General features: G+C 57.4%; 52 protein-coding genes (2 of these 52 only partly in view). 27 read left to right on the forward strand and 25 right to left on the reverse strand.

All coding sequences use genetic code 11. The annotated features are described in order from the left end of the window. Positions 1-462, reverse strand: the 5' portion of a protein-coding gene (locus AB1L30_RS05755) for a hypothetical protein (RefSeq protein WP_367012479.1). It extends 225 nt beyond the left edge of the window; only the first 462 of its 687 coding nucleotides appear in the window; the start codon lies at positions 460-462; its stop codon lies off the left edge, out of view. A 77-nt stretch (positions 463-539) separates the two neighbouring features. Beyond that, positions 540-1,601: an ADP-ribosylglycohydrolase family protein gene (locus AB1L30_RS05760; protein ID WP_367012480.1), complete on the reverse strand. Its 1,062-nt coding sequence runs from the start codon at positions 1,599-1,601 to the stop codon at positions 540-542. A 136-nt stretch (positions 1,602-1,737) separates the two neighbouring features. On the opposite strand from AB1L30_RS05760, the gene AB1L30_RS05765 reads away from it, so the two are divergent. Then, on the forward strand, positions 1,738-2,595 hold the full coding sequence (locus tag AB1L30_RS05765; protein WP_367012481.1) for a deoxyribonuclease IV: 858 nt from the start codon (positions 1,738-1,740) through the stop codon (positions 2,593-2,595). 89 nt (positions 2,596-2,684) lie between these two features. Here the strand turns inward: AB1L30_RS05765 and AB1L30_RS05770 are convergent, their stop codons facing one another. Further along, positions 2,685-3,257 carry a PH domain-containing protein gene (locus AB1L30_RS05770; protein WP_367012482.1) on the reverse strand — a complete coding sequence of 191 codons (573 nt, stop codon included), beginning with the start codon at positions 3,255-3,257 and terminating at the stop codon, positions 2,685-2,687. Positions 3,258-3,601: 344 nt separating this feature from the next. Between AB1L30_RS05770 and nrdR the strand changes: the two genes are divergently transcribed. Together nrdR and AB1L30_RS05780 are read left to right on the forward strand one after the other, a co-directional pair. Continuing rightward, positions 3,602-4,084: a transcriptional regulator NrdR gene (nrdR, locus tag AB1L30_RS05775; RefSeq protein ID WP_345095615.1), complete on the forward strand. Its 483-nt coding sequence runs from the start codon at positions 3,602-3,604 to the stop codon at positions 4,082-4,084. Between the two features lie 238 nt (positions 4,085-4,322). Continuing rightward, entirely contained in the window at positions 4,323-4,949 is a 627-nt protein-coding gene (locus tag AB1L30_RS05780) for a hypothetical protein (protein ID WP_367012483.1), read from the forward strand. Here AB1L30_RS05780 and AB1L30_RS05785 read toward each other — a convergent pair. From AB1L30_RS05785 to moaC, 3 genes are all read right to left on the reverse strand, one after another. Continuing rightward, positions 4,934-5,983, reverse strand: a complete 1,050-nt coding sequence (locus AB1L30_RS05785) for an alpha/beta hydrolase-fold protein (protein ID WP_367012484.1) — start codon at positions 5,981-5,983, stop codon at positions 4,934-4,936. The two genes, AB1L30_RS05780 and AB1L30_RS05785, sit on opposite strands and share 16 nt — an antisense overlap. Positions 5,984-6,206: 223 nt before the next feature. Beyond that, a complete protein-coding gene (locus AB1L30_RS05790; RefSeq protein ID WP_367012485.1) occupies positions 6,207-7,214 on the reverse strand; it encodes a polyprenyl synthetase family protein in 1,008 nt (335 codons plus the stop codon). A gap of 19 nt (positions 7,215-7,233) precedes the next feature. Beyond that, positions 7,234-7,725 carry a cyclic pyranopterin monophosphate synthase MoaC gene (gene moaC / locus AB1L30_RS05795; protein ID WP_367012486.1) on the reverse strand — a complete coding sequence of 164 codons (492 nt, stop codon included), beginning with the start codon at positions 7,723-7,725 and terminating at the stop codon, positions 7,234-7,236. A gap of 636 nt (positions 7,726-8,361) precedes the next feature. Here moaC and AB1L30_RS05800 point away from each other — a divergent pair. Continuing rightward, positions 8,362-8,781, forward strand: a complete 420-nt coding sequence (locus tag AB1L30_RS05800; RefSeq protein ID WP_367012487.1) for a hypothetical protein — start codon at positions 8,362-8,364, stop codon at positions 8,779-8,781. A gap of 58 nt (positions 8,782-8,839) precedes the next feature. Beyond that, positions 8,840-9,787 (forward strand): DUF1559 domain-containing protein, encoded by a 948-nt coding sequence (locus AB1L30_RS05805; protein ID WP_367012488.1) that lies wholly within the window; start codon positions 8,840-8,842, stop codon positions 9,785-9,787. Positions 9,788-9,930: 143 nt separating this feature from the next. On the opposite strand, the gene AB1L30_RS05810 is transcribed toward AB1L30_RS05805, so the two are convergent. Next, positions 9,931-10,503: a helix-turn-helix domain-containing protein gene (locus AB1L30_RS05810; protein WP_105353146.1), complete on the reverse strand. Its 573-nt coding sequence runs from the start codon at positions 10,501-10,503 to the stop codon at positions 9,931-9,933. Between the two features lie 872 nt (positions 10,504-11,375). Here AB1L30_RS05810 and AB1L30_RS05815 point away from each other — a divergent pair. From AB1L30_RS05815 to AB1L30_RS05835, 5 genes are all read left to right on the forward strand, one after another. Further along, on the forward strand, positions 11,376-12,311 hold the full coding sequence (locus AB1L30_RS05815; RefSeq protein WP_367012489.1) for a hypothetical protein: 936 nt from the start codon (positions 11,376-11,378) through the stop codon (positions 12,309-12,311). A gap of 43 nt (positions 12,312-12,354) precedes the next feature. Next, a complete protein-coding gene (locus AB1L30_RS05820; protein ID WP_367012490.1) occupies positions 12,355-12,927 on the forward strand; it encodes a hypothetical protein in 573 nt (190 codons plus the stop codon). Next, the gene (locus tag AB1L30_RS05825; RefSeq protein ID WP_367012491.1) at positions 12,924-13,805 is read left to right on the forward strand and encodes a hypothetical protein; all 882 of its coding nucleotides are present in this window, start codon (positions 12,924-12,926) and stop codon (positions 13,803-13,805) included. The genes AB1L30_RS05820 and AB1L30_RS05825 overlap by 4 nt, the downstream gene beginning before the upstream one ends. Positions 13,806-13,904: 99 nt before the next feature. Further along, positions 13,905-15,029: a cell division protein ZipA C-terminal FtsZ-binding domain-containing protein gene (locus tag AB1L30_RS05830; RefSeq protein WP_367012492.1), complete on the forward strand. Its 1,125-nt coding sequence runs from the start codon at positions 13,905-13,907 to the stop codon at positions 15,027-15,029. A gap of 68 nt (positions 15,030-15,097) precedes the next feature. After that, the gene (locus tag AB1L30_RS05835; protein WP_367012493.1) at positions 15,098-15,649 is read left to right on the forward strand and encodes a hypothetical protein; all 552 of its coding nucleotides are present in this window, start codon (positions 15,098-15,100) and stop codon (positions 15,647-15,649) included. A 20-nt stretch (positions 15,650-15,669) separates the two neighbouring features. Here AB1L30_RS05835 and smc read toward each other — a convergent pair whose 3' ends face one another. The 3 genes from smc to AB1L30_RS05850 all read right to left on the reverse strand — a co-directional run bounded on the left by smc (position 15,670) and on the right by AB1L30_RS05850 (position 22,096). Further along, positions 15,670-19,272: a chromosome segregation protein SMC gene (smc, locus tag AB1L30_RS05840; protein ID WP_367012494.1), complete on the reverse strand. Its 3,603-nt coding sequence runs from the start codon at positions 19,270-19,272 to the stop codon at positions 15,670-15,672. A gap of 60 nt (positions 19,273-19,332) precedes the next feature. Beyond that, a complete protein-coding gene (locus tag AB1L30_RS05845; RefSeq protein WP_367012495.1) occupies positions 19,333-21,108 on the reverse strand; it encodes a flagellar basal body P-ring protein FlgI in 1,776 nt (591 codons plus the stop codon). Between the two features lie 214 nt (positions 21,109-21,322). Then, positions 21,323-22,096 carry a 3-ketoacyl-ACP reductase gene (locus tag AB1L30_RS05850; protein ID WP_367012496.1) on the reverse strand — a complete coding sequence of 258 codons (774 nt, stop codon included), beginning with the start codon at positions 22,094-22,096 and terminating at the stop codon, positions 21,323-21,325. A 520-nt stretch (positions 22,097-22,616) separates the two neighbouring features. On the opposite strand from AB1L30_RS05850, the gene AB1L30_RS05855 reads away from it, so the two are divergent. The 3 genes from AB1L30_RS05855 (at position 22,617) to AB1L30_RS05865 (ending at position 26,631) form a co-directional block, all read left to right on the forward strand. Next, complete coding sequence (locus AB1L30_RS05855) at positions 22,617-23,909, forward strand: hypothetical protein (protein ID WP_367012497.1); 1,293 nt, start codon at positions 22,617-22,619, stop codon at positions 23,907-23,909. A gap of 113 nt (positions 23,910-24,022) precedes the next feature. Next, complete coding sequence (locus tag AB1L30_RS05860; RefSeq protein ID WP_367012498.1) at positions 24,023-25,285, forward strand: hypothetical protein; 1,263 nt, start codon at positions 24,023-24,025, stop codon at positions 25,283-25,285. A gap of 80 nt (positions 25,286-25,365) precedes the next feature. Then, positions 25,366-26,631, forward strand: a complete 1,266-nt coding sequence (locus AB1L30_RS05865) for a hypothetical protein (protein ID WP_367012499.1) — start codon at positions 25,366-25,368, stop codon at positions 26,629-26,631. A gap of 2 nt (positions 26,632-26,633) precedes the next feature. Here AB1L30_RS05865 and fliG read toward each other — a convergent pair whose 3' ends face one another. From fliG to AB1L30_RS05895, 6 genes are all read right to left on the reverse strand, one after another. Beyond that, entirely contained in the window at positions 26,634-27,659 is a 1,026-nt protein-coding gene (gene fliG, locus AB1L30_RS05870) for a flagellar motor switch protein FliG (RefSeq protein ID WP_367012500.1), read from the reverse strand. 231 nt (positions 27,660-27,890) lie between these two features. Next, positions 27,891-28,370, reverse strand: a complete 480-nt coding sequence (locus tag AB1L30_RS05875; protein WP_367012593.1) for a chemotaxis protein CheX — start codon at positions 28,368-28,370, stop codon at positions 27,891-27,893. A gap of 270 nt (positions 28,371-28,640) precedes the next feature. After that, complete coding sequence (locus tag AB1L30_RS05880) at positions 28,641-29,126, reverse strand: 6-pyruvoyl tetrahydropterin synthase family protein (RefSeq protein ID WP_367012501.1); 486 nt, start codon at positions 29,124-29,126, stop codon at positions 28,641-28,643. Between the two features lie 35 nt (positions 29,127-29,161). Then, positions 29,162-30,019, reverse strand: a complete 858-nt coding sequence (locus tag AB1L30_RS05885; protein WP_367012502.1) for a triphosphoribosyl-dephospho-CoA synthase — start codon at positions 30,017-30,019, stop codon at positions 29,162-29,164. Further along, on the reverse strand, positions 30,016-30,921 hold the full coding sequence (locus AB1L30_RS05890) for an alpha/beta fold hydrolase (protein ID WP_367012503.1): 906 nt from the start codon (positions 30,919-30,921) through the stop codon (positions 30,016-30,018). Before AB1L30_RS05890 ends, AB1L30_RS05885 begins: the two co-directional genes overlap by 4 nt. A 141-nt stretch (positions 30,922-31,062) precedes the next feature. Continuing rightward, complete coding sequence (locus AB1L30_RS05895; protein ID WP_367012504.1) at positions 31,063-32,592, reverse strand: hypothetical protein; 1,530 nt, start codon at positions 32,590-32,592, stop codon at positions 31,063-31,065. Between the two features lie 202 nt (positions 32,593-32,794). Between AB1L30_RS05895 and AB1L30_RS05900 the strand changes: the two genes are divergently transcribed. From AB1L30_RS05900 to tsaE, 7 genes are all read left to right on the forward strand, one after another. Next, entirely contained in the window at positions 32,795-33,766 is a 972-nt protein-coding gene (locus AB1L30_RS05900) for a J domain-containing protein (RefSeq protein WP_367012505.1), read from the forward strand. Between the two features lie 9 nt (positions 33,767-33,775). Continuing rightward, on the forward strand, positions 33,776-34,189 hold the full coding sequence (rnpA, locus tag AB1L30_RS05905; RefSeq protein ID WP_367012506.1) for a ribonuclease P protein component: 414 nt from the start codon (positions 33,776-33,778) through the stop codon (positions 34,187-34,189). Further along, entirely contained in the window at positions 34,186-34,425 is a 240-nt protein-coding gene (gene yidD / locus AB1L30_RS05910; RefSeq protein WP_345095669.1) for a membrane protein insertion efficiency factor YidD, read from the forward strand. Before rnpA ends, yidD begins: the two co-directional genes overlap by 4 nt. Positions 34,426-34,607: 182 nt before the next feature. Then, complete coding sequence (locus tag AB1L30_RS05915; protein ID WP_367012507.1) at positions 34,608-35,297, forward strand: hypothetical protein; 690 nt, start codon at positions 34,608-34,610, stop codon at positions 35,295-35,297. A 324-nt stretch (positions 35,298-35,621) separates the two neighbouring features. After that, a complete protein-coding gene (locus AB1L30_RS05920) occupies positions 35,622-36,989 on the forward strand; it encodes a trypsin-like peptidase domain-containing protein (RefSeq protein ID WP_367012508.1) in 1,368 nt (455 codons plus the stop codon). Between the two features lie 185 nt (positions 36,990-37,174). After that, positions 37,175-38,092, forward strand: coding sequence for a thiamine-phosphate kinase (locus AB1L30_RS05925; RefSeq protein ID WP_367012509.1), 918 nt, complete (start codon positions 37,175-37,177; stop codon positions 38,090-38,092). A gap of 14 nt (positions 38,093-38,106) precedes the next feature. Continuing rightward, entirely contained in the window at positions 38,107-38,595 is a 489-nt protein-coding gene (gene tsaE / locus AB1L30_RS05930) for a tRNA (adenosine(37)-N6)-threonylcarbamoyltransferase complex ATPase subunit type 1 TsaE (protein WP_367012510.1), read from the forward strand. Between the two features lie 31 nt (positions 38,596-38,626). Here tsaE and hslU read toward each other — a convergent pair whose 3' ends face one another. Together hslU and hslV are read right to left on the reverse strand one after the other, a co-directional pair. Next, positions 38,627-39,970: an ATP-dependent protease ATPase subunit HslU gene (hslU, locus tag AB1L30_RS05935; RefSeq protein ID WP_345095679.1), complete on the reverse strand. Its 1,344-nt coding sequence runs from the start codon at positions 39,968-39,970 to the stop codon at positions 38,627-38,629. Further along, entirely contained in the window at positions 39,970-40,509 is a 540-nt protein-coding gene (hslV, locus tag AB1L30_RS05940; RefSeq protein WP_367012511.1) for an ATP-dependent protease subunit HslV, read from the reverse strand. The genes hslU and hslV overlap by 1 nt, the downstream gene beginning before the upstream one ends. Before the next feature lie 124 nt (positions 40,510-40,633). Between hslV and AB1L30_RS05945 the strand changes: the two genes are divergently transcribed. Beyond that, a complete protein-coding gene (locus tag AB1L30_RS05945; protein ID WP_367012512.1) occupies positions 40,634-41,200 on the forward strand; it encodes an isochorismatase family protein in 567 nt (188 codons plus the stop codon). On the opposite strand, the gene AB1L30_RS05950 is transcribed toward AB1L30_RS05945, so the two are convergent. After that, positions 41,169-42,134 carry a CHAD domain-containing protein gene (locus AB1L30_RS05950; RefSeq protein ID WP_367012513.1) on the reverse strand — a complete coding sequence of 322 codons (966 nt, stop codon included), beginning with the start codon at positions 42,132-42,134 and terminating at the stop codon, positions 41,169-41,171. The genes AB1L30_RS05945 and AB1L30_RS05950 overlap by 32 nt on opposite strands. A gap of 2 nt (positions 42,135-42,136) precedes the next feature. After that, the gene (locus AB1L30_RS05955; RefSeq protein WP_367012514.1) at positions 42,137-43,789 is read right to left on the reverse strand and encodes a Ppx/GppA phosphatase family protein; all 1,653 of its coding nucleotides are present in this window, start codon (positions 43,787-43,789) and stop codon (positions 42,137-42,139) included. 149 nt (positions 43,790-43,938) lie between these two features. On the opposite strand from AB1L30_RS05955, the gene AB1L30_RS05960 reads away from it, so the two are divergent. The 3 genes from AB1L30_RS05960 (at position 43,939) to AB1L30_RS05970 (ending at position 47,288) form a co-directional block, all read left to right on the forward strand. Next, entirely contained in the window at positions 43,939-44,433 is a 495-nt protein-coding gene (locus tag AB1L30_RS05960) for a histidine phosphatase family protein (RefSeq protein WP_367012515.1), read from the forward strand. A gap of 318 nt (positions 44,434-44,751) precedes the next feature. Beyond that, positions 44,752-45,759, forward strand: a complete 1,008-nt coding sequence (locus tag AB1L30_RS05965; protein WP_367012516.1) for an isocitrate/isopropylmalate dehydrogenase family protein — start codon at positions 44,752-44,754, stop codon at positions 45,757-45,759. Positions 45,760-45,929: 170 nt separating this feature from the next. After that, complete coding sequence (locus AB1L30_RS05970) at positions 45,930-47,288, forward strand: TIGR01777 family oxidoreductase (protein ID WP_367012517.1); 1,359 nt, start codon at positions 45,930-45,932, stop codon at positions 47,286-47,288. A 6-nt stretch (positions 47,289-47,294) separates the two neighbouring features. Here AB1L30_RS05970 and AB1L30_RS05975 read toward each other — a convergent pair whose 3' ends face one another. Then, positions 47,295-48,404: a hypothetical protein gene (locus tag AB1L30_RS05975; RefSeq protein WP_367012518.1), complete on the reverse strand. Its 1,110-nt coding sequence runs from the start codon at positions 48,402-48,404 to the stop codon at positions 47,295-47,297. Positions 48,405-48,621: 217 nt separating this feature from the next. On the opposite strand from AB1L30_RS05975, the gene AB1L30_RS05980 reads away from it, so the two are divergent. Both AB1L30_RS05980 and rpsU read left to right on the forward strand, forming a co-directional pair. Then, entirely contained in the window at positions 48,622-50,106 is a 1,485-nt protein-coding gene (locus tag AB1L30_RS05980; RefSeq protein WP_367012519.1) for a deoxyribodipyrimidine photolyase, read from the forward strand. A gap of 262 nt (positions 50,107-50,368) precedes the next feature. Then, positions 50,369-50,566 carry a 30S ribosomal protein S21 gene (rpsU, locus tag AB1L30_RS05985; RefSeq protein WP_367012520.1) on the forward strand — a complete coding sequence of 66 codons (198 nt, stop codon included), beginning with the start codon at positions 50,369-50,371 and terminating at the stop codon, positions 50,564-50,566. 216 nt (positions 50,567-50,782) lie between these two features. Here the strand turns inward: rpsU and AB1L30_RS05990 are convergent, their stop codons facing one another. The 4 genes from AB1L30_RS05990 to AB1L30_RS06005 form a co-directional block, all read right to left on the reverse strand. Beyond that, positions 50,783-51,451: an SGNH/GDSL hydrolase family protein gene (locus tag AB1L30_RS05990; protein ID WP_367012521.1), complete on the reverse strand. Its 669-nt coding sequence runs from the start codon at positions 51,449-51,451 to the stop codon at positions 50,783-50,785. Between the two features lie 116 nt (positions 51,452-51,567). Further along, positions 51,568-52,842 carry a Gfo/Idh/MocA family oxidoreductase gene (locus AB1L30_RS05995; protein WP_367012522.1) on the reverse strand — a complete coding sequence of 425 codons (1,275 nt, stop codon included), beginning with the start codon at positions 52,840-52,842 and terminating at the stop codon, positions 51,568-51,570. Positions 52,843-52,997: 155 nt separating this feature from the next. Next, positions 52,998-55,070 (reverse strand): AAA domain-containing protein, encoded by a 2,073-nt coding sequence (locus AB1L30_RS06000; RefSeq protein ID WP_367012523.1) that lies wholly within the window; start codon positions 55,068-55,070, stop codon positions 52,998-53,000. Beyond that, positions 55,000-56,478, reverse strand: a complete 1,479-nt coding sequence (locus AB1L30_RS06005; protein WP_367012524.1) for an MFS transporter — start codon at positions 56,476-56,478, stop codon at positions 55,000-55,002. The genes AB1L30_RS06000 and AB1L30_RS06005 overlap by 71 nt, the downstream gene beginning before the upstream one ends. A gap of 337 nt (positions 56,479-56,815) precedes the next feature. On the opposite strand from AB1L30_RS06005, the gene AB1L30_RS06010 reads away from it, so the two are divergent. Further along, positions 56,816-57,071: the 5' end (the start) of a DUF2760 domain-containing protein gene (locus AB1L30_RS06010; protein ID WP_367012525.1), read on the forward strand. Its footprint extends 281 nt past the window's final position; the window shows 256 of its 537 coding nt (coding positions 1-256); it begins with the start codon at positions 56,816-56,818; its stop codon lies beyond the right edge, outside the window.

A 57,071-nucleotide genomic window follows, 5' to 3' on the forward strand; every position in this document is an offset into this window, starting at 1 on the left:
ATCGTAGAGAAACAAAAAGTGCGAGCACAACGCCAGGTCGAACGCATCGGTTGGAAACGGAAGATCAGGCAGTTCGGCGGCGACGTAACGGCCTTCCTGTTTGCCGGCCGGGAAGTCGGCGAGGAATATTTCCATCGCTTCCCGGCGGATGTGTCCGAGTTGGGCGACATTGGGGATCGCGTCGTTCCAGACGAAGCCATCCTGGTTCCGCTCGGTTTGCTGCAGCACCGTTTCAAAACAGGCATCGATCCGCGCTTCAATCTCCGCCGCAGAGAAGGCGTACAGCGGATCGCAAGAGACCACCGAAACGCCGCGTTGATTGGCTTCCGCTTGAAACGCCGCCGGGCCATCCGCACAGCCCATGATCTTTCGCTGCAAATCGCGAGCGTCCAGGGCGAACATCCGCAGATATTCATCCCGAGAACGCCCCCACGGCACAACCTGATCGAGCGAGAACGGCACAGCAACTCCTTGGTGTTTTGAAATTTGTTGGGTTCAGCGGTTCGGCAGTTCAGTTGGCCGGGAACGATGGCACCTAGTCAATAGGGAGGAAGCAACCGCCGGAAGCCGTGAAACAACACGACGAGCAAAAAGAACACATTACGCAGGAGGACACCGATCGCGCCGACCGACACCGGTTTGGCAGCGACTTGCGAATCCTTTGACTTCGCAAGTTGAATCGCGAGTTGCGACATTCGCTCAATCGTCATTGGCCATTCGTACATGCCGTCGATCCAGCGCTGCGGTATTCCTTCTTTACCAACACGTGCGCCAACGATCCCACCTACCATGGCAGCATTGGTGTCGGTATCGCCGCCGCACTCGATCATCGAAATGATGGCTTTGCTAAAGTCCGTTTGATTCGAAAGCCAGCAATGCAGCACCACCGGGACCGAATGACCAACGTACCCACCAACCCGTTGGCCCAAGCCTATCGACTGGGCGAACTCCGCGGTACTCTCGCCTCGATCGATACTTTGTGCCACTGGTTTCAACAGCTGAACAAACGGGGACGACTCGGGGCGCTGGCTTGTCATTTTCTGGAAGGTATCGACAAACTCGTGAGACACAACCTGGCGCCCGCGACTGGCGAGACTCGCCGCCAATGCAATCGCGAATGCCCCCAACTCTGCCTGAGGATCGGTATGCGTGATCCTTGCATTGCATTGGACGAACGATTGCATCGAAGGCAGGTCATCGCCGAAGTAGGCCCCTAAGATGGCACTGCGCATGGCAGGGCCATTGCCCGCCGACCAGACGCCCGATGTCTTCGCGGAATAGCCAACTAACAGCCGGATACAGGCTTTAGCGGTTGCCATCCCAACACCGGCAGGCAGCAAAAGAATCCATCGGCGAAACCTGGAGGCCAACGCTTTCTGAAACGTTTCCACGTTGCCGGCAGATAGCACCAGCGACTGCGCGACGATGCAGGTATGCTCCGTATCATCGGAAACCATTCCTCGCCCCAATAGGAAATGAAAGTCGTCCGCACCACCAAAAAGCTTTTGCCCCCTCTTCTTGGATAAACCTTCGAACGGCAATCCAAGCGCATCCCCAACTGCGGTTCCGAGTAGACACCCTTCGATCGCTTTTTCGTTCATGCCACTCGACTCAATTACTATTGGAAACGCCGAAGTCTGGTGGGCGATTCACGTCTCATTTGCTACGTTTACTTTGGCAGAAAGACCAAACCATCTTTCGGATTCATTGTAGCTAGTATTTTCAGGACTTTTCTTCATGCCACATCTCCTCGGTGCCCATATGTCGATCGCAGGCGGCTATTACAAGGCTGTCGATGCTGCCGCTGAGTTCGAGATGAACGTGGTGCAGTTGTTCTGCAAAAATAACAACCAGTGGCGGGCCAAGGCGATCACCGATAAGGATGTGAAGCTGTTTCAGGAATCAATGGCAAAGCACAAGGTCGGGGCGCCGCTTTGTCATGCTTCGTACCTGATCAATATCGCTTCCCCCAAGGACGAACTGTGGGAGAAGTCGATCGAAGCCCTCGGCGTGGAAATGGAACGCTGCGAGCAACTCGGCATTCCGAATCTCGTCTTTCACCCAGGGGCGTTTGTCGACTCGTCCCTGGAAGAAGGGATCGAACGGATCATCCAGGCCATCGACAAGTTGCATGCCCAGTTGCCTGATTGTCCGGTGACGTTGCTATTGGAAACAACCGCCGGTCAGGGAAGCTGCATCGGCCACAAGTTCGAGCACCTGCAATCGATTCTGCAAGGGGTCAAGCAAGGTGAACGGGTCGCGGTCTGTCTCGATACGTGCCACATCTTCGCCGCCGGCTATCCGATCTCGGACGAGAAAGATTTCAAGGCGACCTTCAAAGAGTTCGACAAGCTGATCGGTTTTGACAAGTTGCGCGGCATTCACTTGAACGACAGCAAGAAAGAACTGGGAAGCCGCGTCGACCGTCACGATCACATCGGCGAAGGCAAGATCGGCATCGAAGCGTTCCGTCACATCATGAACGATAAACGCTTCAAGAAGATCCCCATGTATCTGGAAACGCCCAAAGGGGAAGAAGACGGCATCCAGCACGACGCCAAGAACATGGCAACGCTGCACTCGCTGGTTAAATAGAGATATCGCTCTCGCCGTAAAATAAAGCAGTCAGGCTAGAGTATGCTCCAGCCTGACTGCACAAGATCTTTTGCTCAATCATCAGACGGTTACACCGATTCGATGTACACACCGCGGCGATCGCGTTCGGCCTGACGGGCATCGTCTAGCATCAGGGCGACTTTCTTCACGTCCTTAATGCCGGGGATCCGAAGTTCTGGATGGGTCCGGTCGCTGGAGGTGATGCGGATAGTTCCGACGTTGAACATTCGGTCGAGGATCCCTTGCTCGACGGTAACGTCGTCGATATCGATCACCTCGATTCGGTCAGTCGTTCGCTTGATCACGCCATGTTCGTGCATGAATCGGCGAGTTGTCAGTTCGTACGAAACCCCCATCTTGATCCACCAGACACGGATCAGTTGGCCGATCCACAGGACCGGGATGGCCAGCAATACCGGGATGAAAAAGATACCACCGACAATCAAGCCGACGGTAATCAATGTGAGAACGATGAAACTGCCGCTCTGGTCGACCGCCGAGTAGCCGCCGCTCCAAATCTTTTCGTCGGGACCGCGCTCGCCACGCTTGCGGCCCGCAGTGAACTTTTCCTGGGGCGATTGGTCTTCAACATTCTTTTCGGCTGGGTCTATGGCAGCATCGTTCGGATTACTCGCGTCCATCGCTCGTTTCCTTCTAACAATTGGGGGTCAGGCGGTTGCCTTCGTGGTTCTTGGAATGGAGATGTGGTCGTTGTCCCACAATATTCGCAAAAACGAGACCATTCTTGATCGTTTTCCGGGTCATTATAGAGATTCGCAGAGGGGGAAAAAACAACCAGCTCTCGAAACATGGCAGCTCCCGACTTTCGGGCGGCTCGCGGGAAATCGCAGTTATCTTGTTTGCTCGCCCAGACTTAGCTTGCTCATTTCGCCGTTTCAGGCCAAACTATGAAGATTGAAGCTGTTTCCCTGGCGGCCCTTCCATAACTTTTTGGTGGTTGGTCCCGCGATTTCGAGTATGCCCTATGCGATGCCCGTTCTGTCGAGCCGACAACGACCGTGTGATTGACTCACGCGCAAGCCAGGACAGTTTCTCGATTCGCCGCCGACGCGAGTGTCTGGGCTGCAAACGCCGCTACACGACCTACGAACGTGTGGAAGAGTTGGATATCAAGATCATCAAGAAGGACAACGTTCGCGAACCGTTTGCTCCGGAGAAGATCAAGCGGGGCTTGGCCCTGGCATGCTGGAAGCGTCCCATCAGCGAAGCCCAGATCGAAGGGATCGTCGCGGCCGTCGAAAGCGAAATCTATTCGCAGTACGAAGGGGAAGTCGAAAGCCGTCTGATTGGTGAGATGGTGATGCAGCATCTGCACGCGATCGATCAGGTCGCTTACGTCCGATTCGCCAGCGTCTATCGCGAGTTCAAAGACGTTCGCGACTTCGTCGACGAGTTGCAACCGATGCTTAAAAAGTACGCCCCCAGCGTGCCGAAGCCTTCCAGCTAACCTGGCAGCTGCTTCACGGCCGACGCGTTCTACGCGAAATCGCAGGCCTGCCTGAGGACTTTGCCGTTGGTCAGCGATGCCGACCTGCAGCAAACCTACGGGATGCGTAGTCAGCGAGCCTAGTTAGGCAGCCAAGGACTCATTTCGCTGGCATTCGTTGCGGTGATCGGGCATAACCAAAGAAAGCGGCCCTATCACGTTTCTGACCGATCACTCCTCAGCTTGAAAGGACTGGCAGATGGAGTTCTTCGACGCGTCCACGCTCACGCCGGAAGAGCGGCATTGGGAAAAGCCGGTCGAACCGATCACGCTCCCCAGTCCCTCGCTGTTCCTGGTGGTGATGTCGATCGCGATGATCGCCGGCTCGCTGATCCTCTCGACCATTTCGATCGTCGAGTTTCTTCTGTTCCCGTCGCGAAGATTTCTGTTCCTGGCGATGCTGTCGGTCAGTTGGTTCGGGGCGCTGGTCCTTTTGCAGTACATCGGCGTCTTCTTACGAAGCTGGGTCGCCAGTGCGATCGCATTGGCGATGCTGGGCCTTGTAATGCTGGTGGGCTTGAACCTGGGACTTTTCACGCTCGTCTGGTCCAGCACGCAAATATGGCGAACTGCTCCGATCTTCGTGCTGGTCATTCCGCTGGCGCTCTTGTGCCTGGTGCAGCTTGATTGGACGAGGAGCCTGAGAAAATGTTATCAACTGGGTGCCAAGGCAGAACCGCATCATCAGTTCTCGGCCTGGCACTTGTTGATCTTTGTGCTGCTGGTTGCCTTACAGATTGGCTTCGCGACGCACTATCACCAAGCGCGGGTCAAAGCGATCCGCGCGTCACTTCAATTGCCACCGTCGACTTACTTGCTGCCGTAGCCGTGCCAGGCCCAGACCAGCGTATCGGCGAGGGTCTGCTGATAGACCTTCTGATCGCAGTGACGGGTCGCTTTGCTGAAGATAAAGCGATAGTCGTAACCCTTCGCCTTGAGCGCGGCGGCGGTGCGGTAGTTGGCCATCACCCAATTGTGATAGGTTTCTTCCGGGTCTTTGGCGCGATTGTCGTTCTCGGAAACGTGGGTGAAGATTCGCAGCGGCTTCTTGTCGGCGTTCTCGATCAGCTTCATGTTCGAGTGGTATTCCCACGCCCCGAGCGGATAGGTCTTTTCTTCCGCGGCGTCGTCATCTTGCTGGTCGACGAAGGTTCCGCTGTAAGTGATTAAGCGGCGGAACAAGTCGGGGCGAAACCATCCAGCCGTCAACGCTGCCGCGCCACCGGAACTGCAGCCCATGATCGCCTTGCCCCAGGGGTCTTCGGTGATCGCAATGTGCGGGTAAGCCGCTTTGATCTGCGGATTGCTCAGCACGGCCGGCAAGACTTCGTCGTTGATGAAACGAGCGTGACGATCCGACATGGTATCGTACTCGAGACCACGCTGACTGCCGTAGCTGTCGTTGCCCCCGTTCTGCACTGAAACGACGATAAACGGTGGAAGCTTGCGGTTGGGATCTTTCGAGATCGTCAGGTTATCCAGCGCGTTCCGCACCAGGTCCAAGCGGCTCGGGCCATCCAAGGTGACCAAGACCGGGGCCTTCGTTCCATCCTGATAGGCGGCTGGCACATAGACGAAAATCTTGCGCTCGGTGCGGACATCTTTCTTCGGATCGAGCGTCGCGTCTTTCCCGTCGAAGATCTTGCTTTCGGCCAGTGGCATCGAAAACTCGAACAGCTTTCCCTTCGGATTGCCTTGGTCGGTCAGGTCGGGGTCGACATGATAATCGGGCCCAATCACGAAGTCGCCATTGGCCGTTGGGTCGGCCAGCGAAGGGGCCGGGTCTTCCGCGGTAGCGGTCGAAACGAGAAGGCAAGTCAACAGCAGCAGTGCAGCACGAGCAGTCCAGCGACAAGGCATGAGGAGGGGTCCTGATTCGGAGTGAGGGACTAGAAGGATGGTGTGGGGATCCCTTCAGAATACACCACCGCCCGGCAAAAGTCTCTTGCCGGTAGGGTTTCACGCCAAAGATCGTACGGCGTCGCCGGGCCGCAGCAGCTGATTTTCAAGCGGCGGCCACGTGCCAAGAAGGGCAGGGCGGAGGGTCGCCTGCCTGGGGTGACATGTTTTTATAGCGTTGCGATTAGTAGCAACGCTTCAGAACGAATTCCGCCAGTTGACGCAGCGCGGCGGTCGCGTCGTTGTCGGGCCATTCTGCAAGCGAACCGAGAGCGGTCTCGACGTAGCGAATTGCCGTTTCACGGGCGTATGCGGCGCTGTCGAACTCTTCCAGCCAGGCCATGACCTGGGCAGCGTCTGGCGTCTCGGCTTGCAGCGCGGCCAGCATCTGCTTCTTGGTTTCTGGCGGGGCCACCTTCAACGCATGGATGATCGGCAAGGTTGGCTTGCGCTGGGCAAGGTCGGTACCGAGCGTCTTGCCAGTGCGATCGGTGTCCCCTTCGATGTCGAGCAAGTCGTCGACAATCTGGAATGCGATCCCGAGGCAACGACCATACTCGGCGGCCTGTCTACTCGCATTTTCCGGAGCGTTGGCGTAAAGGGTTCCCAGTTCGCACGCACATTGGCACAAGACGGCGGTCTTGGCTTCGATGATCGAAAGGTATTCTTCTTCGGCCAGGTCAAAGCGTCCCTTGGTGGTGATCTGGCGAAGTTCCCCTTCGCAGACCACGTTGGTGGCCTGACCGATCTTCTGCGCGGCCAAGGTGGTCGGCAGGGTGCTGGCCAGATAAAAGGCGTGCGTGAAGAGGAAGTCACCGACGAGCACGCTCGATTCGGTGCCCCAGCGGTGATGAATCGTTTCCAGATGGCGACGGGTATCGGCCCCGTCCAGCACGTCGTCATGAATCAACGTCGCGGTGTGAACCATCTCGAGCACAGCGCCCAGCTTGTGATGGTCGGCTGACAGACCGCTCCAGGCCTGGCCGCACAGCAGGACCAACGCTGGCCGCAATCGCTTGCCACCAAGCAGATAACCGTACGAGACGATGTCGCTCACGGCCGGAAACTTCGACGACATCTCACGCTTCAGAATCGCTTCGACCTCAGTCAGGTCGCTGCCGATCCCACCGTAGCAACGCATCAATGCATCGGCACTCGGAGCCGCCGGAGTTTGATTGGTAGCAGGATTCACGTTGATCTCGATTCGCTTTCTACTCGGCTTTTTGATCGGCAGGTCGCTGGTAGGTACCTGACTTGCCGCCTGACTTCTTCATCAGGCGGACATGCAGGATTTCCATCGATCGATCGATCGCCTTGCACATGTCGTATACGGTCAGGGCGGCAACGGAAGCAGCCGTCATCGCTTCCATCTCGACACCAGTCTTGGCGGTCACGCGGGCCACGGTGGTAATGCGAAGGATCGCCGGTTCGGTGAACTCAAACGACACTTCCACACTTTCCAAAGGAAGTCCGTGACAGAGGGGAATCAGCTCGTCGGTTCGCTTGGCAGCCATGATGCCGGCCAGACGGGCGACTTGCAGCACTTCCCCTTTCTTGTTTCGGCTCTCGCGAATAGCTTCAGCCGTAGCGGTTTCCATTTTCACACAAGCTTCGGCCACCGCTTCTCGCAGGGTTGCCTGCTTTTGCCCTACGTCGACCATGCGAGCCGCGCCAGAGCTATCGAGATGCGTGAATTCGGCCATTGGCCCCTCGAAACGTAAAACCGCGAATTCCTCCATGTTACGGCGATTTGGCCATTTCCAGTAGGGGCGTTCTCGCGTTTTCCAGTACGACAGGCAACAACCTTCGGAAAGTCGTCCTCTACTGAGCTTTCGCCGCTGCAATCTGCCCCTCTGAGGAGCAAAACCGCACCACAGAGAATCGGCATAACTCGGTTTCGGCCAGCAGGGTCCGAAAAAAGAAGCGAATGCCCACAGTCCACCGCAGGAGAAAGGCTTTATCGCCAATCTCACGGCAATGACTCGCATTTCAGTTCGTGACATCCGTTCCCGATGAGCAGCAGGGAAGAATACGCAAGTCAGAAAAGCACCGGAACACTTTTATGGCTTTCTCGCGTTTTTTCTATTTACACCCCATTAGGGAACTACTACAACGAAAGCAGCACTAAAGCCACCTAAAGGGATGGGTTTTTCCCTCGAGCAAATTTGCCGACCCCACTCGGGCGTCTCCCTTTCTTAGCCATAGCTGCTGACGATCTCGCCGATTGCCAACCCACTGCCACACTTCACCTGACTCAGGCCGAGCTGTGCGCGTCTGTAGGCCCTGGAAGGGTCTCTTCCCGCGATCATTCACCTTTCCTATCGAGATTCGATCGTCTTATGAGAGCACGATTCTACGCCCTGGCGTTTTCTTGTTTGGTTTTCACTCTGGCTGGCTGTGGCGGCGACGGAATTCCTCGCGCAGCCGTGAAAGGAACCGTCACTTACGACGGCAAACCGATCGAAACCGGAGTGATCATGTTCATCCCGTCCGATGTCTCGCCCATCGCCTTGAAGATCACCGATGGCATCTACGACTCGGAATCGGACGTTAACGATCGCCGGGGTGCACCGATTGGGGACTGCCAGGTGCAGATCTTCGGCGACAAGCCTTCCGGCAAGATCGTGACCGACATCACCACCGGCCAGAAGGTCGAAGAGTTCATCCAGTTCATTCCACCGAAGTACAACGTCAACTCGATATTGACCGTCACGGTCGAGGCCGGGGACCAGAACATCGACTTCTCACTCGACAATTAACACCTCGCCGACTCCGACTTACGCCCCTTCATCATTCCTTTCATCAAGGAGCCGTATCATGTCGACTCGTACCAAGTCGCGACCGGGTTTCACGCTGGTCGAACTGCTGGTGGTCATTGCGATCATCGGCGTGCTGATTGCCTTGCTGCTACCGGCGGTTCAACAGGCCCGTGAAGCCGCTCGCCGGATGCAGTGTGCCAACAACCTGAAACAGATGGCGCTGGCCATGCACACCTATCACGATTCCTTCGGACGCTTTCCGATCGGGGCGTTGATTGTCGATGATGGTTCGCCATGGTCTTCCAACCGCACGACCTGGCTGGCCCGGATTCTGCCGCAGATCGAACAAGTCGCTTTGCATGCCCAGGTGAACTACACCAACAACAGCTACGACACCTCGAACCCAGATATCGCCAAGATCGAAATCGCCGCGTATCGCTGCCCGAGCAGCGCCGACGATCCAAGGACGACCACAACCAAAGAAACGGCACCAACCGACTACGCTGCGTGCGTGGGGCATGCCTGGAACGTGGGTGGCAATGATATCAATAACCAAGGTTGGGGAGCCGTGATCGGGCCTCAGAAAGGGAAGGGGATCATGGCAGCCAACGGCGATATGCGATTCGCCGATGTCACCGACGGCCTTTCCAACACGATGGCAATCGCCGAGATCTTGCACGGCAAGTGGTACTCGAACAACTCGACACGGCCGTCATGCATCTCGGGAACGCTGACCGAAGCGACCGACGAGCGCAACGGCGACTCGTGGTTGATCAGCAAGTACATTGACGTCTTCTTCAACACCCAGTACACGCCGAATCCGTTCAGCCCTGACTGCCAATACCAGGGCTTGTGGTTCAATGTTGCTGCCCGCAGTCAGCATCCCGGCGGCGTCCAGACGGCACTCGGAGATGGTTCGGTTCGCTTCATTGCCGAGACCATCGACTTGAGCACGTGGCGTAACCTAAGCAACCGCGACGACGGCAACGTGCTGGGTCAGCTCTAATCCCACGGTAGTTGTTGGCTGGGCGCGCAGAGTACGTCCAGTCGGTGATTCAAGCGTGCCGGCAGCGCGCAAAAAAAACGCCGCGACTTGCATCGCGGCGTTTTTTTAAGCTCGGATTGTGGTAACCCTCAAGGTATTGGTCGTTAAACCAATTCCTTCTTTGCACCGATCAAGGTTCGTAGTCGTTCAGCCAGCAGAGCCGCGTCAAACGGCTTCTTGAACGTCTCATTAATCGTGGAGCGATCGAAGCTCATAGAGCTTCCATCATCGGGCAACAAGGCGATCAGAATCGTTTCCGCGAAGTCCGGATTCCGACGCAGATTCTGGCAAATCTGCAATGCCTCGATACGTCCGATCGAGAAATCCACGATAATGCAGTCCGGGTGAAAACCTTCGGCTTGAATTCCCGCCTCAAAACCACTCGCGGCCACGCAGACCTTGAATGCTTTTTCGAGCGGAAGTTCGCGACGTAGATTTTCCACCAATACCTGGTCCTGAGCAACGATCAGCACCTTGGCCATGGCTTCGTCTTCCAAGTCGCCAAGGGGCATTCCGTGTTCTTTCAGGAACTTAATCAAATATTCCCGCGGGATGCGTCGGTCCTGGGATCCAGGAATACGATACCCCTTAAGGCGGCCCGAATCGAACCACTTACTGACAGTGCGGGGGGCCACTTTGCAGATCTTTGCGACCTGTCCTGTTGTGAAGACCTTCATCACAGGCTCTCCATTACTCTTTCGTTGAGTTGACCTCCACTGTGCTTCCGGTTCTGACGGAAACACGAAAATCGCCCCTCATCTCCGACTTGGACTCCTCTGGCGATCCCTCGCTCACGGCTATGGGAGAGTCGTCTATCGTCAATGTCTGGGTCAGGGCGCTACAAACGCTGCTTCTCTTGTGGCTCGTACTCAGATCCTTCTGAACCGCGCCGTTCAAGCGGAAACCGGATCCACTACTCACGACTTAGTTCACAAGGAGCGTTCCGAAGAACAAACCTCATTCACCTCTCTCGCAGCGGTTCGGCGATGCGGTGACCAATGGGAGAATCCCAAACAGAACAACTGACGCAGGAGCGAGGTCACGCTCTGATGCGCAAGCTTCAGCTTGTTATAGATTCCCCCCTTGGCCGGCTGACTACCCACGCCAATTGCAACAAGTGCTGCAATCGGGAAGTGTGTAACAGGCCTTCCGAAGGTTAATTTCGAAGTTTCGGGGGTACTTTCTTTAGCATCTTTCCGATCTGTTTGGTGCGATCTTCAAATTCGCCACCAACGTCACGGCCAGATCGTGCAGATTGTTCCGGTTTTAACGGTATGTTCTGCCGCTAGCGGATTGTCCGTGCGCAAGGAATTATTTGCGGACGCCGATCAAAAGGCCACTGCCGGTTGTTGGTTTCGTACCACGGCAAGCCGAACCGTTGGCACCGCGAAAACCGGCGACTTTGCCTGGACAGTTGCTTCCGATGACCAGAAGCCAGATCGTTCTCAGGCAGGCATGACACTCATACGCCCGGCCTTACCATGCGGTTCGACATCTTTGGTAAGGCTGCATATAGATCGAGCTAGCAGCGGTTGGTATCGTGGGTGGCATGAACACCGATGAAGAACCAGAAAAAATTGCCGACGAGCCTGCTCCCGTTCAGCCCACCGCCTACCTGGTAACGGTGTCGCTCGCATTGATTGCTGTTCTGGCCTTACAGATCGGCTACTGTGCCCGGTTGGTTGTCGAGTTTCCGGTGTTGATCGGCATCGCCGGCTTCATCGTCTTGATCGCTGTGGGACTGCTGGTGGCGCAGTACCTGGCGACGTTTAGGCATTCGTCCATCGCCACCCTTGTCGCCATCGTTCTGGCACCCCTGCTGATAATTCATGGCCTTCCTTTGCTCATCTATCCGTTTACCCGCCAGTTCGCTGCGGCCTCCTTTTCTGTAATGGCGATCTTACAGTTGCTGGCTACCGGCCTGGCAATCATTTCATTGATGGTGAATGCCAACTGGCTTTCCATTCTGTCGAAGGCACGCAAAGCGGGCGAACCTATCGGCCGAGTCAATGCGTTCACGCTGTACGAACTGCTGGGAATCACCGCCGTGCTGGCGCTAGTGGCATTTCCATTCGGCGGGGTCGGCAGCACCGTGCCGGGTCAATTGCCCGTTCAAGGGAGTGGGCTTTCGAAGAGCGAGGTTCCCTTCGACACACCCATCGGGGCGACACAGATCCACTTCCTGAAACTTCCCAGCGGAGAGGTCGTTGCCGAGTGGATCGCCCACCCAGAAGACAACGAGCAATGGGTGACGCAAATCGAACTCGATTCAAAGGCCCGCGATTTCGACTACCAGCAGGCAGCCCCCGCCAGTTCGGTTTCGCCGGTACCAGAGTCATACGATCCCCAATCCATTCTGCAAGACCGAAACCTACACGGTGCCAACGTCGTGCGTTGGACGCTGGATGGCTATCGCCACGAAGTGCAGTGGGTCCCGGACGATCCAGAGCAGCGGACCTACTATCATCGGGAAGCGATCGATTGACCAAATCCGCGACCGGTAAGCTTTCGCTTGCTAAGCTGGCGGCATGCAATCTCCACGGCCCAACGTTCTCGAAATCGCTTTTGCGATCGGCACCATTCTTGGTTCGCTCTGGGTCGCAGGGGTCATGCTGGGCGCGACCTACTCGAGCGGACATTTGATTCACAATCGTCTCGAGTTAGCCACGCTCGTCCTTTGCAGCATTGTTGGGCCAGGCATGCTGGCTTGGCAGCAATATCGCTCGACTTTCCGCCAAAAAACCTCTGCCGCCCGCTTCTGCATGATCATGTCAGCACTGCTGACGATCATCAGCCTTGCTACAAGTTGCATCGGGCCATTCGGTATATTGATCGTCAATATTGCCCACTTTTTAGTGTTCGAGCACGACTCTCGCGTCGCTGAAGGTGCGATTCTAGTTCTCGTGCTACTTGCCTTCGTCTGCGATATCACCTGGTTCGTATTGAATGCACAATGGTGGCAAAGCCTGAAAGCACGTGATGCAGCCGCCGATGCTAAAATCGGTCCGGCGTTCACGATCGTCGACGCGATCGCTTTGTTCGCCGGGATCTTGGTTGCACTGGCATTCGCGATCCAAAGAGTTCAATTGCAGGTGTCATGAACGAAACCCAGCCCATCGCTCCCATTCCCTCGGCACCGAGACCTGGCTTCGTTCAGGTATCGGCCGCGCTGATAACCATCGGCGCGGCGGCGGCTACGATCGGTATCATGCTGCCAGGGCTGATCTATTGGGAGGTCTGCTTTACGGCGGGCTCGGTGCTATTCGTTCCGCCTGCCTTGTACTTCCTTTATCAACAATACCGCTCGACCTTTCGCCATGACTCTAGCGCAGCCGCGAGGATTCTGGCGATGTGCGTCGCCGCCGCTTGTCTGGTGCTGGTGGTCACGCAGACGCTTGGCTTTGCGGAACTGAGATCAAGCCAATCGCCGCTTATGGTTGTGGCCGTAGTGCTCGCGATCGATCTTACCGTGCTGGTGGTGATTGTTTCGCATTGGCGTTGGTACCACCAGCTTCGAGCCGCAAACGCGGAAGGGTATTGGCCGGCCGCTTCGGGAAGCTTCAGCTTGAAAGAACTTCTACTGGCGTTTGGCGTGCTGGCCGTCGTGCTGGGGATCGGTATCCCACTGACCAAGCCGAACGAGGGAATCCGAGTCAATCCGCAGCAAACGCCCCTGGGGCTGCCCTCTGGTGCCCGGGAGGTGACGTATCGGCGAACTTCGTACACGATTCGATATCAATGCCACCTCGATGAAGCGTCGTTCCTTGCCTGGCAGGCCAAACGCGACGACTGGGAATTCGAGCCCATCTCGCAAGCATCGCTTAAGATTCTCTCGGAAGACCCGGCCACGCCGCTGGCGCTGGTCCCGCACATCGTCCAGAGCGGCTGGGTATACCATTGGCATGTCGAAGACCAAGGCCTTACCATCACCTACGACCGCGACGAGGAACGGCTGTTTTATTATTCTCATAGCCGGTAGGGGTTCGCCGCGGAATCGTTTGCCCGCCGAGCCCAGGGAATTGATTTCCAGGGGCCGCTTCAGTACAACGATGCCATTCCTCTTTTCGCGAGGCTAACGATGACCTGGCCGCAATTCCACGTCAAAATGGTTGGCAATTGGATTCGCCAAGCACTGCTTCTGGGCATGCTTGTACTTTTGGGTTGTGGAGAAAGTGGTATGTCGCAGCAAGATCCGATGGAAGAGTTTGTGCTCAGCACGCAAAGCCAGACGAAGGCTCGTGCCGAAGCGGTCTTGTCTCTGCAAGGGAGCGAGGATGTCAGCCATCTGCTCCAGCCGATCGATCTGCCGGATCTGGAAAGCAACCAGAGTGAAGAGGCCGAGTACGCTCCGAACCCAGCCGTCGAATGGGTCATCGAAATCGAGTTCACCGAGCTCGAGCAGATCTCGGTTGCCCAATTGAAGGAAATCTTCGACGGAACGTTCGACCAAGGAGAAGGACGTCCCACAATCTTCGGCAAAGATGCCCAGACCAATCAATGGACCTACGCAATTGCCGCCGACGGGCCTGAATCGGTCACGGCGGTTCAACTTGCCTGGGATTATTTCCAGGCCTGGAAAGGGCCCGAGTCGATCTGTAATGAACTCGGCTTCCAGAAACGCCTGGACGCGACCAGCGCAGTCTTGCAGGAACATTCCATCGCTGCCAACATCACGCCAAGCCGCCTGCCGAAGGAAGCTTTTGCCCGGACCGAAGAGCTGGCCGTATTGCCGGAAGATTACGACAAGTACTTCATCATCCAACTCCAGGCGCCCGAAGGAACGGTCTTCGAGGGACGCGACATCTGGGACGTGATGCACTGCCTGGGGCTGATCTGGGGCGACATGGACTGCTTCCACTGGGACAACCCCAGCGGAATCGGCGACGACTATTTCTTCAGTGTCGAAAGCACCACGCCGCCAGGGTTCTTCCTGCCAGAGCAAATCGCTGCCGGCGAACTGCAAACCGAGGACCTCATCTTCTTGTTCAGCATTCCTCGCTCGGCCGCCCCGCTCGAGGTGATTTCACGAATGGACAAGGCGGCCCACTACGCCCAGAAGCGACTTGGCGGCACGATTCATTACCAGGTGGGGGAAGACCGGATGTCTCTGGAAAATGCCACGAACGAGGTTCGCCAAATGGCAGACATCCTGACCGAGAATGGCTTCCAGCCAGGAAGCGACAGTGCCCTGCAACTGTTCTAAAACTGGCTGATCGTCAGGGCCCCCACCTCGGACGATCAGCCGACCCTCATCCAATTCGACGAACCGCCATGATGAGCGAAATACCATTCCCGCGGCCTCATGCCTGGCAGATTGTCGTGCTGACGATCGCCATGCTGGCCGCGTTGGTAGTCGTTGGCTTTATTCTGCAACGCCTGCCAGTCCTCCGTGAAATGAATTGGATGGTCGCGTGTGGTATCCTGGTACTGGCGATCTTCTACGTCCTTTCGCAATATAATGCGATCGTTCGCAGCAACTTCGACACGACCTGTTTCGCCATGGGTATTTGCATCCTGACATCGTTGCTGACAGGGATCTATTGCGGCGGGGCGTTGCTGACATATCTGACCGGCTGGTCGCAGCACATCGAGCCCGGTTTCGTCCGGCTGTTAATCGCGATGTTCGCGTACCTCTGCATTTCGACAGCGGCACTCTTGGCGAACTTTTATTGGAAGCAAACGCTCTTCAATGCTATGGCGCTGAAACGGAAACCGCCGGAGAGCCCCAAGCTAACGCTACTAGACCTGATGATGAAGGTCCTGGCGATCTGTGTCGTGCTGGGCGTTTGGAACCTGGCTCGCCTCCTAGAGAAATCGCACTAGCCGCTTTGGTTCGGCTGGTTCTAAGCGACGGAGACATCGCCGTCGCCTGTTTCATTGACGTCGTCGAAGCGGACGCTCACTCGTTTCGAGATGCCTGATTCCTGCATCGTCACGCCATGCAGCGTGGTCGCAGCGGCCATCGTGGCTTTCGAGTGGCTGACGATCACGAAGCGGGTCCAATCGAGGAACCCGTTCAGCACGTCGACGAAGCGGCCAATGTTCGCTTCGTCCAATGGACCGTCGACTTCGTCCAGAATACAGAACGGGCTCGGACGGAACTGGAAGATCGCCAGCAGCAACGTCACCGCCGTCAGGGCACGTTCACCACCGGAGAGCAGCGAGATGTTCAGCGAGCTCTTCCCAGGTGGAGTAGCGATCACGTCGATCCCCGCTTCCAGGATATCGACCCCTTCTTCAATGATGATGTCGGCAGACCCACCACCAAACACGCGGCGGAACATGACCTGGAAGTTGCTGCGAACGGTCTCCAGCGTTTCTTCGAATAGCCGACGACTGTCGACGTTGATCTTGCTGATGATGCGTTCGAGCGACTCTTTCGCTTCGGTCAGATCTTTTAACTGACCATCGAGTTGTTCGAAACGTGTCTGAAACTCGTCCAGCTCTTGCAGGGCCTGCATGTTGACCGAACCAATGTTGCTGATCTTCCGTCGCAGATCGGCGATCTCTTCGTCGATGGCGGCTCGATCGCCAGGCAGTTCGACCGCTTCAAGATCGAGTTCCGTCTCGGAGATTTCAATCCCGTAGTCATCGCGAAGGCGTCGTTCGAGCGTGCCTCGTTCGTGCCGCAGATCGGTGAAGGCCAGCTCTTTGCGGTGCAATTGATCGTCAGCCGTGCGTTGTTTCTGCCGGGCATCGACCAGCCTGCTGGTATGTTCTGCCTTCTCTTTTTCCAGTTGCTTGCGAACCGAGCGTTCGGTCGCCAACGTTTCCTGCGATTCGTTCAGCATGAGCATGGCCGAAGCGTACTCGCTGGTAGCTCGCAAGATTTCCAACTGCTGGTTCTCGATCTTCTTGCGGTTCTGTTCGATCGAACCATGGATCTCGTCGATCGCCTGCGTACGCTCGGCCAGGTTCTCTTGCAGACGCTGGCTGGTTGCCTCGTGCGACTCGACTTGCTGTTCGGCTCGGGCCAGCTCGACCTTCAAGCCGGTGATCTGGCTACGGCTATCGCTGAGGCTCGCTTCCAGTTCGCCCAGAATTTGCGTGAGTTGTTCGCTGTTGGTTTCCAACTCGGCAATGGTCTGACGGGTCGAAGCGAGTTCGACTTCCTGCTGCTCGAGCTGCTTCGAATCGTTCTCGACGCGGGTCTCGATGGTTTGGCGCTGCTCCAGGCGTTTCGACAGCTCCGAGTCGGCGTCAGCAATCCGCGATTCGAGCCGCTGCTTGACGAGGCGATGCTCCGTCAACACCGACGACGCCTGCTGCTGCTGGCCGACCAGTTCTTCCAACGATTGACGCTGCTGCGACACTGTATTTTGCAAGTCGGTCAGCGAAGCGAGTTTCTTTTCGTGGGCTTCTTCCAGCTTCTCGACTTCGTTCCGCAGCGCTCGCAGTTCACTGCGTCGCGAAATGATACCACCCACGTTCGTCGTTGGGCCGGCATAAACGCGGCCGTCCGCTTCCAACATTTCGCCGTCGCGGGTTACAAACCGCAGCGGCTGCTGGTAACGCTTTCGCAGTTGCAAGGCACTGCGGGCATTGTCGACAAACCAGATGCCACCCAGCAGGAACGAAGCGACCGGCTGAAACTCTTCTTCCGCTTCAACAAAGTCGAGAGCACTGCCCAGCACGCCTGGCTCGTCGCGAAGACCTTCCGGTTCTTCGATGGCCTGGGTAGGCAGTGCCTGCAGATCGAGCAGACCGACACGGCCTGGGAAGATCACTTCGCGTTCGAGTACCTGTTGCAGCAGGTCGCCACTTTCGAGCAGCACCAACTGGGCCGAATCGGCTAGGGCGATTTCGATTAAGCGGGCATATTCGACATCGACACGCACCACGTCCGCCACCAAACCGATGACCGACTGAAACAGCGGCAAGCGTTCGACGCGGGCCCGGGAAAGGACTTCCTTGACGCCGGAGTTCACCCCTTCGCTGGTCCGCTCCAGTTCGTCGAGCACCGAGGCTCGTTCGGCAGCGACCGCGCGGCGACGCGACAAGGCATCCAAGTCGGCCTGAATATCGGCCGCTTCTTGTTCTTTCTGCCGCAGCAAGCCTTTCGCATCGGTGACGTCGGCCTGAGCGGTCGACAGGTGTTCGACCAGGCCTCCCTCGTCCTCGGTCAATTGCTCCAGTTCGCTGCGATGTTCCTCCAGGCGAACTTCGTCTCGTTCGATCGCCTTCTCGATGCCTTCCAGCTGATTGCGGTCCGACTCGATACGAGCCTTGACCGCGCCCAGGGCATTGTCGAGCGTCGAAACGTGACGCAGCAGTTCCAGGTGCTGCTGACGATTAGCTTCACCTTGTTCCCGCTTGGCTTCGATTTCGGTCTGAACTTCAAGCGTCGCCGCTTCCACGCTTTCCAGGTCGGCCGAGACCACGTCGCGCTGCGTACGCGATTTGGCCAGATACTGCTTCGAGGCAGCCAGTTCGGTCGACAGCGTCCGAAGGGAGGCGATGTTGCGAACCAGGTTCAGCGAGAGATGGCCCGACTCCTGCTCCAGATCGATCAGTAGACGGTACTGCATACCGGAGGCAGAATGAATCGTCGCGAGCCGTTGTGACAGGCGGGCATGCTGTTCTTCTTTTTCGGCCAGGGCACTTTGCAGTTCAAAGAGCCGGGCCTCGGAGCCTTCCAAGCCCGCTTCTGCCGTGGCGATAATCTCTTGGGCGCTGGCTTGCTGCTTCCGGAGATCTTCCAGCTCGCTGGAGTATTGATCGACGCGAACCGAAAGGCTGTTCCAGTCCTGCATCCCGACGACGGTTCGCAGCAGCTGAAGCCGCTCGGTGTATTCGCGATATTTTTGAGCCTTGCCGGCCTGGGCTTTGATGCTGCGATACCGCGAGCCGACTTCTTCGACGATGTCGGAGAGGCGAACCAGGTTTTGCTCGACACGTTCCAGCCGCCGCTGGGTTTCGATCTTCTTCGCTTTGAAGCGGCTGATACCGGCTGCCTCTTCAAACACGGCGCGGCGATCGCGGGGCGAAGCCTGAAGCAGCGTATCGACTTTTCCCTGTTCGATAATACTGTAGGCGTCGGTGCCAATCCCGGTGCCGCGGCAAAGGTCTTTCACATCGCGGAGGCGGCACGGATGGCGATTGATCAGATACTCGCCTTCGCCACTCCGAAACACACGCCGGGTGACGTGGACTTCGGGGGCGTCGATCGGCAGAGTTCCCTCGGAATTATCGAACACGATGGTCGCCTCGGCGGCGTTCATCGGTTTGCGTCCATGGGCGGCCGAGCCCTTGAAGATGACGTCGGCCATTTCCTTACCACGCAGGCTCTTGGCACTTTGCTCGCCAAGAACCCACTTGATGGCGTCGACAATGTTCGATTTGCCGGAACCATTGGGGCCGACAACCACCGTGATTCCCTCAGGGAATTCCAGGCGAGTCTTGTCGGCAAAACTCTTAAAGCCGTGAAGCTCTAAGGCTTTCAGCATGGTCGGCTCCGAACCGGCGACGGATTAATAGGACACCAAGGGCAAACATACCAGCGTCCTCTAATCGAACGTTGGGATCAAGGCGTCATCCCCGTCAGCGTAGGTCTTCACATCCGCCGACTCTTCCGGTTGGGGGATTTCTTCCGACTGGGTGAAGTTCTCTGTGACCGATTCCTCAGTGCTATCCGACGCTTCCAGTTCTTCGGTGCGGACGTACTTGCGGTCTGGGCGTGGCATGGCGTTCACTTCGACGCGAACGTTCAAATACCCCTCGTTTCGGAGGGCAAAGACCGTGCGGACAATTTCGCCGTAGCCACAGTCGATGGTCGCCAGCGACTTGATTACGTCCTTCAGCTCGCTCGAGCAGTATTGCTCCAGTTCGCTGCCATCGGGCTGGAAGCGGACAATTCGGAGCTTACGATGCCCATCCGAGCGAATTGTCAGGCCTTCCGGACCAATATAAGCGACATCCCCTTCCAAACGGACTTCGTTGCCGAAAATGACGATTTCGGGCCGATCCTTCAAGCGGAAGTGGACCAGTGGGGTAGAAGCGGAACGGACCAGGTGCATGTGCACGGCGTTCTCCAAGAGATCGCCCGCCACCGAAGGGAGCACAGCCGAACGCTTCTTCAACTGATCGAACGCCCCGTAACGAGCTTCCGCGCTTTCTGCGTGCAGCAGGCCTTCCAGGCTATCGATCACATCCAGGTCGTCAAACGAGCCCAACGCCACCAAAGCACGGTAACGGAAACCGTTGTGGGTTCGAGCCGCTTCGGTCAGAGGTTCGATACAAGCAGGATCGCTCAAAAACGCCAGCGATTCCGCGGAACAGAAGCGGACCAATTCGCTGTTCGACGATAGCCCCTTCTTGAGCGAAGGAATCCCTTCTTTGCCGACCGCTTCCAGCTTCAACGCACCGGCCTGGGCGGTTTCTTCCTGGAGAAGTTCTGCTTCACACTCGATGATATGGCGACGGCGGAACTGGGTTCCTTGAGCGATCGGGATGAAGCGAATCACTCGCATGTAGCGGTTGATGTTGCCTTCGTACAGCGGATGCACGTCCAACGCGATGAACTTGTCGGTCTTCGGCGTGGCGACACCTTGCTTGCTGCCGTTGCGGTACATGTAAAAGCGGTTGTTGATCGCCGTACCGATATTAGCACTGGCGGCGATCGAGGCCTGGCCTTCAATCAAACCAAGGCCCAGCGGGCGTTCTTCTTCCATCACGGCGCCACCCAGGATGTAGCCGCGTGTCATGTTCGATTTGCCAGAGTTGCCTTCGACAACGCTATCGAGCACGACGGGGCCCGACGCTTTGGCGACAACGTTACCGGTACGAGGGCGACCACCAAGGAACGCCATTTCCGAGAGGCGAGTTTCCGGGGCGTAACCATGTTCGATGCTAACCGTGTCGGTTTCTGCCGGAGCGAGAATGCGGACATCGATGGTGTCCCCTTTGCGAGCCCCAGGAGGAATCACGGCTTCTGCCATGACCAGCGCGGTGTTGGGATTTTTCATCCACATTTGCGGCTGATCGACTTCGCGAACGCGCATTTCATTCAGCAGCAGATCGCGGGCAGGGGAGGGAGGTGGATCGCTACCGGTGCCACGAAGCCCGGTCAGCAGCGTAACCCCTTTCACCACGGCCGTGTTAAGACCGCCCGGAACGGTCAGATCGCCGACCATCCGAACTTTGTCCCACTCGTGGGAAGGTTGCTTTTCATCTACTTCTTTGCTGGTCCACGGGCTGATGCAGCCTGCGGTGACCAATGATCCGCCGATCATCAGACTGAGAAGTAGATAACGTGCCGTATGAGAGCGTCCGTGCGGTGCCATTAGGTGCAGATCCGTCGATAAACCTACGGTTTGGCCTAGGGAATTCCTTTCCCGAAAGACCATTTCGCCCGAGACCATAGAAGAAACTGATAGCACCGGTCAAGATCAGATTTTCAGGCGACCACCCGCGGAAGACCGATCCCGTCGGGTAACCTGCCGCCGCCTTAGACCGCTGCCAGGATTGCAGCGGCCTCGTACAAGGCGACATGGATGCTTACAGGCGACGAAGATGGAACCCTCCGTCGACGTTGATCCGTTGGCCGGTGCTGAACGGAAAATAGTCGGCACAGATGGCCGAAACCGCCTTGGCAACATCTTCTGGCTGGCCCCATCGTTTGATCGGGCTCAGGCCATCGGCGATTTGCTGATCGTATTTCTCTTTGACAGGACCTGTCATGTCGGTGGCAATGACACCGGGGCAGACTTCAAAAATTTGAATCTTCTCGTCCCCCAGCCGATCGGCGAACAAATTGGTCATCATCGCCAGGCCCGCCTTGGCAATGCAGTAATCGGCCCGGTTAGGGCTACTGGCATAGGCCGAAAGGGAGGACAGATTTATGATCTTTCCGCCGGCGATGATGCCTTGCTCGATCTGGCCGAGCATGCTGTTGGCGGCGGCCTGAGAGAGGAAGAACGGGCCCTTCAGGTTGGTATCGAGCACCAGGTCCCAGTTCTCAGGCGTTGCTTCCAACAGGTCGAGTCTGCCTGGCGAGGTGATGCCGGCGTTATTGACCAGAACATCCAGCCGCTGCCATTTGGCCAACGTCTGCTCGAGCAGTTGGGCCCGGCCTTCCGGCGAAGCGACACTTGCCTGAACGGCAATGGCCGCGCCGCCAGCCGCTTCGATCTGGGCGACCACTTCGTTGGCGGCATCCGGGCTCGAATTGTAATTGACCGTGACACAAAAACCGTCGGCCGCCAGTTGCAGGGCGATCGCTCGACCGATTCCTCGGGAACTGCCGGTGACGATGGCAACAGGATTCGACATGGGAAAGGACTCGTCAAAGATAGATTACGAAGGCGCATAAAAAAACGGGGCGAGGATTCATCGTAGAATCTCTCGCCCCGTCGGTGGAGGCGACCTCTGGAGCAAATGACCCAAGCTCCAGAGGTCTGACCGGAAGCCCTCTGTGAAGCACTTGCCAAGACGGCCGACCCAGTAGCCGTATATTCTTGACAAGTATGAGCTTCAGCCCAGGAGGGGGGGCAGGCAGTTCCCGCAAACTACCAACGACAAAGGACTTCCGATGTCCATTTCCTGTAACCTGTCGCCACTTTGTGTCAGCGACGGGGGAGTAAATACGAAATCCCCAGGTCCGTGTCACGACCGATTTCTAAAAAATTTTTCGCCAGCTAAGCATTGGCGAATTGGTCCATTCAGCCCCGATTTAACAAACCGATTGACGCTGGCTGGCAGACTGTCGCTGGGAATCGAATATCACAAGAGGTACCATGGCGCCCGGTCCTGTTCATTGACGAAGTGAAAACCGGTAGAAGAATCGTTCGCTATGCCAGCCCATCGTTACGCCCAAACTCTCGTCTTCGCGATCGCCCTCGGTGCGGCCACAGCAGCTTTTTCAGCCGAACCTGCCGAGCAGATGGGGCAATGGGGGCAGTTGTTTCGGCCAGCCAGTGTCCCTTCGATCGCCGGGAAAGATTGGATCGAGTTCGAGACCGGGCCCTACGACTACGATCTCAAACACCGCGGCTGGCGGATGGACGATGATGCCGAACAGCTTCAGATCTTGACCTGGGAAGGGGAACTGCAGCGGTTTCGCAAACCGAAGCCAGGCGTCACGCGGCCAGAAGTTGAAAAGGTCGAACGTGATCCGAATGGAAGAATCGTGAGCATGAAGATTCGCCACGATCAAGATCCTGGTTTCATGACGGCCTGGGAGATCGAAGAGTGCGACTTCACCGAGATGTGTGAGTATCAGCTTAAAGGGTGGCCACCGGCGATCGACGTTGGGTTCATGAACCGGGCAGATCAGTTTGCCTACGACAAGAAGGACGCAATGCGAAACCTGGTCGATAGTGCCAAGTACGCGGCCTACGCCTTCGATCATGGCGAAATCGAAATAGCCAACCAGTTGCACAAGCTGGCCCGCGATCAGCACAAAGCCTACCTCGAAAAGTATCGTGAAGCCGAGCAGGATCTCGATCAATTCTTAGTCGAGCATCAAGCCCGAGAACTGAGGACGAGCGCCATCCGCCGTGGCAGAGCGGGGATTTCACGAGGCGAACTACTCGCGTTATGGCAGCAGATTCTGTCGCTTCCCAAAAACAAGCTGCAGCCGGAAGCGGACCAAATGGCGACCAGCTATCAACGTTTGATCGAAGAAGATATCGACTGGGAAGAACCCCGGGCCGATGAAATTGCATCGATGCCGGTCGACCAACAGGTTGCCTATTGGATGCATCAACTGCGAGACCATAATGCTCGCCAGCAAACCGAGCCTGGCATGTGCAATGTCTTGCTGGTGCCGACCGTTCCGGAGGGAGAAACGGCTCCACCCAACCCGGCGGACGAACTCCGCAAGCTGGGCACCGCCGCGATTCCGGCTTTGATCGAGCATATGGACGACACGCGTCCCACGCGCTGCTTCGGCTATTGGCGAATCGCTTCGGACGATGATATTCATCTGCTGACCTATGGCGATTGCTGCGTGCAGATCTTCGAGGCCATCGCGAACAAGCGGATCTATCGCCGAAAGACCACCACCAGCTATCCCAGCACCGATGGTCAGGCCGCCGATTGCCAGGCGAAAGCAGCCGCGTGGTGGCAAGAGCAGCAACCTTAGCCGAACATTTTCTCCTCATCGGTTATGCTGAAAGCTGCGACGAAGCGGGTCGGCAAGATCGAACCTGGCCGACTGCTTCCTGATGCCTGGGGAATGTGCCACTGGAGGGCGTAATGAATCAACCTGCTCGAAGCCTAGCCCAGACGAACCTTTCGATCTGCCTGCTGGTCGGGCAAGCGTTGTCGGTCGCCAGCGCTGCCGAGCAAGCCCCTCGGCCCACCGCTGAGGTCGCCGAACAGATTACGCGATTCTCGCGTTTGCTCTCGCTCGAAGATCCTCAGCTTCTGGTCGATAAGCCTTGGGCAGTCATCGAAACAGGCCCGAGCAATGTCCCGAAAATGCTCGAAGGGTGGGTGATCGATCAGGATTCCGATCAGATTCAGCTGCTCGACTGGCAAGGAGATCTACGACGGCTTCGCTATCCTTCGGAAGATCAACAAAGGCCGGCATTGATGCGTCTCTTGAATGGCAAGCTCGACGTCGCCAGCCTTGAGCCGTCCGACTATGTGATCGCCTGGGAGTACCGCGAAGTCGATTTCGCCCAGCGAAGTCGCGAGTTCCTCCAGAAGTTGAAACGACGCGACCGCAACGCAATTACCATTCAAACGCTGCTCGATACGGCTCGCTATACGTTCGCGGCGTGGATCCAGGACGACCGCGAGCATGCCTTGGAGCTGTTCGATCAACTGGAACAAAAACAGCAAACGTTCCTCGATATCCGCGGCGTGCCTCATGAAGAGCTGGTCGAGCTCGATCCGTTTCTCGATTGGTTCTTCGCCGCCGAGCTCCGCACGCGGTCCGTGCTGATGACACGCAATCGCCATCCCTTCGGCGAGATCGCCCACCTCTGGCTGCGGATGGCTATGATGCCGGACGATTTGTTTCACGAAGAAGTGAAGAACCTCGTCGCCGGCTATCAACTGCTGGTCGGGGAAGAAGGAACCGTGCCGGAGCTTTCACCGCGTGAAATCGCCGCGCTCAGCGAGCAGGAACAAGTCGACTATTGGATGTATCACCTGCGGAACTACGTGTCGATGCCGACGCTGCTGATGCGAAACGTTCGCAAGGAAGTGAACCCGGCCCTCGAGTTGAAGAAGCTCGGCGACGCCGCCATCCCGACATTGATCGAGCACATGACCGACATGCGTCCGACGCGGTGCCAATCGCGCTATATTCGCTTCCAGCACATGCATGTCTGGCCGCTGCGTTATGGCGACTGCTGCGTGACGATCTTCGAGGATATGACGAAGCAGCAGATCTTCGACCGGGAAGCCAAGACCCATCATCCCACCTACGACGGCGTGGCGGCCCAGTGTCAGGCCAAAGCCCAGGCCTGGTGGGATGCAGAACAAACGCGACGCCAGCAAATGCCATAAAAATAGTTGCCGGTGGGGTGTGCAACCTCCACAATAGAGCCGTCCCCACAACCGAAGGATGGAACGACAGGAGGATTTCGGTGAATCGGTCAGCAATGGGTATCATCGTCGCGATGCTGGCGATGCTGGTTTCGCTGGAGGCAAGCCAGCGGCAAATCTGGGCGGAAGAACCTGACCCTCAGGTCATCTCGCGAATCCAAAGGCTCTCAGGCCTATTCGACGTCGCCGATAGCGCCGAACTGGAAGGGAAGCCCTGGGTCGAGCTAGGCACCGGTCCGTACAACGCGGCCGAGCGGCATGAAGGCTGGCTGTTGGAGCAAGCGGCCGGCTTCGTTTCGATCCGGACCTTTCAAGGCGAGCTGAAGCGTTTCCCGGTACCGCCATCCGGTGCGGAACGGCCGCGCATTCATTATGACTTGCAGCAAGAGCTGGTCGACGAACAACTGGAAAAGGCCGACTATCGACTGGCCTGGCTCGTCATCCCCTCGAACGTGCAGAATCGAGCCAGCTCGGTTCTCCGAATCGAACGCCGTAAAGCAGCCCACATGCGTCGAGCCGACGGCGTGCTTGAGATTGCCCGCTACGCTTATATCCTGCTAACGCAAGGCGACCTTGAGCAAGCCATCGAGATGTACCAGTTCGCGGAAGAAACCTATCCCAGATATCTGAAGCGGCTTGGTGTCACTGGCGAACAATATTCCAACTTGAACCAGTTTGTGGGGACGCATTACGCTCGCACGCTTCGCAATGATGCTTTGGCCCAGCGTTCCGAGGAAATCACGGACGAACAGATGCTCGAACGTTGGCTCCGCATTTCACGCGTGCCGGACAACGTCGACTACGAGCACGTGGTCTCGCTGGTCGAAGGGTACGTCTTGCTGGCTGGCGATCGCGATCCGTTTGAATCGGTCGTTGAAGTTCCCGACATGAAAGGGTGGAGCAAATCGCAGCAGGCGGAGTTCTGGGTTTCGGTCATTCATCGTCAGCCATGGCCTAACGATGGCATGACCGACACGCAGAAATCGATGAACGGGATCGTACAGCTCAAGGAACTTGGCCGCGCGGCGTTGCCGGCGATCGTCGGCCGGATGGACGACATCCGCCCGATGAAAATCACCACCTACTGGATCCGCCATAATGAAATGGGCTACTGGCCGATGCGCTGCAGCGATGGCTGCGTGCGACTGTTTGAAGAAATCACCGGCCATTCGCTTTACAGCCGGGAAGGCAAAATCGGGTATCCCAGCTACGACGGTATGGTGCCCATCTGCCGAGACAATGCCCAAAGATGGCTCGAGAATAAACGGGGACGTTCGAATTTGAGTGCCTCCAGCAGCCAACCCTAGGGCTACTGGATCATCATTTCTTCTTCGTCCGAAACCGAGAGCTGGATTTCGCCAGCATCTTCCAGACGACGCACGATATCGACGATCTGCTGCTGAACCCCTTCGACTTCCGACAGCTTGACCGAGCCGAGGAAGTCCATTTCTTCCAGCAGCATTTCGCCGGCACGTTTCGACATGTTGCCGACGATCTTGTCGCGCAAGTCCTGGCTGGCTCCCTTGAGTGCCATGGCCCACTGCGAGGTCTCGACGTTCTTGAGGACCGCTTGGATGTCTTTGTCGGCCAGCTTTTGAATGTCGTCGAAGACGAACATCAAGCGGCGAATTTCTTCGACCAGGTCTGGATCTTCCTGCGAGAGATTCTCGAGCAGGGCCTTGCCGGTGCTGCGGTCGGTAACGTTGAGGATCTCGGCCACGCTGGGGATACCGCCGGCATTTTCGAACGACTGGCTCATCACGCTGGCCATTCGATCTTCCAGCCCGCGTTCGACCTCGCGGATCACCTCGGGGTTGGTTTGCCCCATATTGGCAATGCGGCGAATAACCGATAACTGCCGCTCGGCCGGTAAGCCCGAGATCAACTCGGCACCATACGAAGCAGGCAAGTGAGACAAAATAAGGGCGATCGTCTGCGGATGCTCGTCCACGATAAAGGTCAGTAAGTTCTGACTATCGACCTTCCGCAAGAAGCCAAAGGGAACCGATTCGACCGACTGGCGGACGTTGTCCAGCGTTTCAGTCGCGTTCTTTCCCAGGGCCTTCGTCACCAGGCTTTTCGCCAGGTTGATCCCACCACCACCGCCTCCCAGTTGGTTGGGATTCTGCTCGGCGAAGGCCAGAATTGCGGCCTCTTGCTCGGCACCGCTCAAGTTGTCGAGCTGGGCGATCTCGATACAGACCGCTTCGACCTGTTTCGGCGTCAACTTCCCCATCAACTTCGCAGCTTCATCCTCGGGCAGCGTCATCAAAATGATGGCAGCCTTGCGGAGCGCTGGGTTCGAGAAGTGCTGGCTTGGGTCGCGTTTGGCCATGGTAGTCGACAGGGGACGACAGGAAATGAGAGGCTCGTGTATCCGTATTGATCGACAAGTTCGACTTTGACGATTAGTCAAAATCGCTCGGCGGCTCAACTGCTAGCATTCAAGCCATCCGAAAGGAGAGCCGTTAAATGCAAAACGGCAGCCGAATCCCACTGGGTTTCCGCTGCCGCGTCGATCTCAGGACCGGGTCGGGCCTGAGAGTTTTTAAATTAGATTCGATGCTTAGGCCATGACCGGCAGCGGGGTGAAACCAACCTTCAAGGCCATGGGGCCCCAAGGGCAGTCGAACGTCACGGCGATCGGCTTCACTTCCGATGGGAAGCGAATGTCAGGCGGGTGACCGACCACAACATTTGGCAAGCTGATCGAGAGCTGGAACTCTTCCAGTTCCGCCTTGGCCGAGCCTGCCACCATGTTGGCGATTTCACCGACGGCATCGACAACGTCGTCCGTCAGGCCATCGAATTCGCTGGGTTCCATCATCAGCATTGCGGCAGCCGCGTGGACCGCGACTTCCTGCGACAACAAAACTACGACCGAACCTTGGGCACGTCCAGAAAGGCCGATCACGCCGCTAACCTCAAAGCGTTCATTGACCTGATCGGCCATGCACAGCTTGTCCCGTTTAATAGAACAACCAAGCATGGTGTCGAAGGTGACAGTCGTAGAGCGGATGAACGGGTTGATGTATTCGACCAGCATGTTGGACACCAAGGTTCTAGGTGACTACTTTGACGCGACACTACCGTCTTCATTGGCTACGACTTCGACGCGTGGCGTGAAGCGGTTGTGGCTCGGAAGACTCCCAAAAATAGAGCGCTCACACGCGCGGTCAAACAGAAATTGCTCACGTCAGTGCTGTTTTTTGCCACCCCGATCGAGGAATGCAAAATTCGTTCAGCGGCATGTAGCAAAAAGGAAGGCATGCCAAATCGACCGTAGGGATTGCAACGATTGTCCGGCCCGATTTCACTAAGAAAACTCGCAATAACCCCACTGACCGTAATTTTCGTCAACTCCGACCTTCAGAGCTTCGGGTTTCCACTGCAATCGGCTTTCAAGCAGGGACAGTAACTGTTGACCAATCCATTGAGCCAGCAATTCGGTCGTGGTGTTGGGGATCTCCAGCAGTACGCATTCTTCCTTCGGAAAAACCCACCGTCGCTCCTCAAAGGTCGCCGTCACTTCCTTCTCGTCCGAGCGAACCTGGATGGTCGGATGCTGTGTGGGTAACAGCATTCGGTGATCGAGTCCGTTGACGATTTCCTGCAGCGAGTCTCGCAGGGCAATGAAATCGACGACGTAGTGATTCTCGTCCAGCGGCCCGTGCAGTTCGACTTCGACCTTGTAGTTATGTCCATGAATACGCTCGCAGATGTTGCCACCGAAGGTAATGAAGTGTCCCGCGCTGAATACCAGGTGATCTTTGGTCAGTTTGACCCAGTGACGAATCGGCATGGGGCGAGATCCTCGGCGAAGGGAAATGCGATCGACTAAACAAACGGGGCGACGATTTGATTCTGTCGCAAGCAGACCAGCAGGCCGGCCGCGATCAGATCGGCCGTGGTCCCGGGATTTCGCTTGTGACCATCGCAGCGGAGCCAAAAGTCGAGATTGGCTAGTTGCTGCAGGTAATCGTCCTCGAACGGCGGCCCGGCATCGATCACCCGCCGGGCCATCACGGCACATTGCTGAGCCAATTCTGGCCCATTCTTTCTGGCGATCAAGGTATCCGGAAGACGAGCCATCAACGCGATATGAGCATGCACAATCCGATGGCTGAGCGGAAGCTTCTGGCGGCTTTCATCCAGCAGCAGTGGGACCACCCAATCAAATACGTCGCTAAATCGCTGGACGTACTGACGCGCCACCAGATCGCGATCTGCCGCGATTTGCATCGCCTTGACGATATGCGACGGGGCCGTGCCGGAGACATCATGTTCGTCCGACTGTCCCATCCCGCCAGGCGTGGCCAGACGGATCGCTTCGTAAATTGCGGCGGCATCGTCGGCGGTTGATTGCCGAATGACTTCCGCGGCACCTTCCTGCAACTGGGTTTCATCCGCTGCGGCCACCAACGGTGCCATCAGCAAAATCATGCCCAGGTTCGTGTTGGTTCGTGTGACCAGTGAAGTCGCCTCGACCGCTTGCAATACCAGTTGTCCCAGCGGCAACGTCTTGGCCTGATCGAAAATCGGACCGATCGCGACCGCACTGGCGAGAAAGTCTTGCAGGGTGACATCTTCAAAATCAGCGCTGCGATGGACGTTGCCAGGTTTCGGAGCGCACACTTCGAGTGTGCAAGCCAACGTTGCCAGTTGGCCGATCGAGAGCCTTTTGGAATCGCTCATCGTGGCAACTCGGCCGCGGCGGCTTCCGGCTCTTCCTGCAGAAAATTGCGGAGCAGCGGCTCGATACGTTCGCTGGCGTCTTCCACGACGTAGTGACCACAGTCTTCGTAAACGGTGGCTCTGGCAGTCGGCCAGATCGTTTGAAACCTTTCAAGGCATTCCATGCGGAAGCACCAGTCTTTCGCGCCCCAGATCAACTGGATCGGCAGGTGCGAAAGAGAAGGCAGACGCTCTTCCATCTGCTTCAGCACGCCATACGTCGGATGGCTGGTCGACAGCGGAATGTCCTGCACGAAGCGAGCCGTCGCGATGCGGTTGTGATAGTTGTCGTACGGGGCGATGTACCCGGCACGAACGTCCGGCGTGAACTTCTCAGGCTTTTCGGTCGCCATGGTCAACGCTGGTCGGGCAAAGGCATTGAACGTGCGAACCATCCATGGGCCAAGCCCTGGAATACGACACGCTCGAATCCGTAGCGGACAGTATGGCGGCGGAAACGCACCGGTGTTGAACAGCACCAGACGAGCAAATCGATCAGGCCGCGCGAGAGCCGCTCCGAGGCCGATCGCACCGCCCCAGTCGTGCACCAGCAAATTGATGTCGCGCAGATCGAGCTGGTCGATCAACGTGACCAGGTTATCGATATGCTGCTGCAGGCAATAATTGTAGTTCTGCGGCTTGTCCGAAAGACCACAGCCGATGTGATCGACGGCGATCGTGCGATACTGATCCCGAAACTGCGAGACGATATTTCGCCAATAGAACGACCAGGTCGGGTTGCCATGCACCATCAAGATCGGCTGGCCGGAACCTTCGTCGACGTAGTGATACCGCGCATCGGGCAATGCCAGGTAATGCGACGAAAACGGATATAGCTTGCGCCAAGCGGCCGACTCGGACATGGTCTATTCGAGGTCTCGCGAAAGGATCGAAACCCCTAGTTTACCGGTTCCAAGCGAGATCACTAGGTGGCGGCCCACCTCAGCCACAGGGCAGGGGGCGGGTTCGCTTTCGCGACCAACCCACGCAGTTGGGGGCCAGTGCTACGGCACGTTGGCCATCTTGGCCCGCTTTTGCCAGAAATCGCGGGCTTCGCGCTGCAAATCGATGATCTCGTTTCGCTGGTCGCCATCGGGAAGATCGATGTTCATTGCCCGGCGAAAGACCCAGTCGCGGAAGAATTCCGACGCCGATTTGCTGATCCGAGGCTGTCCGTTCGCTTCGACAAAGAAGGGAGCGGTCGTGGCGTATTGATAATAGCCCGACTCTTCCGTCACGACACGCACCAGAAACCATCCCGAGTCGCTGAATTCGAGCGGCGGCAGAATCCCACGTCGGTCCTTATATTCGTCGAGCGAGACCTCGATCTCCTTCTTGCCGTTCTTGATCACTTCCAGATAGGCAATCCGCTGCCGCGTGGCGAGGCTCAAGGCGATCTGAAATTCGTGCTTTTCGCCGATATTGATCGGGAAAACGTGCCCCGGCGGATACCCTTCAACGCTCGCCCTTAACAACGGACCGTTGGTGACGAACAGATTTCCGGCGTCGATCGCATCCCACCAGGCATCGGGCGAATAGGTCCCTTCGACCTGGGCGTACACGCGATCGAGTCGCGATGACTCGGCGTCTTCATTGGTGCCATTGGCAGCAACGGGAGGGATTCGCACCCCAGTTTCCAGCAGTTTGTAATAGATATCGAGTGCCAGCCGAGCCTTGCCGGTGACATCTCCCTTGCGGATTTTGCCTGCTTCTTCGGCCAGCGGATGCTTGTCCGAGAATGTATAGCCTTCGATTTCCGGGCCTAAAATGGCAATCGAATCGAGCAGATCGTGCGAGATCCACAGTGGCAGGTCCGGTTCCAAAGGACTGGCCGCGGTGACGTGAGCCTTCTTCAAATCGGCCTCGAAGAACGTTGCCGCAGGGTACTCTGGCTGCAGCCGCTGCACCGGCAGTGGTTCGTTCATTCGAGAGAACCACAGCTTGCCGCCGGCTCGGGCATCTTCGCCCCCCATCTCCCACAGAGAACGAAATGTCCCGAATTCATCGCGTAATTTGGTGATCGGTCGCCCGGCCCACGGATTGATTTGATTGTTCCAGGTGATCTGCGTTCCCAGCACCAAATCGTCGGCCAGCATGATCGTTTCCAGGTCTTTCGTGCCACCAGAAAGTGCCACGTTGCCGGGATACCAGCCCTCCTTCTTCATGTCGATGAAGCGTTTCAGTTCGATCGTCCGGTTGTCGGTGTCGCCAGAATTGAGGATGAACGATCCTTCCATGAAGGGATATTCTGGCCCGGCATCGAGACGAAAGTTGTATGGCCCTGGCCGCAGTTTCATCTTCAAACTGCCTGTGAAATAGGCCGTTCCGTCGATCATCAATGCCCCGTCAATTCGCTGGGCTTTTTCGCGAGAGTTCAAAATCCGAATCTTCGCCGAGCATGGCAGTTGCGTCTCGGCATCGACCACGCGCAATTCGTATTCGGCGTAGGCAGCCAGCAAAATGGTTGGCATCAGCAGCAGTGCCGCCAGGGCCAAGCAATGGCGAAGGAAGACGAATACCGAAGATAAAAGCATGGCAAAGACAGCTATTTGAATAGGCGGCGCGTGTGCCGCTTGATCAGATATGGGATAATCGGCCGCTCTCCCCAGAGCGGCTTCCAAGTATAGAATAGCTTGCAGGGGGTTCCGCCGGATGCTTTAAATCGGGCGAAACGAACCCTGCTAATGTGTTGGAAGTTGTTTTCAGAACATCAGTTAGGCGAAATCGTAGAAGTTCATGGCTGAAGACTACTATCAAATTTTGGGCGTTTCTCGTTCCGCGACTCAGGAAGAGATCCGGAAGGCCTACAAGAAACTGGCTCAGAAGTATCATCCCGACCTGAACCCCGACGACGAGGCTGCGAAGACCAAGTTCAAGGAAATTCAGAACGCCTACGACGTCATCGGGGATGCCGAAAAGCGGAAGAAGTACGACCAGTTCGGCAGTAATTACGAACACATGGGAGCCGGCGGACCGGGCGGCGGTCCTGGTGGTTTCCACCAATGGCGATCGCAAGGTGGTCCTGGCGGCCCCGGAGGATCCCAGTTCGAGTTCGACCTGGGCGATCTCTTCGGCGGAGGTGGCGGCGGAGGCTTTGCCGACATGTTCGGTGGCGGATTCGGTGGAGGCGGCGGAGGTCGTCGTCGCCAGGCGCAACCGATGCGGGGCAACGATCTGCAGCACGACGTGAACGTCCCCTTCAAGCAGGCAATGGAAGGTGGCGAGATCAACCTGAACGTTCGTCGTCCCAACGGCGAAATGGAACGGCTGACCGCCAAGATTCCTCCTGGCATCGAAGATGGCAAGAAGATCCGTCTTCGCGGCCAAGGCGATCCGAGCCCCAATGGCGGACCGGCAGGCGACCTGCTTATTCGGATCCACGTCGACGCACATAAATACTTCACCCGCACCGGCAAAGACTTGGAAGTCACTGTTCCGATTACCCTGGGCGAAGCACTGCTGGGTGGCTCGGTCGATGTTCCGACGCCGGCTGGCACCGTCACTATGAAGATCCCCGCAGGCAGTTCCAGCGGACGACGCTTGCGTGTTCGCGGCCAGGGCGTGCCGGCTGCTTCTGGCGAACCTGGCGACCTTTATGTCGTGCTGCAGGTTGCCATGCCTGAAAATCCGACCGAAGAACTGAAGGAAGCGGTCGAAAAGTTCGCCAGCCAGCATCCGGAAGATCCTCGCAAGGACCTGCGCTGGTAAGTGGAAGGCATGCGTGTGACGGAAAAGTCTCAACGATTTTCGGCCGAGCTTCGTTTGAAAACGCCGGCCGATTTCGACGCGGTATTCACCCGCCGATCTTCCGCCGGCAACGGCTGGCTGGTGGTCTATGCGGCCCGCAACGATCTGGGAGTCTGTCGTTTGGGCCTGGTCGTGGCCAAAAAGAAGATCGGCAATGCCGTGCAGCGGAATCGCTGGAAGCGGCGACTACGCGAAGTGTTCCGCATCAATCGCGAGAAGCTTCCCCGTGGGTTCGACTTCGTGGTGCTGCCCCAATCGAAGATGCATCCTGGCTTTGCTGACCTCGAAAATGGACTGGTGCAGCTGGCCCATCGCGCGGTGCGGAAATGGAAACGCAACCACGGAAGCACCGGGCAACCTTCTTCTGGAAAGCCCAGTCCATGATGTTTCTATTTGCCGCCAGTCGGGCTTTGCTGGCCGAAGTGATGATCTTCCTGGTGCGGTGCTATCAATACACCCTCAGCCCCTGGGTCGGTCAGCAGTGTCGCTTCCAACCAAGCTGCAGCAACTACTTCATCCAGGCCGTCCGTAAATACGGACCGGTCTCGGGAGCGATCCGCGGGGCCTATCGCATCCTGCGCTGCAACCCACTCTGTAAGAGCGGCTTCGATCCTCCATAGCCACCCAACGGCTATCGCGCAACAAACGACGCCCGATCTCTCGCTAGCAGCGCCCCTTGGCAAAGTTTGCCGGTTACGCAAAAGATTCCACTCATCTCCACCGATACATGAGAGTGTGCTTTCGCAGAGATGCGGAAGGGGGAGCAACCATCTTTGCTGACTGCCAGGGAGTGGCATCCGCGATGCGGCTGTACGGGAAGAAACTTGTCGCGCTGATTACCGTCGCAATCTTGCTGAAAAGCGGGTGCGTCTCGGTTCGCTACGACGATGTCCACTTCCCCGATCAACCGACGATGGCGACCTGTGCCGCTCCGGAACACGCCATGCCAGCACTTGGATCGGTGACCGATCCGCAGCTCGAGCCACCTCCGGTTCCGCTGCTTTCGGAAGTGACCGAGGGCGAAATGGCTGAGGAAGTTGCCAAGCCACCGGCAAAACTTGCCGAACTGGCCATGGCACCTGCCGGCGAAGCTTGCGAAGGAGACTGCCCGCCCGAGTCGAATGGTATTTCGCTCGGATGGCATCATCGCCTGAAAGCGTTGTGGTGGATGCATCGTGCTAAGAAAGAGGAACGCGTTCCGGCGGTCGCCCCGCTGATTCCTCCTCACTCGCGATTCAATCCGGTTCCCACCCACCCGGTCTTCTCGAACCAGGTGATCTATACGGACGAGCAGCCGCGTCCCTTGCCATCGAAGATGGCCAAGCCGATGCCGCAGCAGATGCCTACCCACGACCGTATGACCGAACAACCTTCCGGCGACGAAAACGCGCCAAAGACGCTGGACGAAGATCTGCGTGTCGCCACACCGATCACGCTGAACGCACCCGTTCGGCCAATCTCGAGCAAGTGGAAGTCGATCGAACTCGAATAGTTCGGGCTCGTTTCCCTTCATTCTTGACCGCCGCGAATGCTTGCGCGGTACGAAACATCCAACTCGACCGATATGCAGTCGCTGCGCTGGCATGGACTGCATTACCCAGACCGCACAATTAGCGCACAAAGGGCCTTCTTGCTGGTAATCTAGGTCGACTCTGCGGCCCAACCCGGGAGGGATGAAGGGACCGAGGGGAGACTTCCGATGACACCTTTCGGCCCGCTAATCCATCTCTCCGCCTGTCGAAAGCAACGATCGGAGCTGCGGTGCCATTCCAACAGGTATCGACGACGCTCCGGGTTGCCGAAAGACGAGAGATCTATGCGTTCACCCTCTATGAATAACCTCGCCGTTCGTCTGTGCTGGCTCTTGCTCGCAGCTACGGTGTGCTATTCGCCTGCTTTCTCCGGCAGCTTCGCTCACGCCTCCGAGCTTCGCATGACTCCGATCGTCAAGGCGGTCCAGTCGGCGAAGGAATCGATCGTGAACATCCACGGGCACAAGACCGTGGCCGCTGTCAGTGCTGTCGGCGGAGATACCCCACGCCAGGTGAATGGCATGGGTACCGGTGTCATCATTGACCGTCGCGGATTCATTGTCACCAACCACCACGTGGTCGATGGCGTTCGCCGCATTCAGGTCACCTTCAATAACGGCGAAACGCTGATCGCTCGCCTGATCGCGCACGACCTGACGACCGACCTGGCCGTGATTAAGGTCGATGCCGAAGATGAACTTCCTTGCATCACCATTGGCAAGTCGACCGACTTGATGCCCGGCGAAACGGTCATCGCGGTTGGCAACGCCTACGGATACGAAAACTCGGTCACTCGCGGGATCATCAGTGCGTTGCACCGCAGCGTCCAGGTCACCGAGAACCAGAAGTACGACGACCTGATCCAGACCGATGCCAGCATCAACCCAGGCAACTCGGGTGGCCCGCTGCTGAATATCGATGGCCAAATGATCGGGATCAACGTTGCTGTCCGCGTCGGTGCCCAGGGCATCGGCTTCGCCATCCCCGTCGACACCGTCATGGAAATCTCTTCCCGCATGATGTCGACCGAACGCATGAGCGATCAGTATCACGGCATCCGCGGCAAGACTCTGTGGGAAAACGACCGTCCGGTCTTCAAGATCACTGGCGTCGAAAAGGACAGCCCCGCCGACGCAGCTGGCCTGCGAATTGGCGACACCCTGACCGAGCTGGCCGGCCAAAAGATCGAACGCCAGTTGGACGTCGAACTGGCCCTGCTGAACCGCACCCTCGGCGAAGAAATCTCGCTCAACGTCGACCGCTCGGGCGAAAGCGACAAGCAACTGGCGATCGTGGTGAAGAGCCTCAGCGGTGCCACCAACGTTTCGGACCTGGCATGGCGTACGATGGGAGTGCGAGTCAAATCGATGCCAGAACGAGACTTCGCCCAGTTGGCCACGCGTTACCGTGGTGGCCTGCAAGTGGTCGCCGTCCGAGCTGGCAGCCCAGCGGAACTGGAAGGTATCCAGATCGGCGACATCCTGGTTGGCATGCACGACTGGGAAACGATCTCGTACGAGAACCTCGACTACATCTTGAAGAACAAGTCGGTCACGCAACGAGGTGCCATCCGGTTCTACATTCTGCGAGAACGGGATACCCTGTACGGCGACATCAGCCTGGCAGCCACTCAGCAAATCACGCAACGATAAACTACCGGGCTCTGGCTTCGCGGCCAGGCACCACTCAGGGCACGACTAACCTTCCTGCGGTTGGTCGTGCCCTGAGTGCGTTCTTGGGACAAGTTTCCCGGCACCGGTCGCACCCTTCGGCAATCGCCGCCGCTGACTTATAATTGCGGCGGTTTCTGGTTTCCTCCTTGGGAAGGGTTTGGTTCGTGGAACAGGCGTTCCTTCAGTTTCTCGCCAATCAATCGACCTCGCTTGCCGCTGGCAGCGTCGGGATCGGGGACGATGCCGCCATGCTGTCGTGGGGGGCCGAGCAGAAGCTGGTGGTCTGCACCGACTTGATCTCGGATGAAACCGACTTCCTGCTGCACGAAGTCACCCCGCAGCAGATTGGTCGAAAGGCGTTGGCGATCAACCTGAGCGACATTGCGGCGATGGCCTGCGAGCCCGTAGGAGCACTACTCACGCTGCTTCTGCCGCAAGGCGAGTCCTCGCTGGGCTTGGCGAAAGGAATCTACGAGGGAGCCGCTCAGCTCGCCGAAACGTATGGCTGCCCCATCATCGGTGGCGATACCAACAGTTGGCCCGGCAAGGTCGCGGTGAGCGTAACCGTCTTGGGCCGCTGTCCCGGCCCGCAGCCGCTGCTTCGTCAAGGAGCCCAACCTGGCGACGCGATCGCCGTCACCGGCAAGCTGGGAGGAAGCATCCTCGGTCACCACCTGAGTTTCGAGCCACGTATTCGTGAAGCGTTGGAGTTGCACCAGAACTTTCATCTGACGGCCGGCATGGATATTAGCGATGGGATTTCGATCGACCTGCCGCGACTCTGCCAGCAGAGCAGGGTAGGGGCCGAGATCGATGCCCGCCTGCTGCCGATCAGCGACGCCGCCCACCAGCGGAGCAAGCAAACCGGCAAACCAGCCTGGTGGCATGCCTTGAACGATGGCGAAGACTTCGAACTGCTGTTCACCTTGCCCGCCGAGCAGATGGATCGCCTCGCCACCCAGTGGACCGAAAGCGTTCCGGTAACCAAAATAGGTACCGTTCGCGAAGCATCTCCCCTGATGCTGATCGATCTGGAAGGGACACGCCAGCCCCTTTTGCCAGAAGGTTTCTCTCACCAATAACCCCACCGACCGCGATGAGCACGATTACCTGGGAAGCATCCAGCGAAGAACAAACCCAACAGCTTGGCCACGTCCTGGCCGACTTGATTCCGCCCGGGACGGTCGTTTCGCTGAATGGCACGCTTGGTGCCGGCAAGACTCGCCTGGTCAAGGCGATGGCCTCGGCGCTGGGGATTCCGGCCGAAGACGTGATCAGCCCGACCTTCGTCATCATGCAGCGTTACTTCGGCGGCAAGACGCTGTATCACTTCGACGTCTATCGCATCAAAGACGACGACGAATTTCTGGAACTGGGTCCGGAAGAATACTTCGATTCCGAAGGCATCACCCTGCTGGAATGGGCCGACCGGGTCGCCAACTGCCTGCCGCGTGATTATCTACGAGTCGATATCGAAGTCCTCGGCGAGACGACGCGCATGTTCACGATCGCTTCGGTGGGGGCGGAACTGGAGAACATTCCGCTGCAGGTGAAAGATGCCCTGGAAGCCACCGGCGCCGCCTAGGCTGCCAGTGGCTCGTTCTGGCGAGAGCCGGTTACAAGATGAACCGGCTCAGGTCTTCATCTTTGCTCACATCGTCCAGACGCTGCTTGACGTACGCCGCATTGATCTCGACGGTGGCGTACCGCATATCGGGGGCTTCGAAGCTCAGTTCCTCAAGCAGCCGTTCCATGATGGTATACAACCGCCGGGCACCGATGTTCTGCGTCGTTTGATTGACCTGGAACGCATACGACGCGATCTCTTCCAGGGCATCTTCCGTGAAATGAACGGCGACTTCTTCTGTCTTCATTAGTTCAACGTATTGTCGCATCAGGGAAGACTTCGGTTCGGTCAGAATTCGCACGAAGTCTTCCTTGGTCAAGTCCGAAAGCTCGACCCGAATCGGAAAGCGACCTTGCAGTTCCGGCATCAGATCGCTGGGGCTGACTTTATGAAACGCCCCGGCGGCAATGAACATCACGTGATCGGTGTTGACGTAACCATACTTGGTTTGAACCGTCGTTCCTTCCACGATCGGCAACAGATCGCGCTGCACACCCTGCCGGGAAACGTCGTTGCCACCTTTCCCTTCGTTGGCCACGATTTTGTCGATCTCGTCGAGGAAGATAATCCCCAGGTTCTCGGCCAGCTTGATCGCCGCTTCGTGAATCCGTTCTTTATCGAGCAGCGCCTCGATCTCTTGCTCGACCAATACCTTGCGAGCATCGGCGACCGTCATCTCGCGACGGGCCGTGTTCTTGGGCATGATTTTCTCGAGCATGCCCTGCAGATCCATGTCCATCTGCTCCATACCCATACCGCTGAGCATGACGGGCGAACCCTTTTGTTCGATCATCAACTCGACGTTGCGGTCTTCCATTTGACCTGCTTCGAGCATCTGTTTCATCCGTTCGCGCGAACGCTCGTGCTTCTCGATCTCTTCCGGTTCAGTCGCCGTGTGTGGTGGCCGAGGCGAGATCAGCAAGTCGAGCAAACGTTTCTCGGCTCGTTTCTTGGCATCCTCTTGAACCGCTTCCTTCTCGGTTTCTCGGACGATCGCAATCGCATTGTCGACCAGTTCGCGGACCATGCTTTCAACGTCGCGACCATAGTAGCCCACTTCGGTGAACTTGGTCGCTTCGATCTTGATGAATGGAGCCCCGGTCAGCTTCGCCAGTCGGCGTGCGATCTCGGTTTTCCCGACGCCGGTGGGACCGATCATCAAGATATTCTTGGGCGAGACTTCCTGCTGCAGTTCCCCGGGCAGGTTCTTGCGGCGCCAGCGATTCCGCACGGCGATCGCCACGGCCCGCTTCGCTTCGTTTTGTCCAACAATGTCGGCATCGAGCAGGCCGACAATTTCTCGCGGAGTGAGGTCCTGATTCGTCGACGACATTAAACGGCCTCCACGCGATGAATTTTGATGTTGTCGTTGGTATAGATATCGATGTCGGCGGCGATCTTCAAACTGGCCAGCACGATCTCTTCAGCCGAGAGCGAACTATGTTTGACCAATGCCTTGGCCGCCGCGGTGGCATAGTTTCCGCCAGAGCCGATCCCCAGGATGCCGTCGGTCGGCTGAATGACGTCGCCGGTCCCGGAAAGGAGCAACGTCTGCTGGGCATCGACCACCACCATCAACGCTTCCAGGCGACGCATCGCGCGGTCGGTTCGCCACTGCTTGGCAAGCTCGGTCGCGGCTTTGGGGACATTGCCGGGATAATCTTTGAGCATCGATTCAAAGCGTTCGAGCAATGCGAACGCGTCGGCAGTCGAGCCGGCAAATCCACACCAGACCTTCCCACCCAGCAACGGGCGAATCTTCGAAGCGTCGGATTTCATGACGCTGGTGTTCATGGTAACTTGGCCATCGCCGCCGATGGCAACTTCGCCATTGTGACGAACCGCCAGAATGGTGGTCGAACGAATTCGCATGGGGTAGTCCTCGCGAGCTTTCTCTGCGATTGCTAGGCTGATATCAGATGCGATGTATTTTGTCGCATATTTCCCCCAGCGGCTAGGAGCGTCTACCGCTGATCCCCAGATTGAACACGCAATCATGCCTGAACCGATTATAAATCCACTGCTGATGACTCCGCTGAACACCGTTTTGCTGGTCATCGATATGCAAGAAAAACTTGTTCCGCTAGTCGACAGTTCGGAGAAGGTTTTGTGGAACGTCCGGCGTTTGATCGATGGTGCCGGCATCCTCGGTGTGCCTGCTTTGGGTACCGAGCAGTACCGCAAGGGACTTGGTGCTACGGTCGCTCCGCTGGCCGAGAAATTGGGCGAGATGCCTGACAAGTTACACTTCAGCGCGTGCGATGCCGTCGCCAGCCAATTGCAACAGCTCGAACGTCCGAAGGTGCTGATCTGCGGGATCGAAGCCCACGTCTGCGTACAACAGACGGCGCTCGACCTGGTGGCATTGGGCTACGAAGTCTTTCTGGCGGTCGATGCCGTCAGTGCACGTTTCCGCAAAGACAAGCGAATCGCATTACGACGGATGGAATCGAGCGGCGTGACGCTCACCACCGTCGAAGCCGCCCTGTTTGAATGGTGCCGCGTGGCTGGCACGCCGGAGTTCAAGCAGATCAGCCAGTTGGTTCGCGAAGAAGGGCCTTAGTCTCAGCCGACCAAGGCAATCCGCCCAGGTAATGATCGAAGTGCTGCTTCAGCTCTTCCGATCGCTGGTGGGTCCACCACTCGCAGAAAGCGTTGGCTTTCTCTTGGTATTGGACTCTCTCGTGATCGACCAACCGCGAGAGGAAGTCGGGAAACTTCTTCGTCGACGTCTCGGCCTTCCAGCGTTCGATCTTTTCGATCGCCGTGTGATGATCGTTGATCACGCCTAGCTTCGACTGCACTTCTTCGAATGCCGGGTACAGCTCGTTACGGAAGACTTCCGGAAAACCGCTCTCGACCAGTTCCAACGCGTAACGGGTCTTTTTGCCTTCGATCCGCATCTGATGCAGCGACTCCGGCGATTCGCTGAGCTGTTGGGCGAAATGAAAGAAGCGTACCACCAGTGGTTCCAACAGCGTCGGAGCAATCTGAGCGAGCGTTTCTTCGTCGGCCACTTCGCGCCAACGAGTTCGCTTGACGACCCCCTTGAACTTCTTGGCAATCCCTTCCGATTTGGCCCACTTGGCGACATCCACCAACTTGGGCTGGGCGTCCTTGCGAAGCTTTTGCAGAAAGGTCAGCACTTCTCGTTTGTCGTCATCGCCGATCTCGAACTTCGCCTTGCGAATTCGCTTCATGAAGACATCGAGGTCGCGTGGATTGCCGGCGGCCTTTCGCAACTTCTGCGTGACTTTACGAACTTCGGCCGTTCGTTTGAGTGGCAACAGCGAAGCGAACAGTTGCAGCGTCGATTGAGTCCGCCGTGACCAGGTTCGCAGATGATGAACGTACTCGACATCTTCCTTCCAGCGGTTGGCCGCCAGGGGAAGGTACTCGAGCATCCGCTCCGAGCGGGTCGCAATCGCCGCGCGTGCCACTTCCGAAATCGGTTGATCGTGGCCAGCCTCACCCAGCCATTTGTCGACTTTCCCCATGACTAGCTCGCTGTGCTCGACACGGTACCGTTGGCAGGTCGACGAAGACCGAAACGGATGTCGGTGTTAAAGGCCTTGCAGAACAACTCCGTCCGCGACCGGGCTGCCCACAAATCGACTTCCGGGTCGCCCGTGGCTTCGATCGAAACGAACACATGGTCTGGCTGACGGGTCACTTCCACCCGCGAGACCTGCTGGCGATGGCTGCGATCAAGCGCGCCGGCCACGCGTAGAATCGCGGCAAGCTGCTTCACACGGGTCTGATCCGATTCGCTCAAACGGGTGAAGTTACCATGCTTCTTCTTCGGGTTCGCGCCTCGATGGTACCGCGCCACGTTGGCCACAATTTCCAACGCATGCCGCGAGAAACCGGGCAACTGGCTGTTGAGAATCAGGCTGTAGCTATGCTTGTGGTGCTTTTCGTAGTTGATCAGATAGCCGACATCTTGCAGCATGGCCGAAGCATAGATGGTGTCGTCGTCCGTTTCGCGGAGATCGAACATCGGCGTCATTTGCCGGAACAAGCTGACCGCCAGGTTGGCGACATGTTGCGTATGGACCATGTCGACCCCGCAACTCCGCGCGAACGTTTCCATCGCCTGTTGTCGCTGCTGCTCTTCGGCGGCTGTTTTCTCAGGCGAATCGGGACGCATGTCCTCGATCATCGTCAGCATCAGCCCGTCCCGAATACCACGGTCGTGGATTCGCAGCGTGTTGACGTCCATCCGGTGCATCAGCCGGTCGATGATCGCGATCCCGGCCACAATGATGTCGGCCCGGTCGGTGCTCAGCCCTGGTAGCGCTTTCCGCTGCTTGAGGGTCATCTTGCTAAGCGTATCAAGCGTGTGACTGACGTCGGCTCGATGAATGCGATAGCCCCATTCCATCTGTCCCACCTCGCCGCGCTGCATCATCAAGATGCTGGCCAGCGTGGTGAAAGTTCCACCGGTACCAAACAGTACCTGCGGAACAAAAGGTCGCTTCTTCAGCAGGGGCTTCAGGTCGCGGTCGATACCGGCGATCAGCCGCTTGAAACTGTCGGGGGTGGTGAAGAGTTCGTCATTGATGCCGTACTGTTCCGTGACACGCACACAGCCGAGCTTGGTCGGGACGATCTCTTCAATGTGTCCACCACACGCGAACACAATTTCGGTGCTACCGCCGCCAATATCGGCGATGGCGACATTCATGTCGCGCACATCAAAGGCCTGGGCAACGCTGCGGAAGGCGAGCTGACCTTCCATGTCGGCCGAGATGACTTCAATATCAATTCCGGCTTCGTCTTTGGCACGCTGGCAGAACTCGGCACCGTTCGAGGCTTCGCGCACGGCGCAGGTCGCGATGGTCCGAATATCGTGGACGCCGAAGCCTTCCGCGATCTTCTTGAATCGACGCAGCGCTGCCAGCGAATCTTCGATGGCTTGCGGATCGAGCTGGCCATTGACTGCCAGGCTGTGGGCCAGCCGGGTCGATTCTCGTTCTTCGTCGAGGATGCGATAGTCGAGCCCCGACAAGACCTGGGAGACAACCAGCCGCATGCTGTTGGAACCGATGTCGATCGCCGCGCAGCGAGCCTGGTCTTCGCCACCATCGGGCGAAGCGGCGACGTTGGCATCAGTTCCGTCTGTCGTAGATTCAGGCGCGTGTTGGGTCATGTTGTCGCCATCCTTCCAGCAAAAGTTTGTCCCGTCCGATACCCACCAGGGTGCGGAGTCGGCACAATATCCAAGGCAGATTTCCGCGAGCCCCTTCGACCAGCCGCCTGGCTGGGCATCCGCTGCGAACCATTTGAAAGAGACCACCGATGAAACGATTGATCCTGATGCGGCACGCCAAGAGTTCTTGGGAAGATGATGTTGCCGATTTTGATCGCCCTTTGAATGGTCGTGGATTGCGCGACGCACCTCGCATTGCGGAGGCACTCGCCCAGCGAGGTTGGTCCCCCGACGTGGTGATCCACTCGGCCGCACTGCGAACCACGCAAACCTGGGAGCTAATGGCAAGCCACTTTCCCGAAGTTCGCAAGGTGGTCTCCTCGAAGTCGTTGTATCTTGGCTCGCTTCCCGACATTCAAGAGGTCGTGGAAACGCTTCCCCCAGACTGTGGCACCTCATTAGTCATCGGGCACAACCCAGGTTGGGAATTAGCGGTTCATCAATTGTCGAATCAAAACCAGCGGATGACAACCGCCAACGCTGCGTTATTTGAGATTGTTGCCGACAACTGGGAAATCCTGTTCACCATGGATGCCACTTGGCGTTTTGTCGATATCTTGCGCCCCAAAGGACTTGATTCGTAGGCCAATCACTTCCCCTACAGGTGGGATGGCGCAACATGCCCAAGGTTTTTTTCTCGGACGGCAGTTTTCCGGGCATCGTGTGCAAGGGTAGGGCCTCTGCCGCAACAGACAGCTTTGCGGCGCTGTGCTGCTCACTTTCCGTTTGTGCTCGACATTTGGCGGTGCGACTTCCAGCAAGGCCCTCCTTTCCCCAGGAACGGAGATGCCTAAATTGGGAAATATCCGCCGCTTAAGACGGTGTATCGCCCCACCGGCCCACTCAGATAGGTGGCCGGGATCACGTCGATTCGTAGATCACAACTTAGAGGAAGTTCGTTCATGTCCCACCAGGTTTGTCTTCTCTCAGGCGATGGTATCGGTCCTGAAATCACGACAGTCGTGCAAGAGGTCGTGAAAGCTGCCGGTGTCGACATTCAATGGGTTCCCTGCCAGGCTGGCCTGAGTGCCTTCGAAAAGTATGGCGACCCTCTGCCTCAAGAGACGCTCGATAACATTCGGCAGACCAAGGTCGCGCTCAAGGGGCCTTTGGCGACCGCCAGCGGCAAGGGCTTTCGCAGCGTGAACGTTGCCCTGCGAAAAGAACTGCAGCTCTACGCCAATTATCGCCCGGCGCGTACGCTGAAGGGGGTTCCAGCTCCGTTCGATGACGTCGACTTGATCGTCGTTCGCGAGAATACCGAAGGGCTTTACAGCGGTCTGGAACACACGGTCATCCCAGGCGTGGTCGAAAGCTTGCGTGTGATCACCGAAGTCGGTTCGCGCCGCATCGCCAAGTTCGCCTTCGAGACCGCTCGGAGCCTGGGCCGCAAGAAAGTGACTTGTATCCACAAGGCCAACATCCTGAAGCTGAGCGACGGGCTGTTCCTGGATACCTGCAACGATGTTGCCAAGGATTATCCAGACATTCAGTACGACGACTGCATCGTCGACGCCGCTGCCATGAAGATGGTCATGAACCCGCACCAATTCGACGTGCTGGTGATGGAAAACCTGTTCGGCGACATTCTGTCCGACCTGGCCAGCGGCCTGGTTGGCGGCTTGGGCGTCACCCCAAGTGGTAACCTCGGCACCGATGCCGCCGTATTCGAGGCCGTTCACGGAACCGCCCCCGACATCGCCGGCAAGGGCCTGGCCAACCCAACCGCACTGCTGCTGAGTTCGACCATGATGCTGAAGCACATGGGCGAAACAGCCGCTGCCAACCAAATCGAGTCCGCCCTGTTCAGCGTGCTGGAAGAAGGCAAAACGCTGACCGGCGACATGAAGGGCTCGGCCACGACCAGTCAGTTCTGCGACGCCATCATCGCCGAGCTGGGTGCCAGTTAAGCGGCCCATTGGCTGCAATCGAGATAATTTCACGGAAAGCCCCAAGCAGACTGCCTGGGGCTTTTTGCATATTCGGGTCACCGCGGGCTAAAATCGGCCTGTTATGGGGCCCTCGATTGAGCGGTCTATTCTGAAGCAGAAGGCGATTCTCCTTTGTTGAAGAATGGACCATGTTTACGTTTCGCAGCAAAATTCCTGTTTCCGTTCCGATGGCGTTCCATTGGCATCAACGGCCCGGGGCACTCGATCGGTTGCTGCCTCCATGGGAAAATGTCCAGATCGAACAGCGGAGCGATTCGATCGACCCAGGCTCCCGGGTGGTCCTGCGAATGTCCCTTGGCGGATTACCGCTGCGGTGGGTTGCCGAACATACTGAGCTTCACCCGAACGACTATTTCCGCGACCTGCAAGTTTCCGGTCCCTTTTCGCGTTGGGAACATACGCACCGGTTCCGAACTGACGACGAAGGGAACTGCGTGCTGGAAGATCAGGTCGACTACCGCATCCCCGGTGGATCGCTCGGCCAGCGGCTCGGCAAGTCGACCGTCGAGCAGATGCTTGTGCAGATGTTTCGCTACCGCCACGATACCACCACGCACGACTTAATAGCCCATGCCCGCTACCAGGAACGCTCGCCCATGAAGATTGCCATCACCGGTGCCAGCGGCTTGGTCGGTTCGCAACTCGCTCCCTTCCTGACGACCGGAGGGCACGAAGTCGTTTCGATCTCGCGATCAGCGGGCGAAAACACCATCCAGTGGGACATCAAAAAACAGCAGATCGACGCGGCGGCCCTGGAAGGAATCGATGCGGTGATTCACCTCGCCGGTGAAAGCGTGGTCGGACGCTGGACCGACAAAAAGAAGGAAGCGATTCGTCGCTCCCGTGTCGATGGGACCACGCTTCTGGCGAAGACCCTCGCTGGCCTGCAAACACCACCCAAGGTTTTGGTCTGTGCGTCAGCCATGGGATTCTATGGCGATCGCGGCGACGAAATCCTGACCGAATCATCACCGCCCGGAGATGGCTTTCTGGCGGATGTTTGCCAGGAATGGGAAGCCTCGGCCGATCCCGCTTGCCAGGCCGGCATTCGCGTGGCCCATGCTCGCCTGGGGATCGTCCTCAGCCCGAAGGGTGGCGCCCTCAAGCAAATGCTGACGCCGTTCAAGCTGGGTGTCGGCGGGAAGATTGGGGACGGAAAACAGTGGTGGAGCTGGATCTCGCTCGACGATGTGATCGGCGCTCTGCATCACATCATGATGAACGAAACGATCCATGGTCCGGTGAACTTGACCGCTCCGAAAGCGATGACGAACCTCGAGTTCACCAAAGTGCTGGGCTCGGTCCTTTCGCGACCGACGATCCTGCCGGTGCCCGCCTTCGCAGCGAAGTTAGCACTGGGTGAAATGGCGGACGAGATGCTGCTTTCCAGTTGCCGCATGGAACCGAAGGTGCTGGAATCGACCTCGTATTCCTTCCGCGATCCGAACCTGGAACGCTGCCTGCGAAAGCTGCTGGGGCGACAATAACCGCGTCTAGTCGTCCTCGTACGTACGGACCCAGATATCGGCCGCCACGGGCTGGACGACCGAGGCCTGGTATTCCCATTTCACGTTCGACTTGCCGTCCGCTTCCACTTCGATCAAATCGTGGAAGACCTTCTGCGGCGGGCTTTGCCGCATCGCACCTTCCAGCTGCTTGAGCCGTTCGTTCCAGCGTTTTCGATCGCGTTGATCTTCGGCATCGTTCTCTTCGTCGAACACGTCTGGGTAATAGTCTTCGTCGTAAAGCTGCAGCAAATCTTCCGCCTGCATCCGTTCGTGGATCACCACACCATGGTTCTGGAGGAAGTCCCACTGGAACGCGTTGAGTTCCGCCTCGTTGCGATAGTTCTTCAACACGCGATCACTGAAGAACTGGGCGATCGCAATTCGCCAGCGTGATCGGATCTGACGAATCTCGGCATCGGTGCGTTCGACTCCTTCCAGGCTCGCTGCCCGTAAGATCTCATCCTCGGTCGGCCCACCACGTTCGATCCGCCAATCCATTTCCGCGGCGTAAGCGTTCTCGAATCGCTGCGGAAAGTCTTCCCGCTTGCTACGCACGACATGCTCTTCCGGGGCATCCTGTTGAAATCGCTCCCACAACTCCGATGGGCTGGTCTGGGGAAGAAACTTCATGTGAGCCGGCGGATAAAGATCGAGTCCGTGATATGAGATGGTGGTGTAAGTCCACGACGTTCCATCCTCATATCGCCGCGAAACGTCGCACCAGACTTTCGCCACGGGATGGCAATAAACGACTGCCAGCGAACCGGTCGCTTCGTGAGACAAGACCCGCAGATGCGTCATGATCTCTTCGGTCGAGTAGTCGGCCCAGCGTTGGAAACCGAGCTTCTCCCACTCGGCGGTCAGCTTTTCAAACTGAGGGAGTTCCGCCTCGCCGACCCAGTCTTCTTCGTAGTTGGTGACCTCGACCAGCTTCAAACGAAAAGGAGGAACCTGGCCTGCTTGTCCGTCGGCCATGTTGCGGAGCAGCATTTGCAGAAACGACCAATACTTCCAGCGGATCAGCAGGAAAAGCACGATCACCAGCAAGATAAATGCAACGAAGAACCCGGCGACGATCTCGAGAAAAAGCCACATCGTGCGTACCTCCGACGTCCTATCCAAGTTGCCCAACGACGGTGAAATGGCGAAAACGTTCGTTCGCGAGTGTCGGCAGGTTACCACCCACTTACTGGCAAATCCACCCTTTTTTCGCAACTTCCCTGCCGGTTCGGCGAGAGGCATGTTAAGCGGAAGCGAAAGGTACGGTTCAATACGGTTCTTGGATGTTGCCCCGTGAACAAGGACTCTCCCTTTGTCTGCCGACCTTTGGAATCTGCGAATCAACGACATCAATGGCGCAGAGGTTGCCGATGGCAAATACGTTCTGTATTGGATGATCGCCAACCGGCGAACCGAGTACAACTTTGCCATGCAGCGGGCAGCGTGGTGGGCCGACAAGCTCGGCCAACCTCTGGTGATTTTCGAGGCGTTGCGGGTAGGCTACGAGTGGGCTAGTGATCGCTTGCATACGTTCGTTCTGCAAGGGATGCGCGACAACCAACAGGCCCTGAAAGATGCACCGGTCATCTACTATCCTTACGTCGAGCCAAAACCGAATGCGGCCAAAGGGCTGATGGAAGCCTTGGGTGGCGACGCCTCGGTGGTGGTGACCGACGAGTTCCCGTGCTTCTTTTTGCCACGCATGGTGAAAGCAGTCGGTAAGAAGCTGAAATGCAAACTGGAAGCGATCGACAGCAATGGTCTGCTGCCGCTGCGTGCCACCGAGAAAGAATTCACGCGTGCCTTCAGTTTCCGTCGGTTCCTGCAGAAAGAACTCCTACCTCACCTGGAAGTCACGCCAAACGCCAATCCGCTCGCTAAGAAGTCTTTCCCGGCGGCCGATCGGAAGTTGATTGCCGAGATCGAACAGAAATGGCCAGCGATCGACGAAAAAACCCTGGCCGATCCCGCCGACTTTATCGCCCGTCTACCAATCGATCACGATGTTCCGCCGGTCGAAACCGAAGGGGGCGCGAAGGCGGCCGGCAAACAGCTTGGGTGGTTTTTGAAGCATGGCCTTTCCCGCTATGCCGAAGAACGCAACGACGTCGAGAGCGAATGCGTCAGCCAGCTTTCCCCATACCTGCACTTCGGCCATATCTCAGTCCACGAGGTCTTTCGCGAGTTAATCCAGCAAGAGAAGTGGGAACCCAGCCAGGTCTCGAAGAAAGTGACCGGCTCGAGGGATGACTGGTGGAACATGAGCCCCGGTGCCGAGGCGTTCATCGACGAGGTCCTCACCTGGCGAGAGCTGGGCTACAACATGTGTCACCTGCGAGACGACTACGACCAATACAACTCGCTCCCGGAGTGGGCCCAGAAAACGCTGGAAGAACACAAAGACGATCCGCGCGAGTTCGTCTATACCATGGAGCAGTTCGAGAAAGCCCAAACGCACGACGACCTCTGGAACGCTTCTCAGAGACAACTGGTCCGTGACGGGCGGATCCATAATTACTTGCGGATGCTCTGGGGCAAGAAGATCCTCCACTGGACCAATACCCCCCAATATGCTGCCCAGATTATGATCCACTTGAACAACAAGTACGCGCTCGATGGGCGGAACCCGAACAGCTACAGCGGCATCTTCTGGGTCCTTGGTCGATACGACCGGGCCTGGGGTCCGGAGCGGGAGATCTTCGGCAAGATCCGCTACATGACCAGCGATAGTGCCCTGAGAAAGCTTGATTTGAAGGGGTACTTACGGGAGTACGCCGGAGGCAAACTGTTCGAGTGAAAGATGGATTAGGGCATAAAACCGGCCCGAATTCTTCGCATTTCGCCTATTTTGGCCAAACTTCACCCAAGAATCCGTCTTCGGGGGGCGATTTTTCCTAAATGGACTAGATGCGGTGCTTGCTCCGGCGGTATATTACTTGTTTGCCTTTGAGGTCAAGCACGACCGTTATAGGTACGTGTTTCCCATACCCAACATTTTACCGGCAACCTGGGCTGGGTTTGTCGGACTATCAAGTCAAAAGGAAATCTTTAGGTAACCAATGGTTAAGGTACTCGTTCGCGACAGGGAATCGATTCAAGAAGCAGTTCGTCGGTTTGGTAAGCTGGTCATGCGTAGCGGCCTGAAAAAGGAAATGCGTCGTCGCAAGTATTACGAAAAGCCGAGCGACCTGAAGCGTCGAGCCCGTCTGCGTGCCGAACGCCGCTCCATGAAGGAACGCCTTCTGGTTCAAGAGTAGTCGCCCATCTGCGAGCGACCGGCTGAACAAGCCAACTCACTTACAAAAAACGCCCAAGCAAACCGCTGGGCGTTTTTTCGTTTATTGATGTTATCTGGCCAGATGCTTTTCTGACCGATCGAGGCCGGCGGGACGCGATCCGACCGGCCACTTCCGCCCAGCCAGACATGGTCACGCATAGCCGTGACCATGGCACCGTTGGCGGGTTGACCGCGTTTACTTCTTCAGATGCGGCTCGAGGGCTTCGGCCCAGATTTCGTAGCCAGCGTCGGTTATGTGCAGGCCATCGTTCTTAAACAGCTCGGCACGCGGCTTGCCATCTTTACCCAGCATTGGGGCGTCGATGTCGATGAATTCGCAGTTGTCGGTCTTGGCACACTGCGCGGCGATCAGCTCGTTTGTCTTGCGAACTTCGTTGATCATGTTCCAACGCTTCAAACTTGGCTTCACGGCGATATACAAGATCTTCGTTTCTGGCAGCTCGCCATGGACCTTAGTGACGAACTCTTGGAAGTCTTCCAGGATCTGCTCTGGCGTATAGTTGGCGGCGATGTCGTTGTCGCCAGCGTAAACCACGACGGTGCTTGGCTTGTAAGGGAGGACGATCTTATCGGCGTAGTAGACCGAATCTTCCAGACGCGAACCACCAAAGCCACGGTTCACAGCATCCATCTTGGGGAACGACTTTTCGAGGTCCCACATGCGGATCGAGCTGCTACCGACAAACACGATGCCGCCTGGCTTCACAGGGGTCTTGGCGTCCGCCGCGGCGAACTTGTCCATCTCTTTCTGCCAACGAGCAATACTGGCCGGCACGCTGTCGTCGGCATAGGTCATCGTTGCGAACAGTGCCACGAGTGAAAAACAAAGCAGAGAACGAATCATGAGAGGGATTCTCCGAAGGGGATGAAGGAGCGTTGTGGCGAGGTATTTCAGTATAGGCAAAAAGAAAGGCGGGATCGACTGACCCCGCCTTTCAGAATTCTCAAATTCGCCGCGAACTAGCCCAGAACGTAAGGGGCACGATGAGCGCGGTGGGTCATTTCGGCTGCTTCGGCGTCGCCGGAGATCTTTTCCGAAACGGGATCCCAGGCAATCTTGCGGCCCAAACGGCACGAGATGTTGCCCAGATGGCAAGCGGTTGCGGTGCGGTGACCGACTTCGACATCGCAGATCGGCAGCTCACGCGAAGCCATGCAGTCCAGGAAGTTCTGGTGATGATTGTTGCTTTCGATCAGACGGATGTCCGAATCCTTCAGCTTCAACGACTGCAGGCCTTCGTCCGATGCCTTGAAGACGCCACGGTTGACGTAAATCTCGCCCTTGTCGCCGATGAAACGAGTACCCATCTGGATATCCTTCTGGCCCTGACCGACGATCATCTTCACGCCATCGCCGTAGTCGTAGGTGATACGGCAAGCTTCAGGCACTTCGTGGGCCATTTCTGGGTGGAACTTCACTTCGGTCGCTTCAACCGACAGCGGGCCGCTATCGTCTTTGCCCAGCCCCCAGTGGGCGATATCGATGTGGTGAGCACCCCAGTTGGTCATCTGACCGCCCGAGTAATCCCACCAGAAGCGGAAGTTGTAGTGGACACGCTTTTCGTTGTAAGGACGTACCTTCGCTGGGCCGAGCCAGAAGTCGTAGTCCAAGTTCGACGGGGCGTCGCTATCGGCTGGCAACTTGCCAGGATCGTTGGTGTTGGCCAGACCGACGTGCACGGTATGAACCTTGCCGATGTAGCCGTTGCGAACCAGTTCGCACGCATGACGGAAGTTGGCGGCCGAACGCTGCATCGAACCGGTCTGCACGATTCGCTTGTTCGAGCGAGCCGCTTCGACCATCTTGCGACCTTCGTTGATCGTCAGCGAGAGTGGCTTTTCGCAGTAAACGTCTTTGCCGGCTTCGCAGGCATGAATGGTGGTCAATGCGTGCCAGTGATCGGGCGTGCTGACGACGACGGCGTCGATATCTTTGCGGTCGAGAACTTTGCGGTAGTCGCCGTAGATTTCGACTTCGCGGTTCTTCTTATCCAGCACGGTCTTGGCCGCGGCCTGGGCATGCTTGCTGTCGACATCGCACACAGCGACTGCCTTGTCGAGGAACTTGCCAAGGTTACCACGTCCCATGCCGCCGACACCGATGTGACCGGTCAGAATACGTTCATTCGCTCCGAAGGCGGACGCAGGGATGAACATCGGAGCAGCCATCAAACCAGCCGCTGCAGTAGTTGTCTTCAAGAACTGACGTCGCGAGACGTTGCGATTCGAACTCATTAACGTTCCTCTTCGATTCCAAACCCAGATGGGAAATTGGCAAGTCTGTAGATGTGCGGTAGGGGATTTCAGGCCAGATGGCAAACTTCTTATCTTACCTGAAATCTATTGCCGCGCAAAGTCAAAGAAAACCCCCGTAAGTCTCACTTACTGGATTATTCCATTTCTTCCCATACACTGTGATAGCCGTCGATCAGCTCGGTGTATTGCAAGAACCGTTCATAAAAGGAGTTACCGCCGATCGTCGAGCTATCTCCCAACACAATCAGCTTGCGGCGAGCCCGCGTCAAAGCGACATTCATTCGCCGAGTGTCTAGCAAAAATCCGATTTCTCCCGACGTATTGGACCGCACGAGCGAGATCAGCACCGCTTCGTTCTCGCGGCCTTGGAAACCGTCGACCGTGTCGGCTTCGACCCCGGCCGGCAACAAGTTCCGCAGTCGCTGCACCTGGGCGGCATAGGGCGAGATCACCGAGATGTCTGCTGGGGCGATCCCGGCCTCGATCAACTGCTGAGCTTTGCGAGCCACAAACCGGGCCTCAGCATCGTTCAGCCGGCTCGAACTGGTCTCATCTTCCTCTTCCTGGAAGTCGGCCCCGGCAGTGTCATAGAACTGCCACGGCTTGGGGTCGAGGTACACGGCGTCGCTTAGCATCGGCTGCAAGTCATGCTCGGCGACCGAGTCGTCCGCTTCCAGTTGCCCTTCGTAAAACTCGTCGCTGCTAAACTGCATGATCGTGCCATGCATCCGGTACTGACGAGCCAGCAGCCGCGCGGTGGCTGGCACCTGCCGCACGATCCGTTCCTGCATGCTTTCTGCGAAGCCTTCCGAAGCGGCTTGCTGCGACAAGATCGTGGGGGGCAATTGGCAATGGTCGCCTGCTAAGATCACCTTGTCGGCGCGTGCCAGCGGAATCCAGCAGGCAGGTTCGACGGCCTGACAAGCTTCGTCGATCACCACGGTCGAGAACTGTCGGCCAGCCAGCAAGTCGTCGTCGACGCCGGTCAGCGTAACGCACAAGACATCGGCGCCGGAAAGAATCTGATCGAGCGTTTGACGCTGGATGCGCTGGGCATCGTCGAACATGCCGCGAGCTTCGTCGCGCAGCGCGGCCCGTTCGCCAGGGGCTGGTTTGGCGCGAGTATAGCGTCCAGCACTTCGCAGCCGAGCTTGTCCATCACGAATCAACTTGTCGGCCAACTTGGCGTCGGGATGCGACCGGGCCAGATAGTCGAGCGTGGCATCGTGCAACTTCTCTGAGACTCGCGCGGGATGCCCAAGACGCACCGCCTTCACGCCGTGAGCCAGCAGCCGCAGCATCAAGTTGTCGACCGCCAGGTTGCTGGGGGCACACGCCAGGACTTTCTCGCCCCGGTCGACCAGTTGGCGAATCAAATGCGCCAGCGTGACCGTCTTTCCGGTGCCTGGCGGGCCATGGATGATGGCGACGTCGTTCGCTGCCAGAGCGTTCTGTACCGCATCCCACTGCGAATCATTCAATGCCCGCGGACGTTCTGGCATCGCGGCCGATGAATCAAAGCTTGGCGCGGCCTCTCCGAGCAACACATCGCGCAGCTCGGCCAGGCGATTGCCCGTCGCGCTGGCGGCCCGCTTCAAAGCGAACTCCATGCGGCGCCGTGTGACTTCGTCGTCGCTGGGGATGATCTGGAATGGATCGTCGTCGTTCTCCAGGAAGTCCTGCGTGACAACCTCGATCGAACCTTCGCGCACGCCAGCGACCAAGCCGCGAACCTGATTCTGTTCGACATCTTGCAGCAAGACAGGCGAACCGGTCCGGAAGCGATGCGGCGGCAGCGGGGCCCCTTGAGTCTTGGGGCGAAACTGGCAGATCACGCGGCCGGCCAGGGCAGACCATTGCTCGTGCAGACGAAGCCCTTTGAGCGAGCCTTCGCTGGCATGACCTTCCGCGAGACGCTGAGCTTCTTCTTTCTGCTCGAGTTGCATCCAGCCACGAAACTTCTCGAACAGCGGCGGCCATTCGATCTTGTCAGGCTCGTAGAAGACGTCGACTTCCGGCAGGTTTTCGCGAAGCGTCTTGACGGCTCGCTTCGCTCGATCTTCCGCCAACTGCACCGTGGCCTGGCGGCGGATCAGATCGATCGCGCCGATTTCTTTACCGGGTACGTCTGCCTGCTCAATCAGCAGCTTGAACAACTGGTTGCGGTTGGTCCCCGGAGGAAGACCCCGCAAATGGAGCCGTGCCATGTTTTACGTTGGGTAGATGGGAATGCGGTGTCGGTTCCGCCACTTCGCTACGTGCGGCCGGCGGGGTCGCGAAGAAGCATGCGACGCCTTGAACCACCAACATCGTAGCAAACATCCACAAGGCATAGTCATAGGCCCCGAAAACTTCCTTGCTCTTGCTCAGCAGGTACGGACCCGCGGCACTCCCCGCGACGATGGTCATCATCTGGAAGCCCTTGATCTTGCCCAGGTGGGCTCGTCCGTAATAACGAGCCAGCAGCGAGTTCGACCCAGCCGACGCAACCCCTTGGGCGATCCCAAACGTCAGACCATAAACGCCTGCCATCATCACCGAGTCGATCGACATATAGACCAACACTCCGACCCCCAGCAGCATCGAGCCAATCACCAGCAAGTAATGCAGCTTGAAGTAGTCGGCCAGGATGCCACCCAAAAACTGACAGCACGCCATGCTGACCGCCATCGTCCAGAAGATGACCTGCGTGTCTTCTTCGGTCAAACCGCGGCTCTCGACGTAAGGCACCACCATAAACATCAGCGCGGTGCCGATCATGCCCCACATCGTCATGAACGAAAGCACGATCCAGAAGGCCCGCGTTTGCAGGGCATCGCCCAGACTCAACTGAGGCAGCAGGAAGCCTGGTCTGATGGGCTCGGCTTCTCCTTCTTTCCGTGGAATTCGTTTCTCGCCGTCGGGCAATTGGCCGATCTCTTCCGGATGGTTTCGGAAGACAAACACCAAAACCGGGAACATCACCACCCAGATCCCGATCCCCAGGGCGAAGTAGGCATGTTGCCACCCCAGCCAGTTGATCAAGGCAATCGTGATGATCGGGAACGTACCAAAGGCGATCGGCGCCGACAGGTTCCGAATTCCATTGGCGAAACCAAGCTTGCGCTGGAACCACATGTCGGCCGTGTTGGTCGCCAGAAGCGTCAGCGAGCCTTGCCCCAACGTGCGGATCGCCAGAAAGGCAATGAACAGCGAATAAAAGTCTTGGACCTGCGACATCAACATGCACGCCAGTCCGAACAAGACGATCACCAGCGTCACCGTCTTGCGGAGTCCCCACTTATCGGCGAGTGCTCCGATCCAGGGCACCGGAAAGGCAGCCAGGATGGTTCCCCAAAGGTAGGCAGTGGTGACGGTGACAATTTCCTGGTTGATCAGGTCTTTGGTCAGCACCACTTCCTGACCAGGATGCTCCTGCAGGAAGGCCGTCGTCGCCAGGGTGGTGGCGATATGTTTATTAAACAGAGCGACCCCGTATGTCTGACCAGGGCTGGTGCAATACTGCGTCAGCATCGCGACTCCCAGCATGACCCAGCCATAGAAGAATGGTGTTGCCCGCACTAACGGGTCGTGTCGCAAAGAAGCTGCCTCGATCGAGGCGGCGTCGGTGGCCATGGTAGCGAGTTGCCTGAATCTGTTCCTGGTGAGCGTTGCGCGGCGAATCGTACCGCTGCGCGGAGTCATATACTATCAACGGCTCCTTGGCTAGGAAACATCTAATGGGCAAACGGTTCACCGTATTTTCTAGCATCGGCATCCCTACCCGTAGAGCCAGATAGCAGTGGCATCTCTGCCGACCTGATGGGGCCAATTGCAACCACTGGCCGTTACCGATACTTTGGAACGTTGCAGACACCCTGCCGGGTGCCAGCGTAACGATCGAAAACCATGCCGAGAGCGACTTTTTTCGCTGGCATGCCTTCAATAGCCAACTCAACCAAGCGTGAAGTGAATGCGAATCGGTTTAGCGTTCAAGCTGTTTTTCCAAATCCTGTTCAATCCGGAAGTCGCCCAGCGAGCCGAGAAGCTATCGCTGCCAGCTCCCGAAGAAAAGCCGACCCCGCCACCGGTCCCGGCCAAACCCAAGCCTGAGAAGCCTCAGCGTCCCGAAGGGATCGACGCGTTGGTCTTGCTGACCACACTGCAGCGTGAAGCGCGCTTCCTCGATCTCTTTCAGGAAGATCTCTCGGAATACGAAGACGCCCAGA

Origin of the sequence: Bremerella sp. JC817 (assembly GCF_040718835.1) — a bacterium.
Lineage (GTDB): Bacteria > Planctomycetota > Planctomycetia > Pirellulales > Pirellulaceae > Bremerella.

What these genes read in the sequence shown, in the direction of transcription:
- AB1L30_RS05760 (WP_367012480.1), bottom strand. Translation starts at nt 1,601, where the DNA reads ATGAACGAAAAAGCGATCGAAGGGTGTCTACTCGGAACCGCAGTTGGG.
- AB1L30_RS05765 (WP_367012481.1), top strand. Translation starts at nt 1,738, where the DNA reads ATGCCACATCTCCTCGGTGCCCATATGTCGATCGCAGGCGGCTATTAC.
- AB1L30_RS05770 (WP_367012482.1), bottom strand. Translation starts at nt 3,257, where the DNA reads ATGGACGCGAGTAATCCGAACGATGCTGCCATAGACCCAGCCGAAAAG.
- nrdR (WP_345095615.1), top strand. Translation starts at nt 3,602, where the DNA reads ATGCGATGCCCGTTCTGTCGAGCCGACAACGACCGTGTGATTGACTCA.
- AB1L30_RS05780 (WP_367012483.1), top strand. Translation starts at nt 4,323, where the DNA reads ATGGAGTTCTTCGACGCGTCCACGCTCACGCCGGAAGAGCGGCATTGG.
- AB1L30_RS05785 (WP_367012484.1), bottom strand. Translation starts at nt 5,983, where the DNA reads ATGCCTTGTCGCTGGACTGCTCGTGCTGCACTGCTGCTGTTGACTTGC.
- moaC (WP_367012486.1), bottom strand. Translation starts at nt 7,725, where the DNA reads ATGGCCGAATTCACGCATCTCGATAGCTCTGGCGCGGCTCGCATGGTC.
- AB1L30_RS05800 (WP_367012487.1), top strand. Translation starts at nt 8,362, where the DNA reads ATGAGAGCACGATTCTACGCCCTGGCGTTTTCTTGTTTGGTTTTCACT.
- AB1L30_RS05805 (WP_367012488.1), top strand. Translation starts at nt 8,840, where the DNA reads ATGTCGACTCGTACCAAGTCGCGACCGGGTTTCACGCTGGTCGAACTG.
- AB1L30_RS05810 (WP_105353146.1), bottom strand. Translation starts at nt 10,503, where the DNA reads ATGAAGGTCTTCACAACAGGACAGGTCGCAAAGATCTGCAAAGTGGCC.
- AB1L30_RS05815 (WP_367012489.1), top strand. Translation starts at nt 11,376, where the DNA reads ATGAACACCGATGAAGAACCAGAAAAAATTGCCGACGAGCCTGCTCCC.
- AB1L30_RS05820 (WP_367012490.1), top strand. Translation starts at nt 12,355, where the DNA reads ATGCAATCTCCACGGCCCAACGTTCTCGAAATCGCTTTTGCGATCGGC.
- AB1L30_RS05825 (WP_367012491.1), top strand. Translation starts at nt 12,924, where the DNA reads ATGAACGAAACCCAGCCCATCGCTCCCATTCCCTCGGCACCGAGACCT.
- AB1L30_RS05830 (WP_367012492.1), top strand. Translation starts at nt 13,905, where the DNA reads ATGACCTGGCCGCAATTCCACGTCAAAATGGTTGGCAATTGGATTCGC.
- AB1L30_RS05835 (WP_367012493.1), top strand. Translation starts at nt 15,098, where the DNA reads ATGATGAGCGAAATACCATTCCCGCGGCCTCATGCCTGGCAGATTGTC.
- smc (WP_367012494.1), bottom strand. Translation starts at nt 19,272, where the DNA reads ATGCTGAAAGCCTTAGAGCTTCACGGCTTTAAGAGTTTTGCCGACAAG.
- AB1L30_RS05845 (WP_367012495.1), bottom strand. Translation starts at nt 21,108, where the DNA reads ATGGCACCGCACGGACGCTCTCATACGGCACGTTATCTACTTCTCAGT.
- AB1L30_RS05850 (WP_367012496.1), bottom strand. Translation starts at nt 22,096, where the DNA reads ATGTCGAATCCTGTTGCCATCGTCACCGGCAGTTCCCGAGGAATCGGT.
- AB1L30_RS05855 (WP_367012497.1), top strand. Translation starts at nt 22,617, where the DNA reads ATGCCAGCCCATCGTTACGCCCAAACTCTCGTCTTCGCGATCGCCCTC.
- AB1L30_RS05860 (WP_367012498.1), top strand. Translation starts at nt 24,023, where the DNA reads ATGAATCAACCTGCTCGAAGCCTAGCCCAGACGAACCTTTCGATCTGC.
- fliG (WP_367012500.1), bottom strand. Translation starts at nt 27,659, where the DNA reads ATGGCCAAACGCGACCCAAGCCAGCACTTCTCGAACCCAGCGCTCCGC.
- AB1L30_RS05875 (WP_367012593.1), bottom strand. Translation starts at nt 28,370, where the DNA reads ATGCTGGTCGAATACATCAACCCGTTCATCCGCTCTACGACTGTCACC.
- AB1L30_RS05880 (WP_367012501.1), bottom strand. Translation starts at nt 29,126, where the DNA reads ATGCCGATTCGTCACTGGGTCAAACTGACCAAAGATCACCTGGTATTC.
- AB1L30_RS05885 (WP_367012502.1), bottom strand. Translation starts at nt 30,019, where the DNA reads ATGAGCGATTCCAAAAGGCTCTCGATCGGCCAACTGGCAACGTTGGCT.
- AB1L30_RS05890 (WP_367012503.1), bottom strand. Translation starts at nt 30,921, where the DNA reads ATGTCCGAGTCGGCCGCTTGGCGCAAGCTATATCCGTTTTCGTCGCAT.
- AB1L30_RS05895 (WP_367012504.1), bottom strand. Translation starts at nt 32,592, where the DNA reads ATGCTTTTATCTTCGGTATTCGTCTTCCTTCGCCATTGCTTGGCCCTG.
- AB1L30_RS05900 (WP_367012505.1), top strand. Translation starts at nt 32,795, where the DNA reads ATGGCTGAAGACTACTATCAAATTTTGGGCGTTTCTCGTTCCGCGACT.
- rnpA (WP_367012506.1), top strand. Translation starts at nt 33,776, where the DNA reads ATGCGTGTGACGGAAAAGTCTCAACGATTTTCGGCCGAGCTTCGTTTG.
- yidD (WP_345095669.1), top strand. Translation starts at nt 34,186, where the DNA reads ATGATGTTTCTATTTGCCGCCAGTCGGGCTTTGCTGGCCGAAGTGATG.
- AB1L30_RS05915 (WP_367012507.1), top strand. Translation starts at nt 34,608, where the DNA reads ATGCGGCTGTACGGGAAGAAACTTGTCGCGCTGATTACCGTCGCAATC.
- AB1L30_RS05920 (WP_367012508.1), top strand. Translation starts at nt 35,622, where the DNA reads ATGCGTTCACCCTCTATGAATAACCTCGCCGTTCGTCTGTGCTGGCTC.
- tsaE (WP_367012510.1), top strand. Translation starts at nt 38,107, where the DNA reads ATGAGCACGATTACCTGGGAAGCATCCAGCGAAGAACAAACCCAACAG.
- hslU (WP_345095679.1), bottom strand. Translation starts at nt 39,970, where the DNA reads ATGTCGTCGACGAATCAGGACCTCACTCCGCGAGAAATTGTCGGCCTG.
- hslV (WP_367012511.1), bottom strand. Translation starts at nt 40,509, where the DNA reads ATGCGAATTCGTTCGACCACCATTCTGGCGGTTCGTCACAATGGCGAA.
- AB1L30_RS05945 (WP_367012512.1), top strand. Translation starts at nt 40,634, where the DNA reads ATGCCTGAACCGATTATAAATCCACTGCTGATGACTCCGCTGAACACC.
- AB1L30_RS05950 (WP_367012513.1), bottom strand. Translation starts at nt 42,134, where the DNA reads ATGGGGAAAGTCGACAAATGGCTGGGTGAGGCTGGCCACGATCAACCG.
- AB1L30_RS05955 (WP_367012514.1), bottom strand. Translation starts at nt 43,789, where the DNA reads ATGACCCAACACGCGCCTGAATCTACGACAGACGGAACTGATGCCAAC.
- AB1L30_RS05960 (WP_367012515.1), top strand. Translation starts at nt 43,939, where the DNA reads ATGAAACGATTGATCCTGATGCGGCACGCCAAGAGTTCTTGGGAAGAT.
- AB1L30_RS05965 (WP_367012516.1), top strand. Translation starts at nt 44,752, where the DNA reads ATGTCCCACCAGGTTTGTCTTCTCTCAGGCGATGGTATCGGTCCTGAA.
- AB1L30_RS05970 (WP_367012517.1), top strand. Translation starts at nt 45,930, where the DNA reads ATGTTTACGTTTCGCAGCAAAATTCCTGTTTCCGTTCCGATGGCGTTC.
- AB1L30_RS05975 (WP_367012518.1), bottom strand. Translation starts at nt 48,404, where the DNA reads ATGTGGCTTTTTCTCGAGATCGTCGCCGGGTTCTTCGTTGCATTTATC.
- rpsU (WP_367012520.1), top strand. Translation starts at nt 50,369, where the DNA reads ATGGTTAAGGTACTCGTTCGCGACAGGGAATCGATTCAAGAAGCAGTT.
- AB1L30_RS05990 (WP_367012521.1), bottom strand. Translation starts at nt 51,451, where the DNA reads ATGATTCGTTCTCTGCTTTGTTTTTCACTCGTGGCACTGTTCGCAACG.
- AB1L30_RS05995 (WP_367012522.1), bottom strand. Translation starts at nt 52,842, where the DNA reads ATGAGTTCGAATCGCAACGTCTCGCGACGTCAGTTCTTGAAGACAACT.
- AB1L30_RS06000 (WP_367012523.1), bottom strand. Translation starts at nt 55,070, where the DNA reads ATGGCACGGCTCCATTTGCGGGGTCTTCCTCCGGGGACCAACCGCAAC.
- AB1L30_RS06005 (WP_367012524.1), bottom strand. Translation starts at nt 56,478, where the DNA reads ATGGCCACCGACGCCGCCTCGATCGAGGCAGCTTCTTTGCGACACGAC.